The organism is Methanomassiliicoccales archaeon, from assembly GCA_013415695.1.
Lineage (GTDB): Archaea > Thermoplasmatota > Thermoplasmata > Methanomassiliicoccales > JAAEEP01 > JAAEEP01.
Window position 1 is genome coordinate 1 of sequence record JAAEEP010000013.1, and the last position, 56,984, is coordinate 56,984.

Consider the following 56,984-nt stretch of genomic DNA (forward strand, 5'->3'; position numbering starts at 1 on the left):
TCTTTGCCGCAGACGATCAAGAATCTTATCCTCGGGTTGCTAATGACATTCATCGCGATCTTCTCGATTCCCATGTTCTCTGTCTTGAACCGGCCTATGATGGAATAGAGGTCAGGTGGAACGTCAACCTCGCCTCTCCCCACTATGGCAACGGCACATGGGGATGATTCCTCTCCCAGAGAATAATCACCTTTTATTGGAGGCCAACCCGATGATTTGTAATCCAATCTCGTTCACCAATTGCTTAGTTAGGGGGTCTGTATAGATAGATATTTCGATTTTTTTAGAAATTACACCACTGATGCAATGTTCGGGATTTCATTTAAATTGCAATATATTATCATGTGCCTGGATGTTCATGTATTTCGTTTGTTGCAGGAAGGCCTTCGACATGTATAAATATCGAGCATCTGATTTTTTAACGGTGTTGGTATGGTCGATTACGACGCGATATCAGATAGGATAGTTGAGATCCTCGGTCTCAAAAATCCTCCGGTGGCCGTGACCCTGATCAAGGATGGCATGGAGGTGCCTTCTAAGTACAAGGTACCTGAGAAGAATATGAGCCATTGCCAGACCATCATGGCTGCGAGGAAGGGAGAGTTCCTCTACATACCTGCGGACAAGCATGGATGCACGGTAGGTGCATCCAGTCTTGGATTGGTGGAGACCCCAGAAAAAGTCAAGTCCGGTGAGTTCCACCACAACATCAAGATGTTCGGCTCTTCCGATGCGGCGAAGAAGATGATCGACGATCGATACGAGTTCGAGAACGGTTCGAACATAGCAACTGTTGTATCACCACTGAAAGGAGCGATACTTGAGCCCGATGTGATCATATTGGTCGGATTGCCGGAACAGATATATTGGCTCATTCCAGCGTACACCTTCAACGAGGGGGGAAGGGTCGACATTTCTACCGCCGCGTTCCAAGCCACATGTGTCGATTCCACGATCATACCCATCCTAACGGGAAAAATGAATCTCTCGCTTGGATGCTTTGGTTGCAGAAGGCGGACCGATATCGCTCCAGAAGAGATGCTAGCAGGGATACCAGCAGGAAAATTGGAGGAGGTCGTCGCAGCCCTGGAGATAGTGGGAGATGGCCCTATCCAAAAGGCAAGGAAACTGGATAAGTAGTAGTCCGATCAACTCAAGGTTCCCCCCCTGGACTACCTATACTTCATTTTCTTGAAAATACCGCATTCAGCTCTGCAATTCCACAATCTGTCATATCGTCCTAAGGTTATGGAGTCGGCATCTCACGGGGCTTCCATTTCTTTTTTCCGACAACGATTAATACGTTTCATCCCAATGTATGCAACATAGGTCTCGAATATGCCCCTGAATGACCATCAAATGAAACACTGTTTCAAAAAGGGGTGTTCACTTGGATGAAACAGATATTCAAATACTGAAGTTATTGAGACGTGATTCAAGGCAGAGCCTTGGTAAAATGGCCGAATCCATTGGCATTTCCAAGGCGACCATTAGCCGAAGAATTACTAGGATGGAAGAGAACGAGATAATCTCCGGCTATACGGTCATGACCAATGTCTCAAAAATGGGGGTCATGAGAGCTCTGTTATTCTTGAACGTTACTGGAGCATCATTGACCAGGATAATCGATGATATGCGGAAGTTCAAGGAGGTGGAGTTCATCCACAAGCTCTTTGGGGACCACAGCCTGCTTTGCGAGGTCTATGTTGCGACGGTCGATGATCTCTATCAGCTCATCCAGGATCATATCCTGAAGATACCTGGAATCCAGAACGTCGAGGTGGACATACTCATCGATCGCATCGATATGAACCCTGATGCGGAGTTCTCTACGATCACCACCTCTAGTTCCATCTATTGATAGAATCTCATCATACTCAGAAGGATATGAGGAAAGTTATTATCGAATTATTACTTTGGGGCGAACATGAAGCTCGGTCCGGCTCCAAAGACATACACCATAGATGGACACAGGACAGTTGCTCCCAAGGTCACCTTGGAAAGAGTGGAGCCTCTATGCGATGAGATGGGCGTGACTCAGATACTTGACATAACGGATCTGGATAGGATCGGAATACCGGTATTTGCCGTCTCTAGACCATCAGCCGGATTGGGTGCAGTGACGGTATACAAGGGGAAGGGGGCTTCTAGAGATCAGGCTAAGGTATCTGCCCTGATGGAGACGCTTGAGAGGTACAGCGCCGAGATGAATAACCATCCGATGGAGATAGATTATCTGGAGAGATTCCTTGCCTCAGGCGATGCTGTCGATCCGAGGGATTTGGTGCTCCCTCAAATGACGGCATTCCATATCATGCACCAGCCTATCGCCTGGACCAAAGGTTACGATCTGATGAGCGAGGAGGAGGTATGGGTACCAGCGAGTGCTGTGTTCCATCCCTATTTTCCGACGCGAGACATGCCTATATTCCGGTCTCATACAAACGGACTCGCATCTGGGAATGTGATGGAGGAAGCCATACTCCATGCCCTCTGTGAGGTCATTGAAAGAGATTCCTGGTCGATCTGTGATTTCCACAGGAGAGTAGGCGGGGATGTCGATATCCCTGATGGAACTGGTATTGTGAGTAAGCTCTTGGAAATGTGCGAGAAGAACGGTGTCCATATTCACCTCAAAGATCTGACAAGCGAAGTTGGGGTTCCCACCATCGGAGCAGCCTGCGATGACCTCGAGACCAAGGATCCCAATTTGCTTACTGTGGGTGTTGGAACACATCTGAATCCTGAGGTGGCCGCAATCAGGGCGGTCACCGAGGTAGCCCAGAGCAGGGCTACTTTCCTTCACATACAGCTTGATAGACCAGAAGTAGGGAATGCCAATCGTCAGATGGGTTACGACAAGATCAAGGCCCTTAACCGGATGTGGTTCCTCGATTCCGAAGAGAAGAGGGACATTGCGGACTTCCCCTACCTTGACACCGATGATATATACGAGGATTTACAGGTTGTGCTAGATGAATTGGAGCGAAGGGGGTTCCAAAGAGTGGTTGTAGTGGACCTCACTCGCCCGAATCTTGAAGTTCCCGTGGTTAGGGTAATTGTACCCGGGATGGAGGTTTACACCATGGACGAGGATCGGGTGGGACCCAGGCTCATAGGTAGAAGAACATGAGCTACCGTGCGGTCATGGTAACTACACACTTGTGGCACCCCTGCCACAAGATGAGAACCTTCAACAATGTTAGAGCATAACTAGTAAATTTTATATATCTAAATCGTTGGATGGATGCATTAACTCCCTAAATCTAAAGGCAGTTTACACACCCTTATTTCACGATTGCTGAATACCCTTTTTTTCTCATCAATTGTTTATTAGTGGATGGACTATCCATCCACAATCAACCTTATAAACCCTCATCCTTTATGCAGTCCCCGCAAGGCGAACGATTACTCACTGATAAGGTTATCCTAAGTGTGAGTATCTTGCAAAAAAGGAGGTAATAGATGGCGAAATACAAGGACAAAGTGGACTTGTATGACGACAGGGGTAAGCTGCTAGAGTCTGACGTGCCACTGGAAGCCATTAGTCCTGTGAACAATGCTGCGATCATTAGGATCGTTTCCATGGCCAAGCGAACTGTGGCCGTGGACCTCGCTGGAATTGAGAAAGCTCTCAAGACCGGCAAGGTAGGTGGAGGCGCTATTAAGGGTAAGGAACTAGACCTTCCTATTGTAGCCAACTCTAAAAAGATCGCTGGCATGGTTAAGGACATGGTTATGGTCTCCGATGGAGACGGCACTGAAGTCAAGCTGCTAGCCGACGGGAAGAAGATGATAGTCGTCGTCCCCGAGGCAAGGATGGCTGCCGGTGTTGAGTATACCACTGGTTTCACATCAACTGCTGCGGCCGTTACCCACGCCGTCATCGAGAACTTCGACGTAGACATGTTCCTCGCGAACATGGTCAAGGGAGCTGTGTGGGGGCGTTATCCTCAGACTCTTGATTTCCTTGGAGCTAACATCAAGACGATCCTCGACGTTCCGCAGAAGAACGAGGGATCTGGCTACGCGCTCAGGAACATCATGGCCAACCACATTGTTGCTCTCACCGGAAAGAACGCCATGCAGACCGCTGCTCTCTCATCACTATTCGAGCAGACTGCAATGTTCGAGTTGGGTGACGCTATCGGGCCATTCGAGAGAATGCACCTGCTGGGCCTGGCCTACCAAGGACTTAACGCCAACAACATGGTCTACGAGATGGTCAAAGAGAACGGTAAGGACGGCTGCGTCGGAACCGTTATCGAGTCTCTCATGGAGAGGGCCATTGAGAACAAGGTCGTAAAGGTGAAGGAGACTCTGCCTTCCGGATACAAGGTCTATATGACAGAGGACATCCCTATGTGGAATGCCTATGCTGCAGCCGGAATGCTCGCCGCTATCATGGTGAACATTGGTGCTGCTAGGGCTTCACAGGGCATACCGTCCACCTGTCTGTACTTCTGTGACCTTCTGGAGCACGAGACTGGTCTACCCGGTGTCGACTTCGGTCGTGCCATGGGTACCTGTGTGGGTATGTCATTCTTCTCCCACTCGATCTATGGTGGTGGCGGACCTGGTCTGTTCCATGGGAACCACATCGTGACTAGGCACTCCAAGGGATTCCTTATCCCCGCGGTTGCTGCTGGTTGCGCACTGGATGCTGGTACGCAGATGTTCTCTCCCGAGATGACATCTGGCTTGATTAAGGACGTATTTGGTGAGATACGCGAGTTTAACTCACCGCTTCAGGTAGTCGCCGAGGAGGCTGCGAAGCTAAAGTGAGGGTGGCTAATGTCGGATATCTCTACAGAAGCTGTACCACTTCCTGAAATCATGATCTTCCCCAAGCGTCTGCTCAATGCTGACACTACGGAGAAGTTGCTGAACAGGATACACGGATTGAAACATGTACGACAGATCAACCTACACGGAGAGAGCCTTCCCGTTGTCGTCAATTATGGTCCCGGAAAGGGACACAAGGTGGACCATCCCCAGAGGAGGGTCATTGAGGTCAAAGGGGAGAAGATGGAACTCCGGGTTCAGGTTGGAAGGATATTTGTCGAGGTCGACGATATTGACAACGTACAGGAAGTGAGTGATGAAATCGAGCGGATATGTGATGAAATCCTGCCGTTTGATTTCTATCTTGAAGTTGGAAGATATTCGAAATTTAAGCCGACTCTTACCGACTATTTGAGAGGATTGAGGTGATTTAGATGGCGTATAAGAGACAATTCTACCCGGGTGCTTCCCTGCCTGCCAAGAACAGGCGACGCTTCATGGACCCCACTCAGGAGATGAAGAAGCTCCGAGAGGTCGCAATGGAGGATGTCGTAAAGATTCTCGGCCACAGGGTCCCAGGTTCAGAGTATAAGAGCATTCACCCGCCCCTTGAGGAGGGAACCGAGCCAGACTGCCCCATCAGGCAGATGGTCAAGCCCCTTGAGGGAGCCAAGGCTGGCGACAGGGTCAGGTATGTTCAGTTCACCGATTCTGTCTACTTCGCCCCCATCGCCCCATATGTGAGGGCATGGATGTACCTGTCCAGATGGAGGGGTATCGATACTGGTACTCTTTCCGGAAGGCAGATCATCGAGATGAGGGAGAGGGACCTTGAGAAGCTCGCTAAGGACTTGATCGAGAACGAGACCTTCGACCCTGCCAAGACTGGTATAAGGGGTGCGACCGTGCATGGTCACGCCTGCCGTCTTGACGAGAACGGTCTCATGTTCGACGCCTGGCAGAGGTACGAGTGGAATGCCGATAAGGGGGAGGTCGAGTACACCAAGGACCAGGTAGGTATTCCCCTGGACGTTCGCGTTTCCGTGGGAAAGCCCGCTACCGATGCAGACCTTAGGTCCCGGACTACGATCTTCCGTGCCGATGGCGTGGACATGAACGACGATGAAGAGGTTACCAACGTTAACCTCAGAATCCACAAGCTCAGAACCCTGAGTGGATTCCAGCCATGGAAGGTTAAGGAGTGATCAAGATGGCAGTAGAGAAGGAGAAGCTTTTCATAAAAGCCTGCAAGAAGAAGTTCCCCGAGGAACCCACAGAGGTCAACACCCACTTCTACACCTTCGGCGGATGGAGACAGATGATGAATCAGGATATCGGTGTGCCCCTTGGTCAGAGATCCTGGATGCCTTATCAGCTCTCCCACACGGACCTGTTCGTGGAGCCCGATGACCTGCATGTCATAAACAACGCTGCTATGCAGCAGTGCTGGGATGACATCAGGAGGACCGTCATTGTCGGTCTGGACATCGCCCACCAGGTGCTGGAGAGGAGGCTTGGTGTTGAGGTTACTCCCGAGACGATCAACCACTACTTGGAGACTGTGAACCACACAATGCCTGGTGGCGCGGTCGTTCAGGAGCACATGGCTGAGATTTCACCCGCCCTGGCCTGGGACTGCTATGTCAAGGTGTTCAGCGGAGACGACGAGCTGATGGATCAGATCGACAAGTCATACCGCATAGACATCAACAAGGAGTTCCCTGAGGACCAGGCAGAACAGCTGAAGGCTGCCGTGGGCAAGGGCCTGTACCAGTGCGTTAGGGTCCCGACCATCGTCGGAAGGGCCATGGATGGAGGCACCGTCTCCAGGTGGTCCGGTATGCAGATCTCGATGGCTTTCATCTCCGCCTACAAGCTGGCGGCTGGTGAGGCAGCTATCGCTGACTTTGCGTACGCGTCCAAGCACGCCGCTGTGCTGCAGATGTCAACCATGATGCCTGCCAGGAGAGCCCGTGCTGCTAACGAGCCTGGTGGTCTGCCGTTTGGTTTCCTCGCTGACATGACCCAGTCATTCGCGAAGTACCCCGACGACCCAGTCAGGGCTGCTTTGGAAGCCGTAGCAGTTGGTGCGGTCATTTACGACCAGATGTACCTCGGAGGATACATGTCCGGAGGTGTCGGTTTCACTCAGTATGCGACCGCCGCCTACACTGACAACATCCTGGAGGACTACTGCTACTGGGCCGGAGACCTGATCAAGGACAAGTACGGTGGCTTCGTCGGAATGAAGCCCCAGATCGACAAGCTCATGAAGCTTGCGACAGATGTCAACACCTACTCTCTTGAGATGTACGAGAGGTACCCCGCCGCTATGGAAGCCCACTTCGGTGGATCCCAGAGGGCGAATGTTGCGGCTGCTGCTTCCGGTATCGCTGGTGCGATGGCAACCGGTAACGCAGACGCTGGTCTCAACTGCTGGTACCTGTCAATGATCCAGCACAAGGAGAGGACCGGTAGACTGGGCTTCTACGGCTACGACCTGCAGGACCAGTGCGGTGCGACCAACTCGCTCTCCTACAGGAGCGACGAGGGTCTGCCCATGGAGATCCGTGGAGCGAACTACCCCAACTATGCAATGAACGTGGGTCACCAGAGCGGTTACACCGGTATCCCCAACGCCGCACACGTGGCGAGGGGAGATGCCTATGTCTGCAGCCCACTCATCAAGGTCGCTTTCAGCGATCCCAGCCTGCCCTTTGACTGGGCAAACATCACGAGGGAGTTCGGCCGCGGCGGTCTGAGGGAGTTCAGGCCTGCTGGTGAGAGAACCGCTGTAATACCACCGGAGTGATCCTTTGGAAGTTGGTGACTACGCTAGGTACGTGAACACCGGGACCGTCGGTATCATCCAGGACATCAAGGATGATAGAGACGTGACTTGGGCATTGCTCGATGTCACCGATCTATACTATGATGTCGAAAAGCTGGAGAAGGCGTCCCCGGATGAGTACAAGCGTGTCACCGATAAGGAGAAGACTCTGGATGAGAGACTGCAGGAGCTCCGCGACATGCGAGAAAGCATGGTGGAATTCCTGACGGACTACGGCGATATCTCACCCGACGGAACTTAAAACCATTTCCCCATTCTTTCATTTTTTAATTGGATGTTTTAGCCGTTGCTCTATTAGGCTTTAAATTGAAAAAGAGATAACAAGTCTTCCGTCCAAGGCAATTCAGATTCTCAGACTTTCATGTCAAATCCTACGAGTATGCTTGCTAGCTGGGAATCGTCGTTCATCCCTTGTGATTTCCTGAGGGCGAAATCACCTAGGGGGGACGGACTGCATGAAACAACGTTGCATATCCCTTCCAATGCCTCTACCTCGGGGAAGCTTACCGGAGGCATGAGGAAGTATTCTCTCTCCTTCGGCTTGAGGTCTTTGTATATGATGAAGTCCTCGGAGAGGAAAATCACACTATCATCATCATGGTAGTTGGTGTCATCAGAGGGTATGATCTCCTTACCCATTATGATGCCATCATCTCCGACCAGTAACACCGTCGGCTCTGGAGGTGGTCTAAATCGTTTATCCTTAATGATGCATATCACATGCTGGCGGTTCAAACATTCTTCGATCCCAGTATTCTTGACGTCAAGGTCCAGCGTGGCTTTGATCTTTGACTCGATCTCGTTCAGTTTCTCCATGATCTCCCCGTCCACGGGGAATGTCTCGATGACTCCCTCCATCGATCGAAGGAGTCCAACAACATCCTCTAGTACATTCATACCAACAAGGGAAACACCTGAGGTATTTTATATATAGCGTTTCCATGCAAGAGCCATGAGCCTGGCACTACTGGCAAAGCAGAGACCACCCGTCGCTAGGGCCCTGTACAAGTTAAAGAACGAGGTTTTTAAATCCGGAGCACTCACTGTGAAGGAGAAAGAACTGATTGCGGTAGCTCTTTCATGCTTCATCAGATGCGAAACCTGCCTTCAGTTCCATGCCGACCGTGCAAAGGAAGCCGGTGCCACCAAGGATGATCTCAGGGAGGCGATGGACGTCGCGTTGTATCTCGGCGGTCCCAGTGTTCTAATCTGGTCACCGATCATAGACGAGATCGTATCCGATGATGAATCAGAGGAATAGACTCAAAGACTGAACTCTATTAGAACGTTCCTCGCAAGAGCCAGACCAGAAGCCACCTCAACGCATTTTATCACAGCTATAGGGAGAGGGCAAGTTGCATGTGACAGGATCTCCCCCGCAATTTCAAAGACCTTGTTCTCGCAGTAAGGCATCTTGAGGGCTGAGAAGGGTTCTACATCCCCCAGAGCATCATTGAATTTCTTCACGTTAGGACACTCACTATCTATTTCGAATCTGACCTTTCCATCAATTAAGTAGGCCGATATGTAGCATCCAAAGCGACAAACACCTGAGTCAACATGAGCCTTTACCAAAGGCACCCTAAGTTCATCTGAAGCGTTCAAATAATCACTCTTCCCGATCTCTCTTTATTCGGTGCAGTATCTCGAAAACAGGTCCTTTTGTTATATCCACCACGCTAATGACAGCAACGGCTTCCCTGTTCTTCATTATGGGAACCGCGACCACAGGGACGCCGGCATATGCTCCGCTTGGAGCAGTCTTCCTGACTATACAGTTCCTTCTTAGAGCTTCTTCCATTACTGGGCCGGTGTAATCCGTATCGATTATACCGCCTCCCTCGCACCTTACGCCATACTGATTTCTGCTTCTCATGGATAGGGGGAGTCTTCCTACAAGCTCGTGAACTGCAAGTGCCAGACATTTCAACTCCTCTGCACCAGTGTCACGGGAGATGATCTGGGATCCTTCTTGCCAGCATTGAGCAGAATCTGATCCTAATGCGAGAGAGGCCGAAACAGCTCCTCTTTCAGCGACGTCGTAGGAGAGGCCAGAACCTACAATGATCACATCGTTCTCCTCAATTTCGAATGCTTCAACAAGAGGTCTCAATTGCTCTTTAGGGGGATGTTGAGAATCTCCCGGAAAGGAGAGCTCGCCGTCTCTAAACACCAATGTGGTAGCTCCTGCCGCCCCTGCTCTCACGGCTTCATCCCGCTGATCGCAGCCCAGGGCGATCAAGTGAGCCATTCCCTTGATGAGAACCGCGCAGTCAAACGCGCTCAGGGTCAACTCCCCCATGTCAACCCTTTTTGCCTGGATATCGAAGGAAATGAACTTCCTTATACCGCTCTCGGTTAAGATTGCCCCCCGTCTAGTGTTCTCTACGCTCCCTTCCTTCACCAACTTTTCAAGAACGGTCCTCGTACTTCCCTCACCAACCCCCAACTCCTTGGAGAGAGCCTTTCTTCCTATTGGTCCCTTATTGTTGATGATCTCGTAGGCCTTCCAAATATGATAACCAGAGAACTTGGGAGTAGGGCCGCCCCCCGCGTAGGAGTTCAACCTCAGAGCCATCAAAGGATGGATAATACATCCATCCTAATAAATCATATGCAGAATTCCTTCAATATAATAGTTTCTTAGAGTAAATCATCGTTGTTAAGACCGATATCTGGAATTAGTCTCTAATCACCGTTAACTTTTTTTAGAAACCTTTATTATCATTATAAGCTTACGCTCTTTTGTATGCCAGACAACTCCGATCCCTTCATAATAATCGAGGATGTGACTAAGAGGTTCGATGGCACTCCAGTTCTCAGGAACATTAGTGCTGAGATACGCCCAGGAGAGGTACTTGGGCTTATCGGACGCAGCGGTTCTGGAAAATCAGTTCTCATTCACATGCTCCGGGGAAGTCCGGATTACAGGCCTGATTCTGGCAGAGTGCTATATAGAATAAGTCATTGCGATTCATGCGGCTGGATAGACATCCCCAATGGTAAGAATTGCACCATGTGCGGTTCTTCCACAAGTAAAATGGATATCGATTTTTGGGAACTCGATGATCGTAATCCTCTGAAACTTGCCATGAAACAGAGGATAGCTATCATGCTGCAGAGGACATTTGCACTCTACGGCGAGATGACCGTTATCGAGAACATCTTCGAGGCCATGGGAGAAGGGGTTGAAGAGAAGAATAAAGTGAACAGGGCAATTCAACTACTGAAACTTGTGGACCTGACTCACCGTACCATGCACATCGCCAGAGACCTCTCAGGGGGGGAGAAGCAGAGATGTGTTCTCGCAAGACAATTGGCCAGAGACCCAATACTCTTCCTGGCAGATGAGCCAACGGGCACGCTAGATCCCCAAACCGCCGAAATCGTGCACAAGACACTCATCGATGCGGTGAAGGATACTGGTATGACCATGGTTGTTACATCTCACTGGCCAGAAGCGATCAAGCTCCTTTCCGATAAGGCAATTTGGCTCGAGGAGGGCGAGATAAAGGACCAGGGTGATCCGATCAAGGTCACCAATAAGTTCATGGAAGGGTATGAACTCACAACCGATCATGAGGTCGAGATGGGTAACCCCATCATCCGGGTGGAACATGCCAAGAAGTACTTCTACTCCATCCAGAGGGGAGTAATAAAAGCCGTTGATGACGTCACTTTTAATGTCGCCGAGAAAGAAATTTTCGGTCTTGTGGGTCTTAGCGGTGCTGGAAAGACTACTCTCTCGAAGATGATTGCTGGCATTCTCGATCAAAAGTTGGTAGCAGGAAGGATCGAGAAGGACCTCAGTATCACTGTTGGTGCCACGGAGACCAGTTCTGACACATACATCCAACCCGGGGCGCATGTAAGAATCGGAGATATTTGGGTCAACATGTCCGAGTACGGACCAACTGGAAGAGGAAGGGCGACGCCTTACATCGGGCACCTCCACCAGGAATATTCCCTATATCCATTTGACACGATACTGCAGAATCTAACGGTATGTATAGGAATGAAGATGCCCGCAGAGCTGGCAAAGATTAAGGCCATCCAGGTTCTGAAGGGTGTGGGCTTCACAGATAGAGAGGTAGAGCGCATACTATATGCATACCCAGATACGCTGTCGGTAGGCGAGAAGCAGAGGGTGGCACTAGCCCAAGTGTTGATCAGGGAACCCCGGATCACCATCCTTGATGAGCCGACAGGAACAATGGACCCCATAACCAAGATGGCGGTCGTTGACTCGATTCTTTCCGCCAGGAAGGAGCTCGGTGAGACCTTCTTGATTGTGAGCCATGACATGGACTTCGTTCTCAATGTATGCGACAGGGCAGCTCTCATGAAGGACGGAAAGATCGTCGCATTGGGTGACCCTGAGGAGATCATCCCCCACCTCACCGAGAAAGAAACCAAGATCATGTTCGGTGGCGGTGTTGAGGCTTGAAGTCGCGGATCGGCCGACATCTGAGTTTTGTCGAATGCAGGGAGACCAGGGGACTGGGTGTAGGCGGGGGTCTTGCCCAGAGGGCAACCATCTCGGAGAGCGGTAGGGACGTTGTGGCAGTGGCAATGGGCCCCGGAAAAAGACATATTACCAAGCCCGTCTGTGAGATAACATATGCATTGAGAGAGGAGGGCATAGATACTTCGGTCATCGTGATAAATGCCGGGTCAGGAGTACCGGCGGATGCACCTGATGTCAGTACAGGATCCCTTTTTGGATTGGATCCTATCGAGGTTGCTCGAATACAGCAATTCAACCTTGCACTCATACATCTGGGTAATGTCAAGAATCACATCATCTATAAGGCCAGGCTCATCCTCAGAAATGTGGATATTCCAGCCGTGATCGTCTGTCAAGCGCCAGTGGACTTCGAGGACTTTGCCAATATCGGCGTCAAGACGCGGTATGTCATGCCCAAACCTGAACATACTGGAACAAAAGGAAAGATCATGGATATCGTTACCGGTGTGGTTCGAGGGGTCACCTGCCCCCAGAACAAGCTGGACGAGATCGTTTCCAAAATCAATAGGAATCTCGAAGCGACAAAGAAATAGTCGATTTCGATCATTCAAGGTCGAATCCAACAAGATGCGTCCAGTGCTTGGTATTCTCGTAATCCATCAGGCATCGGATGTGGTGATCGCTGAGAGTGGATATGCTTCCTGATGCCACTCTTGCGACGCCATCGATATCTTCGATATACTTGAATTCCAGGTTTGGCATCACAAATATGGGATCCCCCTCTACCTCCAAATGCGTGTAGATAACGAAATCTTCGGATAGGAAATGGACATCCTCCTTTCCCATCAATTGGCTCCTCTTCTCTTCATTCACGAACTCGCCAATGATGTTGCCCTTCTCATCCACCATGATCAAGGGCTGGGAATCTCCCAGGACAATGGTGTCCGACTCGAATACTATGACTATGGAGATATCCCTGCTCAATGATTCCCAGACTCCTAGATTCCTGAATGGCATCAGCCCGCCCGCAGCGCCATTGGTCTCAGCTTCCCTCTCCAGTTGAACGATTTTCTCCTTAAGTTGAGGGTCAAGAAAGATCATATCGATTACCCCCGGTAGTTGTCTAATTCTAGCTTCGACTTGGGTAAGGATGTCTTCCCTGTCCATCGCCTCTGGAAGATACTGCCGATTAATAAAGATATCATCGGATAGATAATGTATCATTCGTCCAATAAAATAACAGAAAGAGATGAACACGACAATTGCCTCATTGAAATACTCAAAATTACGAATTCGTCTTTGCTCGAATACAACGAGGACAGGTTCTATTGCGAAAGTTTGAGGTCCTAGTGAGAAACCTCTTTCTTACTTATTCCAACCTCGAAAATCATGATTTCCCATCCAGCAAATATGTGGAGGGAAAACATATTTAGTTCCGCTCGCAATGCTGGATGTGCATATGATCATCACTGTCAATGGAAAGGTCATCGAGGCGGATGATAATGCTGTTCTAGGTGAAGTGATTAAAGATCAAATCCATCATCCTGGCTCGAAGATCGCTATCGTTAGATCTGCGGACCTTGTTAAGAAAGAGACGACCGATTTCGAGCTAGTTACTTCCAAGGGATCCATGATACTCAGGTTAAATGATTCCCGTTTTGCCCACATTGTAGAGGATCTGATCCCACAAATCGTTGGTCTGGCCATAAGGTGGCGAACCTCCAAACTGCTGGCAATAGGGTCCTTTGGTACCGATATAGAAGTGACCAGAGGGTCATTCAGGTTCAAGCGATACGATTGTTTCTTCTCCCTGGGGGGATTCGACAGCACCACATCGTACTTCATGGTCGCCAAGGTCGATCACCAAGGTCAATACGGTGTCGATGGAGGGGTGTTTGGAAGGATCACCAGGGGAAGACACCTTCTGAAGGAACTTGATGAGGGCGATAAGATCCTGGAAATCAAACCTATTGTATTGGAGATGAAAGAGAAGGACGCCTTCGTGACCGATGATCTCGGAATCAAGCTTGAGGATGGCATGTCCATAGAGACACATGTTTCGGTGTCCCTCTCTCCCCAGTCCCCGGTGAGTTCTGAGCACTTCCTGGTGCTTTCAAGGAATGGACATATTCCTATCACCGAGACAACCTCTACATACAATGCATGCTCAAAGAACCTGGATGTCTCATTGATGGCCGAGAAGGTAATGGTCAGGGACGCGAACATCGTTACCGTGAGGCACGATGGTGCGGGCGAGGGAAGAGTCTACTTTTACAAGGTGAGGAGGCAGCTCAACCCCTCTCATTCTCTGGTAGGGGAAGTCGTGAATGGGAGGGAACTGATCCGATTGGTAGGGATGGGGTCCGATGTTACCGTTACCACCGACCCTCCCCGAATAATGACCATAGGGATGACCCAGAGTCAAGGTCAAACTTTCCTTGAGAACATGGGGTATACACAGGTAAGGACTGGTCTGGAGAACGACGATTCTATCATCGTTGAACAGGAGCCAGAACTTACAATGGACGTTATCGGAGGGAAGGAGGTCGAGACCTTCGGCGTACCCGCGGACGCAATCAACGAGTGGGAGTTCTCGGAGGATATCTCGCCCAGGGCCGTCCACTATATCAGAAAGATCACTGGTCTGAACCATAAGCCAGTGGGAACATTGAAGGTGCATTTCACCTACCCAGGAATGCCCCTTATTACTTTCGAGGGCAACCAGAAGGAAGGGTTGAATCTGATTCCCGAGAAGAGTTTTGGCCAGGTCTGCAGAAAGGGCGAGATAGGAGTCACAAACCAGTCTCGGCCACAGAAAGGTTTGATAGGGATGAGGCTTGACGATAGTGATGAGTTCGGTCCCACGGGAGAGGAGAGATATGGCACCAACATCGTGGGAAGCATAGTCAGCCCCCTCGAGAGAATGATGAAGAATATCAAGGACGGTGACGTAATATACGTCAGGGAGGTTCCTGCTGAAGGAGAGGAGGAAGGATGAGCGAGGAGACCGAGACAAGGTTGATCGTGGTCGCTCCCGATTCAGAGATCACCCCAGACCATGTTACGCGGTTCATACACGCGCTGGAACTCCCCATCACCGTTAAGGAGACCTGCTACGGCGCCATCATAGAGGGCAAGAGGGAACTGGTCAGGAAGGCGCTGCAGGAGGTGAGAAAACTGGATCCAAATCGTATCTGCTCAAAGATCAGGGGGTTTCCCATGGGAGACATGAGGAGGTGTCGTGCTCACCATGGATCCCGTCCAGGCTTTCCTCAGCTGGAAAAGGAATGGGAGCTCCTACCGCTCATCGCAGAAGGACTCAGGTCGGCGGAGCGGGGTGAGAAGATCGAGGAACCGGAGCGCAAGGTAAAGCTGCCTGTGAAGGAACTCAAGAAGATCGTTGAAGAGGTTTCACAATGAAGATATTCATAGACCCTCCAAATAGCCTGATACTCTATGATCTGGTGGAGAGATTTGGGCACGAACCGCTCAGTACAATGGGTGCACTGAGGGAGAAGGTCAACACCCTGGAGATGGATTCACCACCATTGAACATCACTCACGAGGATGTCCAGAAAGGCTTAAAATATGCAGGCATCGAAGTACCCTCTGGGATTCGTGGGAGGCTGGCGGTCTTTGGACCGTTGGTGGACGAGGCCGAGGCCGCCATAATAATGGAGGATCCGCCCTATGCCTTTGGTTGCGTGGGCTGCCACCGGACCACTTTGATGCTGAAGTACCTGATAAGGAAGAGGAACATTCCCTTGCTGGAAGTCAAATATCCGACCAGTGAGGACGAGGCAAGGACCATGGTAGGGAAGATAAAAGAATTCTTGGAGGGCCTATCATGATCAAAATCGCGCAGCTATCTTGTGGTGCGGAGTATAGTGGTGTGCAGTCGGAGATAGAGAAAGCGGCCAACAGCGTCGGGGCGAAGATGGTGTACCCAGACATCGACTATGAAGAGATTGACCGCGCGGTGGAGGAGTTTGGATTCGATCCCGCCTCACCCACTCTCCGCATGATGATCGCCAGAGCCATGCATCTGGTAGAGGGAAGATACGATGCGGATGCGGTGTTCATAGCTACCTGCTTCCGATGTGCCGAGGGTGCCCTCATAAGGAACGAAGTAAGGCGATTCGTGCAGGAAAACTCCCGGTTACCCGTTGTCACCTATTCTTTCACTGAGAGAACCAAAGCCGGTCAGCTGCTGACCAGGATGGAGGCCCTGGTCACCATTGTGGAGAGGAAGGAACTCCTGGCCAGGGAGCGTCAGGTGGGCTTGACCGCTGGTATCGATTCCGGATCTACCACCACCAAGGTATGCATCCTCCGGGACAATGAGATCATCGGGAAATATTGGCTTCCGACAGGTGAGGTCTTGAACTCAGCCGATACCAGTTATGAGAAGGCGCTTGAGATGGCCGGAGTAAAAGCCAGGGATATTGAGGCGATAGGTGTCACTGGCTACGGCCGTTTCATCATTGGAAAGAAGATGAAGGCCAAGCTTATCCAAGAAGAGCTAACGGTCAACTCAAAGGGAGCAGTATGGCTTGCTGACCGTCAGGAGGGAGAGGCCACCATCATCGATATCGGGGGAATGGACAATAAGGCCATCACGGTCAGGGACGGCATACCAGACAATTTCACAATGGGCGGAATATGCGCCGGTGCCTCTGGTCGTTTCCTGGAGATCGTGGCCAAACGCCTTAGAGTAGAGATTGATGAGTTAGGCGCTCTCGCAGACAGGGGCGATTGGAGGAAGGTGAACATGAACTCCTACTGCTCGATCTTTGGAATACAGGACCTGGTCACCTCCCTGGCCGAGGGAGTTTCCATCGAGGATGTGGCAGCGGCTGCCTGCCACTCCGTAGCGGAGCAGGTGTATGAGCAACAATTGCAGGAGATCGATGTCAGGCAGCCAGTGATCCAGGTGGGAGGTACCTCGTTGATATCGGGCATGGTGACTGCGATAAAGGACATGCTAGGTCAGCAACCCATAGTTCCCAAAGACTCCCAATTCATAGGCGCAGCAGGAGCGGCACTTCTTTCTTCGGGGTTCCTTGAGGGTCAATGATGAAGGTAACTGTCGAGGGCCATGAGGATTGGGGGAATCAGAGCTACGATGAGCTCTTCCGGAGAATACTCTTGGACCTGGGCATAACCAGAATGGTCGATGAGGTCCACATGATCATCGAACCCGAGAACTCATTCTTCCTTATCTCCCTGAGGGTTCGCACCGCCACCGGTGCTAAGAGCGTATCTGAGGTAGCAAAGGTGGAGCAAAAACCAGAAGGGGCCATGCTGACAATTACTAACGAGCTGTACGCCCCCAGGTTACTGGCAATGCTCTGGCGAGACTATGGGAGGCAGAGGGTCGACCAACTCTCAAGGTTCGAGCTTATGGTCAGAGGGGTAAAAGCAGAAGAGCTGGGTGAGAAGATGCTAGACCCCGGAGAGGAGCTCAAACAGAAAGTGCTGGATGCCGTATGGAGGCTTCTTCCAGAAGGCCTGAAGGTAAGGCACAACATCTATTCTGAGGGCGTATTGACCATTGCGGCCACTGAGCATACTATGAAACAGGATTGGAAGGATTTGGCCGAGAAGATACATGCCGAGTTGGAACTCGGAAGGGAGGCGGTCTGATGTACGAGGTCATGATGTTCGACGGCGGCGTCTACCGAATCAAAGAGTTCTACGAACTCGTGGAGGACGTGGGGGGTTTCATAATCCAAAAGAGCCAAGCCCAGCAGACCATCACAGTCACCCTCGCAATCCCTGAAGAAGAGAAAGTGGTCATCGAAAAGAAATCCGAGGAGCTGGGTGGAAGGCTGATAAACGTTCCCCTTGCAGGCACGGAGATCGCCGTGGTGGCCCCGACCTTGGGAAGGCACCATATGCCACACCCGGTCTGCGATATCGCCGAGCATCTTCGTCGCTACGGGGCCATAACCGTGGTGATGGGACTGGCAAGGGGAAAGGGCCGGAAGACGGCACAGATAACCGCCGACGAGAAGAGGATCATCGAGGAGTACGACGCAGCTGTTTTCGTACTTGGCAACTTCAAGGACTGCATTGTTGAAGAGAAGGTGCGCTTGTTCGAGGAGATCGAGATCCCAGTTGCTGTGGTTTGTGGTCCTGAACTGGAAGAACTTCCTTCTTGCGAGGCCCTGGTTTGCGGCATAGGTCGCAAGGCAGAGAGGATGCGACGCGCTGAAGAAATCGAGAAACTTGAGGAAACCGCTCAGGCTGTGGAGAGGATCGTTCGGAATCGTCGTAAGGAGTTGGATGAGGATCCCCTTTTCGTCCATCCAGCTGAGATAAAACAGGCCATCGAGGATCTGGAACCCGTTCAGGACAACCTCAGACCGGCCCCCATCGTGCTGCACTTGAATGGCCTCCGGGTGAAGATACCCTACGCGGAATGGAGAGATACCCTTTATGAAGTCGAGATCTACGGCAGGAAACTGGGTGAGATCGCCAATATCCGGGATGCCAGCTTGACGGGCTCGACACTCATAGAGATTCTCACGAAATGCGAGGTAGAGGATAGAGACCGCAAGATGTCCAGCTGACTCCACAGAAATTCTTAAGTCCTTTCCAACAGCTGAGGTTATGGGGGTTAAATGAAAGTCCTGGGAATCTCTGGAAGTCCGCGAAAGGAAGGAAACACAGAAATCCTTGTCAAGAAAGCCTTGGATGCAGCAAAGGCCAATGGTGCCGAAGTGGAGTTCATTGGTCTGGCTGGTAAAGATATCAAGGGGTGTATCGCCTGCCCCGACTGTGGCAAGAACGGTAAGTGCGTGATTGAAGACGACATTCAAACCATATACCCAAGGATGGAGAAGGCGGACGTCATCATACTGGGAACCCCAATCTACTTTGGCCAGATGACGGCTCAGACCAAGACTCTGATGGACCGGACATACTTCCTCCATAAAAGTGGAGGGAAACTTAGAGGCAAGGTGGGTGGGGTAATAACCGTCGGAGGAAGGGCTGGGCACGACTTCACCGCAGTAGCCCTCATGGAATGGTTCACGATACTGGGCATGTTGCTTCCGGGGAACTCCTTTGCGGAGTCCATGTCCCGAGAGAAGGGAGCAGCGGCAAATGATGAGAATGCGGTCAAGGCGGTTGAATCTCTGGCCATTAGGATGATGAATCTAAGAGAAAAGCTCGAATGATCGATGCCAGTCGTGTGAATTGCATCGACGAAATCGAGGAGGCTGCTCGTCAGTGACGATCGGATCGTATATATTAATACTGCAGCTGGAGCGAGAATATTCCATGATCGTGGGCTCACTGGGAATGGTCCCATTCCCCAAGGGCAGGTATGCCTATGTGGGCTCGGCCATGGGAGGTTTGGAAGCAAGGCTGCGGAGACACTTCTCCACCAGTAAAAAGAGGAGATGGCACATAGATTACCTACTTGAAAAGGGAAATGCTGTCCAGGCTTTCTATATCCCTTCTGAACATAAGTTGGAGTGCTTCCTGAACAAGTTGGTATCGATCCTTCCTGGGTCACTGCCTATTAAGGGATTCGGGGCCTCCGACTGCACCTGTCGAACCCATCTTCATCAAATCTCAGAAGAAGGATACCGAGATCTTATCACCATGTTCGGGAAGGATCTCACCTGGTTCGCCTGGGACCTTCTTGACGAGGGTTAGGAAAACCTATTTCGGGAGGGGATTCGGTATACTTTCCTAATGTTGCTTGGAGTCGCAGGATTCTCGAACCAGGGGAAGACCGAGCTGGTCATCAGGATCGCATCAGAGCTTTCCGCCAATGGATACGAGGTTGTCACCATCAAACATGCCCATGAGGGAGATCTACTTCCTGCCGGAAAGGACACCACCAGGCATCTTGCAGCAGGTGCCAAGATTTCCATCGCGGTATCACCAGATGGATCCGCCCTTTACTTACAAGAGGGATCCCTTGAATCCTCGCTAGAACTTGCCAAGAAAGTATCCTCACCCGATATTATTCTTGTAGAGGGTTTCAAGGGTAGCTCAATTCCAAAGATAGTCCTGGGAAACGCAGACGCACAGGGCAAGATCATTGCAAGAGGGAAAAGTCCCGATGATGTCTTCGATTCTGCTATGGCCTATATTGAACGAGGCATTAGCATCGAAAGGACATTGAACAAACTTCCAGGTTTGGATTGCGGGGGCTGCGGATTCGAGAACTGTCGTGGTTTGGCCGAGGCATTGGTCGATGGAAAGGCCGATGTCAATGATTGCACGAAACAGCATACGGGAAGAACACTCATCAAGGTTGACGGGAAGATATTGCCCCTGGGGCCGTTCGTGGACGAGATAGTGACCAACACCATTCTTGGTATGGTTTCCTCCCTCAAGGGTGGGGAGAGTGCGGGAAGCGTGATCATTGAGATTGATACCTCGATGGAATAGGGGTTCAGCGACACCCATTGATGATCTCTAATCCCTGAAGAGAACATTCCAAAGGATATTCTTGATTCCAGACTTCCTTTGACCACAATTCAGTGAATCCTATGAGTTCTGGAGATCTTTTCAATACCGTAAATGCTTAAATTCACTCATATTACCTCGAAATCAAAATAACCGGTAGAAAATCCCATTTCTAAGTAAAAGATGGGGTTTACAATGATGATGGGACTCCCTTAATAGGCTTCTTCCTTTCCATTACCCAAGGTATTTATACAAAGCTTCACGTAATAACATTGCCCGTGGCGGAAAGCGTCTGGCAAAGTAGGAAAGGACCTGCTGAGATTAACATTGAAGCAACCTTATCCGAACATCATCAGAGGCCTGGAAACCTCGATCCGAACCGGATATCCATCGTGCTCCGATGGACAGGGTAAGGACTCATCTGAGCACCCGATCACCCGAAAGGGTTGAAACGGGCCGCGGATGGAGATGAGCGGTAGACAATGAACCGAAAGTCATTTTGTGGAATGACCAAGGTCATGTCGCTGATTGACCATTCGCCCGCTAACTCGGGCTATTTTCTTAGTATTACTTTATTATTCGAACTCATTTCTCATCGCTCTATAATATTCGAAAAAGCATTCCGAATATCATAATAGTCTTAGGTATATTGCCATCTCGATAAAATAAATCTCAAACAACGTTTTAATCGCTTCCAGTCAACCTCGTTTTCGGGAGATTTAAAATAGGATAAACAGTATGGGCTGATGTTCTTATAGTCACCCTATAGGAGGGTCTCGGATGGTAGCAGTTGAGGACTCGATTCAGAAGGTTCCGGCCTCCGTGGTGAAGAAGTTAGAGGCCGCCATTGGTAAGGAAAATGTCAAGATCAGCAAGTTCGAGAGATTACTCTACAGTCACGACCTCGCCCCGCTGCCCAAGGAGGTACAGCTGGGCTTCAAGAATGTTCCGGATATCGTGGTGAAGCCATGTTCGACGGAACATGTACAGAAAATCGTGAAGATCGCCGCTGATGCGGGCATGCCGGTCACTCCCAGGGGAAGTGCGACCTGGGGACTTGGTGGGGCAATGCCTGCTTTTGGCGGGATACTCATCGATCTCTCTGGCTCCCTGAACAAGATCATCAAGATCGACAAGGATAACCTCTGTGTCACTGCCCAGGCTGGAGCAACCTGGAAGGAGGTGTATGAGGCCTGTCTCGAGCAGGGACTTCTGCTGGGTGCCTACCCAAGCAGCTTCCCCAGCGCTACATTGGCAGGATGGATATCGACTGCTGGCATTGGTATTGGTGGATACAAGTACGGGTCGGCGGGTCATGAGATCCGCAACATGAAGGTTGTCATGCCAGATGCCACAATCATCGAGACCGGTTTCGACAAGGTCTGCGACAACGGATCTGGTTACAACCTCAACTGGCTGATGGTTGGTGCAGAGGGGACATTGGGCGTTATCACAGAGGTCACTTTCAAGCTAGAGCCAGGTCCAGAGGTCATGAGGGCGCTGGCTTATGAGCTACCTTCGGTGGAGGCCATGGGGGCACCCCTCATGGAGTTGTGCCGTTCAAGGATCGTCCCGCTCCACATTCAGTTCTATGATGGTGCGCACTTCGAGATGCTTCGAAAGGCTGGAAAGCACGCACCGGAGGTCACATCCCTACTCACTCTTGAGCTAGAGGGAGACGAGGCCATGGTGAATCATGAAGAGGCAGCCATTGATGCTTTGCTGGTGGAGAAATACGGGGCAAAGAAATTGAGCCCCGAGTATGCCGAGCATGAGTGGGAGGAGCGCTGCTATGAGTTCCGGGCCAGGGAGATGGGGCTAGGTCACATCCCGGGTGAGGTTGTGGTGCCCTTGATTGACTTCTCAGAGTTCACCCGGAAGACCCTCGACCTGATGGATGAGTTCAAAATGCAGGGCGGTATGACTGGAATGGTTGCGGATCGCAACACCGTCATGTTCATGCCCTATTACTTCTTTGATCCATCTGATCCATTATCGATGACTTCATTCGCCTTCAACAAGAAGTTCGCTGACCTATCCATGAAGTATGGAGGTCGCTCACTTGGCTTTGGTATGTTCTTTGCTTCCACACTCAAGCCCATTAGGGGAGAGGGTGCCAAGTACATGAAACGGATCAAGGATGCCGTCGATCCGAAGGACATAATGAACCCAGGAACCCTTCTTGCCACCGTCACCAGGCAGAACATCACCATCCCAACCCAGCTATTCAACATGGGAATGCTTATGATGGCCACCGCCAAGAAGATGATCCCCCGGGATGATGTGGTCGGAGAGAAGGCTAGGCAATACGAGACGGAGAGGGCTAAGAAAGAAGCCCATGAGAGGCGCTGAAGCCTCTCCACATCTCCTTTATTTCGTACCTATTTGAGATACTTCTCTGGATCCTCGTCAAACTTGACCTTGCACCCGTGGGCACAGAAGTAGTAGGTCTTATCCTTGTACTTCGACTTCCACTGGGCCGAGTCTTCGTCAACATCCATCTTACATACAGGGTCTACAGCCATTTTCTTGCTCCTCCTTTTACCTTTTATCTCTGGAGTGTACCTTCGAAGAAGTGCAGCGTTGGAGACTACAGATACTGATGACATTGCCATTGCGGCGGCGGCTATTATTGGGCTAAGCAGAATTTGAAAGAATGGGTACAGAACACCGGCAGCAATGGGAATGCCAGCACTGTTGTAAGCGAAAGCCCAGAATAGGTTCTGCCTGATCTTCGTCATGGTCCTCTTTGAGAGCTGAATCGCCGCTACAACATCCCTCAGGTCGTCCTTTATGAGGACAATGTCTCCTGTCTCGACGGCCACGTCCGTTCCGCTCCCTATCGCTATACCAATATCGGCCTGGGCAAGAGCTGGTGCATCGTTTATCCCATCCCCGACCATGGCCACGACGTGACCCTTCTCCTGGAGCTTCAGGATCTCTCCAGCCTTGTCCTGGGGATAAACCTCTGCCAACACATCATCGATGCCCACCGAGTCAGCGATTGTCCTGGCAGTCCTCCAGTTATCACCCGTGAGCATGATGACCTTGATCCCCATGCTCTTCAGCTCGTTGACGGCCTCCATTGAACCCTCTTTCACCACATCTGCCACACCAAGGACGCCTTTTGGTCTCCCAGCTTCTGAGATGATCATGACGGTTCTGCCGTTCTCTTCAAGCCTTAGAACCTCATTCTCCATCGGTCCCAGTGGGATTCCATATTCTTCCATCAACCGTCGGTTTCCCAGCAATACCTCTGAATCTCCCACCTTGGCTTTCACACCCCTCCCTGGTAGATTGGTGAAGTCGAAAGCATCGGGCACCTCGATGCCCATCTCGGCCGATTTTCGAAGAACAGCCTCTCCAAGCACATGGCCGGAACCCTTCTCCACAGCGCTGGCGAGTTCAATCAATTCTCTGTCTCTGATATCGTTTGGGATGATGTCTGTGACGACGGGCTCTCCCTTGGTGATCGTTCCAGTCTTGTCGAAGATCAAAGTGTCGATACGACCTGCCAATTCCAGAGCCTCTCCACTCTTGATCAAGATTCCATTCTCGGCACCCTTTCCGGTTCCCACCATTATAGCCGTGGGGGTCGCCAAACCCAAGGCACATGGACAGGCTATCACCAGTACTGTTATGAATATGGTGAGGGAGAAGACGAACCTGGGAGTCTCTATGAAGAAGAAGTCGTAGCCGGCCAAGTACCATACCAAGAAGGAGACAATCGCAATGAGGATGACCACCGGAACGAAGTAAGCCGCAACCCTATCAGCAACTCTCTGAATGGGAGCTTTCGTGCTCTGTGCATCCTCCACAAGCTTGATTATCTGGGCGAGGGCCGTGTCCTTTCCCACTCGGGTTGTTCGGACCTTCAGAACACCGTTCTGGTTGATCGTGGCTCCCACGACATCGTCTTCGACTCCCTTCTCCACCGGTATGCTCTCCCCAGTGATCATGCTTTCATCCACGGATGAGTGTCCTTCGATCACCTGACCGTCGGCGGGAACCTTCTCTCCAGGCCTGACCATGAAAACGTCACCGACTTCTAGGTCTTCGACTGGAACTTCCATCTCCTCACCGTCCCTGAGCACGGTGGCGGTCTTCGCCTGAAGACCTATGAGTTTCCTGATGGCCTCCGATGTGCTCCCCTTCGCCCTGGCTTCCAGGTACTTTCCCAGGAGTATCAACGATATGATGAGGGCAGAGGTGTCATAGTATACATTTGGAAAGGCCACTGCTCCGGGGAAGAACGTCACGGCCACACTATAGATGTAAGCGGCTGATGTACCGGTCGCGATCAAGGTATCCATGTTGGCGGTCTTGTTTTTGAGGGCCTTCCAAGTTCCAATGTAGAACTGATATCCAGCGACGAATTGGACAGGTGTGGCCAGCAGGAATAGGACCACATTTCCAAATTCTCCTATGAAGTGGGCATCTCCCAGAGCTGTGAACTCGAAAAGCATTGAGAAGACGAAAGTCGGAATGCTGAATACCAAGCTGAAGATCAGCATGTTCTTCTGGCGGATCATGATCCGCTTTCTTTCCATCCTCTCACTGTCAACAGTCTCAGTCTCAATGACCTCGTATCCAGCAGCTTTAATGGCTCTCTTCATCTCCGCAATGGTCACGGTTCCCGGATCATAATTGACCCGCACCTTCTCCGTTGCAAGGTTGACGACGGCTTCGTTCACCCCTTCAAGCGAGAGCAGGGCCTTTTCCACGGTCTGGGTGCAAGAAGCGCATGTCATTCCACCCACGGAGATGGTGACTTGATCCTCGGTGACGCCGTATCCTGCCTCGACTATGGATTCTTTCAGTTGTCTTGCGGAAACCAGGTCCGGGTCGTACACCACCGACGCCTTCTCTGTGGCGAGGTTGACAGAGGCATTATCCACGCCTTTGAGGTCCACTAGCGATCGCTGGACTGTGTCCACACAGGAAGCGCAGGTCATTCCGGTTATACCGAAAGAAGCCTTTTTCTTCTCTTTTTCTTTCTTTCCCTCGCTGTTCAAGGCCTCTGTCATCCTGAAAGATTCAGATTAAGACCTAATTGAAACTTTTCATGAACGTTGTCTCTTTGGTAATTATGCGTCAATCAGAAGATATTGGAGGCTAGGAATGTTAAACCTTGTAATCTGTTCGGGGAAAAAAGTTAGCATACAGTGGAAAAATCTATATTTATCGGGGTTCAATGTTCCCTCCATGAATTTGGACGGCACGGACGTCAACATTTTGAAGGTTCTTCAGACCAACGGTAGGCTGTCCTTCCGTCAGATATCTGAAAGGGTCAAGGTGAGCGTTCCAACAGTGAGTAACAAGATCTCTAATATGGAAAATCTTGGTGTAATCAAGGGTTACCAGGCGGATCTTGATACCGAAAGGTTGGGGGAAATCAGTGTCATACTGACCATTAAGGCCAAGCCGTCCGAACTTAGGCAGGTGGCTGAATATTTCAATGAGGACGAAAGAGTAAGGAAGATCTTCGTTCTCAGCAGTGGCCGACTTCTGATGGTATGTACATTCACCGAGTCACACAGAATCAACGAATTTGTCAGTCAGCTCGGTAACTTCTCCGAGATCATGGAGTATGATATAGCCAACATTGTGAGCGTGGTTAAGGAGAACCATAGAGCCTTGGTAGAGATGGGTGCATCGGTCATCCTCCAATGCGCCCAATGCAAGAAGGATATCTGGGAGGAAGCGATAAAGATCAAGATCGATGGGAAGGACCATTATCTCTGTGGTAATGAATGCGCCAAGTCATTCCAGGAGAAGCAGGAAAGAGGACGAGCCAAGGCTTGAACTCAATCCAAGAGGGCAATGGCCTCGATCTCGATAGATGCACCCAGTGGTAGCGAGGCAACTCCCACAGTAACTCTGGCCGGAGCGTTCGACACATGAAAAAATCTTGAGTAAGCCTCGTTGACATCCTTGAATCTTGAGATGTCGGTGATGTAAAGGGTGCACCGGATCACTCGCTGGATCGAAGTTCCCGCTTCCTTCAAAACGGCCTCCAGGTTTTTCAAACAGCGTTCTGTCTGTGCTTCAACGCCTGATTCAAGCCCTCCGGTGGAGGGCTCAATTCCTATCTGTCCTGAGGTGAAGACCATATTATCGACAACGATGGCTTGGGAATAGGGTCCCACTGGTTCTGGGGCATCTCGGGTATGAACGGTTCGAATATCCGATCTCATTCCATCAACCCATGAAGTTATGTTCCAGCCGGTGAAAAACATTCCGTCAAGCTTCATGGTCCACAAGTTCTTTCGATATAATCTGGAAGGAAGGCTATAGAATCAATTATGCTCTCAAGGCCTTCTTTGATCCAACCACTCTCATCGCAGGACCCAGTAAGCACGCCAACGAACTTCGTTCCCGTGGATCTTGCGCATTCTAGGTCCATGCAATGATCACCTACTAGAAGCGTCTCACTTGGATCGACACCCAGTTCCTGCACCAATCTTCTAAGGGCTAATCCATTGGGTTTGGCCTCCCACCAAGGGAAATCATCCCGACATATCATGCACTGAATGAAGGATTCCAATGATGTCTTCTTGAGAACCTTGGACGCATATCTCCTGGAACCCCTTGTAAGCACTCCGATGGCTAGCCCTTTCTCTTTGATCCAGATGAGTGTCTTTCTTGCTTCCTTCACTTCTTCAACATCAGGTAATGCTTCCATTTCGATACTGGACAGTCCTCTCTCGATCTCTTCTTCGATCTCGAGGAGAACTCTTTCCTGCCCCTTCTGTAGAAGATACATTCTGGCCGATTCCATATTGCTGGAGACTGTCATGTCATTTGATAGTAAGGTTTCCGGTACTCCAGCTTCCTTGAATTGCCTTATGATCTCCAACTTCATCCTTGGAAAATCGATTGCACTATGGACTAGAGTGCCATCCAAATCAAATATGACTGCCTTGGGACATTTAGACAAGAGTTCGCCTCCGAGAAACAAATCATCGTCGTAACCAAAGTTGGTCACTTTAAATGCATTACTTTGCGAAATCCTTTGTCCTAAGAGCCCTCATCCTGATGATTCCATCCAGGTGAGAAATGCTTTCGATGATCTTCTCACCCATCAGTTCATCCTGGCCCCATTCAAGTTTTGCTAGAAGATCACAGCCATTGAGAAGAGTATATGTCTCGACCACTCCGTTCACAAGCTTCAAGCTCTTGCAGAGCTCCAAGGTCTTGTTTGGTGCTGAGTGGATGAGCAGATAGGCAAGCGGCATCTTCAATACCCTCCCCCTAACGAAGTCAATGGACCTTTCGAATCGGGAATTAAGATATTTCCATGATTAATATAAAAGGATACGTACCCTCGATGGATCAACCATCGATGGATCTGAACCCCCGGGCGGTCTCCCTTAAACCATCCTCAATTGAGGTGGCGAGATCGAAGTCCAGCAACTTCTTGGAATCACTGGCATCCGTGGTATGGTCGATACCGTATGGCTAGACCACGAGTCAGTAGATCAGGGTTTCATTATCTTCTCGTTTCAGTGCCTGGACTACATGCTCTCCAAGAAACCCAGACACCCCCATGATAAATGCCCTCAATCATTACTCCAGAGGTCCGCTATAATTCGTCAACGATAGATTAGAAAAAGGATTATTCTATAAAATCAAAGTGGATGCACAATATTTAGATGATGGCGGGAGCCAGATAATTTCTCTATTTGATAATATTTAAAATTAACTGTAGCATGCTCAAACACCTTTTTTATATCTACATTGCGAAAACTGGAATAAAGAGACTTAAAGTGATTGCGATGAAGAAGACAACAGCCGCTGTGATTGCCACCTTCGCGCTTTTCCTTGCGGCCTCGGGACTTATTGTCTCGGGGTCCCTTGCTTTCGGTTTTCCGGGAGCAACGGATGCCACAATGGACGACACTCAGGTTATACCCGGAAACTCTCCCCATGTCATACCTGGTAATTCTCCACACGTAATACCCGGCAATTCGCCTCATTCCATTGTGGATGTGACTTCCCTAGTAATCCCTGGGAACAGCCCCCATGGATGGACTTGGACGGACTGCCTTTCATATGTGATTCCTGGCAACTCTCCTCATTAAGGAGATCCTGAAACCACTTACTTTTCTATTCATTTCTTTCTTAAAATATTCAGGGTGCTATGATCTCTAATGTTTGCACGAGATCCCTTGTCAGATTTTCATGCTTCATTTTGGTGGCTATGTCCAAAGCTTCCTCGAAGAGCATGATGGCCTCCTTCTCATCGTTGTTCTCCAGGTAAACCTGACCTATCTCATATAACCAGTAACTCAGTTTGATAGGGACACCCAGCTTCCTAAGGATGGTGAGGCTTGTCTGAAACTCGTCCTTTGCCCATTCCCAATCGTTCTTCTTTGAATAGAGGTAGCCCCGGTACAGATGCATCGTGGATACCATTATTCTGTCATCTAGCTTTGAGAAGATATCTGAAGCCCTGTCGATCAATTCCTCGCTCTCGCCAAGAACTCCCATCTCCAGGTAGGAAGCGGCTGCATTGGAAAAGGCATAACCAAGTGTAATAAGGTCCCCTACGGACTGGGCGAGGTTTATTGCTTTTTCCTGGTACTTCAGGGAGTTGTCCATGTCTCCCAATGCTCTAAGATCGTTACCTAGGCTGGTACTCACCTTGGCAATCTCATTGGCATCACCGATTTTCTCTAAAACTAACAAAGCTTCCTTCTTGAACTTGATGGCCGTTTCATAATCGAGAAGATTCTCGTAGACCCTGCCAATTCCATATAAGGCCTTTCCTTCTCCCATCTCCTCACCGATAGAATGGGCTAATTCTCTTGATCTGTTGAAAAATTCAATGGCCAGGTCATTCTCCCCGATGCGTTCATGAAGCCCACCCATATCATAGAAGATATCCACAAGGGTGTGAACGTCATCACCCTCTTCAGCCAGCCTTCGCCCCTCTTGGAGGTACGTACTAGCCTGGGCGAATTCCCCTCTTCGGAGCATTATGGACCCCACCCTCCTATTGACATCTGCAATTATCCTTCTGTCTCGTTCTGCTGAGGCCAGTTTCAGGATCTCCTGGAAGTGATGAACGGCCTCATCCCAGTCCCCCTGTATGTCCCGAATCTGCCCCCTCAGGGTCAGAAGTTCCATTCGATCATCAGGTGATACATCATGGCAGGTCTCGAGCACCTGCCCGACAAGAGGGGCGAATGGTGCTGCGTAGCCCTTGGCTATTATCATCCTGCCGTGGGCGGCAGCTATGCGTATGGCCTTCTCTTCATCCCCAGCACTCAGGCTGTGATAGAGAGCCTCAACGTAGGCAGGTACTGATGAGTCCTCAAGGTAGAAGCTGGACGCGGCTCGGTGAAGTGCGATTCGTTGCTTCGGCCTCAGTCGAGAGTAGAAGAACTCACGGACGAGGTCGTGCATTCCGATCAGCCTTCCTATCGCCTCCTGGAGCAGCGATTTGGACAGTAGCCCATCTAAGGTATCGTAATCCACCATGTAGTCCTCATAGCTCATGTCCTGAGTCCGTCTGCCACCATCCTTCTCCAGCTCTTCTTCCATGATGAAGAAGGCATCCACAAGGACGGGATAACGGAACACACTAGCTATCTCCAGGATCCTCCTTTCAGTGAGATCAAGCTTGGAGTAGACCTCATGCTCAATGAACATTCGAACGTCTTTCCCAAGGTAACTTTGCGGATCATCGATGAGCTGGAGGAAGAGCGGGTGTCCGTTGGTGGCATTGTATATGGCCTCAATGGCCTTCTCGTGTATCGATCTCCCTGAGAGCATCTTGCCCGCGCTATCCCTGTCTAGGCCATGCAGGTTCATCTCCTCTATGATTCCTGTGACCACCTCGCTTCTATTGTAGAAGGTAGGGATTTCACGACTGGCTACTATAATTCTCACTCTCTCTAGAGGGGTCAATACTGCAATGAGGGCGCTAAGGAATTCAAGGACGGGAGGCTCGGATTTCTGGATATCGTCCACGATTAAGAGGATCTCCGATTCAGCAAGATCGCTCTCGAGTATTGCACAGACCTCCCCCACCTTTGGAATCTCAGTCTGAGCGAGATATCTCTCCAATCCCTTTCTACCCAGGTGTGAGAGGAACTCTGCTAAGGGTCCCAGGAGTATCTTGAGGGTTATCCACTCGTGGACCTTATACCAGAATAGGTTGGTGGAATCCCTGATCTCCTGTGCGAATTTGGCTAGGAGGGTGGTCTTTCCGATCCCTGCGATTCCATGGACCACAAGCAGTCTCTCAGTCTCCGAATTCATGAATTCTTGGAGCCTCTTGATTTCTTGAGTCCTTCCAAAGAATGTTCTGACGGCTGGTTTGCGATCTGAATAATCGACGTACCTTCTCTCTTCCTTAATCTTTCCTTCATGGAACGCAGAACAGTTGAAGACTCCCCTTTCTACTCCTGAAGCCAGTTCTACAAGTGAGTAGCTCCTGGGAAGGTAAAGGTTAAGGCGGCCAACATCCTCCTCCCTTTCCACCCCATCGAAATCGATAATCCTGACGCGGATCGATTCGATATCCTCTTTGAGGGCCAAGCCCTCCTGAAATCCCAGGTGACTCAGGAAGTAGACATTGCGTACCCTTTGCAGACCTTTGATGTGCTTCACCTGAACCTCGATGAGGTCGTCCTTGACGAGTTCATTGAGGAATCTCGAAACATTGTTCCTACCTACCCCGACAGCTTCGGCTACCCCATCCTGAGTCACAGCCTCTGGGGATGCCGAATCCTGAAGATATCTATGGTGGCTCAGGAGATGAAGAATGATCTTCTCCTTGGATGTGAGAAGATTCTTCCTGGTCCGCCGGGTCACGCGACTTTATCATCGTTCATAGAAAAAAAGATTGCTGAATCAAAAGTAGCATGCTCAACACGGTTTTATATACCGTTAAAGCGGAATTGAGTCCTAAGACGGAGGAATTTGGAATGGTTTCAGAAGGTATCACCTCTAAGATATCCCTGCTTACCGAAAGCTACCCCAGATATGGATTTGATGCTCTTTCGATGCTCATCAATACCGGATGGGATGCACTCTGCATCACTCGTCTGCATCCGGATTATATCACCAAGAAGTTCGGACTCAACAACATAAAATGTCAATGGTTGAGTACTCGCAAAGGAAAGGATATAATCTCACCAAAGTCCATGGGACAGCTGGTCAAGGCAGTAAAGGCTTCCTTGAAGAAGAGTGATTGCACCATCATTTTCCTAGATGGACTGGAGTACCTGCTGATGTGGAATGACATGAGCAAGGTGATCTCCACTTTAAGGGAGATAGACTCGGTACTAAGAAACAAGACCGCTGAGATGCTAATATGCATAGATCCTTTGACCCTGGAACAGAGGGATCTTGACAGATTGTTCTCGGAGTTCCCCCAGCACTCTGCTACCGAGGTGGTGGAAATTCTCACTACCGAACTACCTCAGCAAATCGACGAAGCCTTGCCAGGGACCGCTGATCGAACGATCGGGGATCTACTGAGATTAGGAGAATTGCATGCAATTCCATGACCAGGTCGTTCAGTTCCTCTACGAACCTGAGAAGCTTAGAGAAGTCATTGAAGAGTGAGAGGTATTCAATACCGTCAAGCATCACCACGCCGTTTCCTCCGTCACTGAGGAACGATGCTATTTTGCTTCTCAAGCGGGAAAGTTGGTGCGCCGGGATATTGCTCTCTCCGTGTCGCTCGCTGAGCCAGACCGACTTGAAGTCCCCAGTAACCCACATTCCCTGAACGATCTCAGGATGGTATCGGGATATACACAACATTTTACGACCCGTTGAGACGAAGTCACGGGCTATCGAAAAAGCTCTATCTGATCTTGGATTGAGAATGAGATAGATTCGGCCTAGGTCGAATGCATAGACGTCATTGTTTACACTGACATTGATGGATTCAACTCTTTGACATTCGGTCCTAGCGGCCATTGTCATTTTTGTATCACCACCATCCATGTCTTTTTTGGTATCCAAGACGCTGGGCTGGCTACGATATGAATCTATTAAAGCTTTTCCAAACAATCATTTACGCATGTCTTTAAGTGGATATGCCCAAAAATATCCAGACTGAGAATCTCTCTGCATAATGATAATGTCAATCCGATGAATCTTCAAGAGAGCGTTTTCTCGCTCATTATCACCTTTGTCTCTCCCTTTCTTGAGAAGGCGAGAGCCATATAGGGGGTGTTGTGAGAATAACCAATGTTGCCGTCTTTATCGATGGCAATCACACCACCTAGGCCGTCAACTCTTCTCTCCAAGTACTCGACCGCGGCGCCTGTGGCCTCCAAAGCATTGTAACCCCTCTCAACCAGGTCACAGACTCTCCTGGCAAGGGTCACCTTCATGATGGACTCTCCCCAACCAGTGGCCGATGCTCCTGCGGTAAAATCATCGGCGTAGGTCCCGCATCCGACCAAGGGCGAGTCGCCTATCCTTCCCGGAAGCTTATTTGGCGTTCCACCAGTGGATGTCGCGGCGGCTATCCTTCCTTTGTCGTCAATGGCTACTGCCCCCACGGTTCCCATTGTCGGACCTTCTTTCTCGAATATCATTCGACTAGTGAACGTCTTGTCAAGCTGTATCTTCTTCCATCGCTCCAATTCCCTGTCCATAAGTAGTTCCCTAGTGGAGACCGTTTCCATCCCTATTCGCCTGGCGAATAGTAGTGCACCTTTGCCAACAAGCATTGAATGTCTTCCATCTTCCAAGACTTCCCTTGCCAGTGACACGGGATGACGGATACACTGTACACTCCCAACCGCCCCCATTCTGAGATCAGTACCGTCCATGATCATGGCGTCCATCTCCACCTCACCGTTGGCGTTCAGGAAGGAACCGTGACCAGCATCGAAAGCGGGATAGTCCTCAAGCAGGCATGCCGTTCTCTCCACAGTGTCCAGGGCGGACATACCTTGCGAAAGGAGTTCTGTGCCTAGCTTGACCGCCCTCCGGCATCCATCTAGATGAGATCGATGTTTCTCCCTAGGGATATTCCATGCGCCACCGTGAACGATGATCGAGGGATCCATGTGTTGACCTAATAGTCATATATCGATAAATAAGGAAAGGAGTTTGGAAAAGGAGTTTGATCTCTAGCTGTTGCCGTTCAACTTGCCGTTCAGGTACTTATCGTACCCTGTAAGGTCAAGTAGGCCGTGTCCAGAAAGGTTGAAGACGATTACTTTCTCCTCGTTGTTCTTCTTGGCTTCAATGGCCTTGTCGATGGCTGCCTTGATAGCGTGATTGGTCTCTGGAGCAGGGATGATCCCCTCAGTCCTAGCGAACAGTACACCTGCATCGAAGGTTTCCATCTGGTCATAGGTTACTGGATTCACTACTCCCGTTTTTGTCAACAGACTTACCGTAGGAGCCATTCCGTGATATCTCAGGCCCCCGGCATGGATCGAGGGTGGAACGAAATTATGACCCAGAGTGTACATCATGAGCAGAGGCGTATAGCCTGCCGTATCACCATAATCGTATTCGAACCTGCCAGCGGATAATGAGGGTACAGACACGGGCTCCACCGCGATGATCTCAGTGTCCACCTCTCCCTTTAGCTTCTTTCCTATCATAGGGAACGTGAAGCCTGCGAAGTTGCTTCCTCCACCAGTGCAGCCTATCATGTAATCCGGTGTGATATCCAATAGCTCCAGCTGTTTGATGACCTCCTCACCGATGACCGTCTGATGCAGCATCACGTGATTGAGAACGCTTCCCAGGGAATAGTTGGTCTTGTCATCCTTGACGGCCATCTCTACCGCTTCGCTGATGGCCATCCCCAACGAACCAGGGGTGTTTGGATCCTTTTCTAGTATCTTTCTTCCAGCCTCGGTTCTGGTGCTTGGGGAAGGATAGACCGTCGCTCCGTAGGTCTCCATCACGTTTCGCCGGTAGGGTTTCTGATCAAAGGAGATCCGGACCATGTAGACCTCGCATTTCAGGTCGAACAAGTTGCAGGCCAAGGATAGGGCGGAACCCCATTGTCCAGCTCCGGTCTCGGTAGTCAAACGCTCTATCCCCTCCTTCATGTTGTAGTAAGCCTGAGGCACTGCTGTGTTGGTCTTGTGACTTCCAGTAGGGCTTAGATCCTCGCGCTTGAAGTATATCTTAGCAGGGGTATTGAGTGCCTTCTCCAGATTGTATGCTCTCTGAAGAGGGCTAGGTCGATTGAGAAGAATGTACTTCTCTCTCACCTCCTCTGGAATGTCGATGTATCTCTCCGTGGACATCTCCTGCTCAAGGAGTGCTTTTGGGAATATCACGGCCAGTTCCTCGGGTTTCATGGGTTCGTTTGTCTGGCCGTTCAATGGGGGCGCCAATGGCTCAGGAAGATCTGGAAGGATGTTATACCATCGCCTGGGTATGTCCTCGATTCCCAGTACGACTCTCTTATCGTCAACAAGTGGTGTCATGCTGGGGGAAAAGCCTCTGAAATATATAACACTTATGAACTTTAATGTATAATAATATGCAATGATTATTCAGAGAATATGGCCGCACGATCTGCAGGTGAAACCTCCCTCCTCGCCTTTGATGGGACTACCGCATATTGGACATAATGCATGCTCCTCCACGGTAAGCACCTGTCCTGGCTTGGAACCTTCACGATAAACGGTGATGCCTTTACATCTCAAGTTGTGAGCGAGGTGGAATATCTCCGATATCTCGTCCTCGGTGACAGACGATGGAAGATTTATGGTCTTGGACACCGCATTGTCGACCACCTCTTGAAAGGCTGCTTGTATCCTCACTTGTGCCTCCGGAGATATGTCCTGAGCAGTAACGAATAGTTCCCTAATGTCTTCAGGTATCTCCCTCATTCCTTGGATGGAGTGCCTCTTGGACACCTTTCTAATTAGTTCTTCAGAGAATATTCCCCTCTCTTTGCAGAACTCCATGAATAATGGGTTCACCTCCCTGAGATGCTCTCCCTCTAGAACATGCTTGGTGTAGGAAATGGCATACAGTGGTTCGATTCCGCTGGAGCATCCACCGATCATGCTTATCGTCCCCGTTGGTGCTATGCTTAGCAGGGTAAGGTTTCTCTGGGGGGCAGAAACCTTAGACATGTGTATATTGGGAAAGCTCCCCTTTTCCTCGGCGATGGATGCACTCTCCTTCTGGGCAGAGCTTGCGATATTGCCAATCACCCTCTTAGCCATCTCCTGCGATTCTCTTGATCCGTAGACCAAACCCATCCTTATCAGGCAATCTGCGAATCCCATAACCCCCAACCCGATCTTCCTGTTCCCCTTCACCACCTCCTCAGTTTGGATCAAGGGAAACCTGCTTGCGTCTATCGCCCCGTCCAGGAATCTCACCCCGGTTCTGGTGATCTCGTCAAGTCTCTCCCAGTCCATTTCCCCTTGTTCCGTCATTCGGTTGAGGTTTATGGAACCCAAAACGCATGCTTCGAAAGGGAGCAGAGGTACTTCCCCGCATGGGTTCGTCGCCTTGATATGGCCCAAGAGAGGTGCGGGATTCCGCCTGTTCACCTCGTCGATAAAGATCAGACCTGGATCTCCAGTTCTCCAGGCGGATTCGGAAATCTCTTCAAGCACATCCGCTGCATTCTTGGTCCCAGTGATCTCGTCGGTCCTAGGGTTCACCAGTTCGTACTCATCTTCTTTAATGGCTTTTTCCATGAACTCGTCAGTGACCGCCACAGAGATATTGAAATTTGAGAGGGACTTGATATCATCCTTTGCCCGAATGAACTCGGATATATCCGGGTGGTCAACCCTAAGTATCCCCATGGAGGCACCCCTCCTTCTTCCACCCTGTTTGATGGCCTCAGTCGCCGCATCAAAGACCTTCATGAAGGAGACTGGACCAGATGCGATTCCTCCTGTGGATCGAACCGTGTCTCCAGATGGTCTCAGGTCTGAGAAAGAGAAACCAGTTCCCCCTCCGCTTTGGTGGATGATCGCAGACCACTTGACTGCGTCATAAATGCTCTCGATGGAATCCCCCACCGGGAGCACGAAGCAGGCACTGAGCTGCTGGAGTTCCGTTCCAGCGTTCATCAACGTAGGGGAATTGGGGATGAACTCGAGGCTTCTCATGGCCTTGAAGAATCGATCTTCGACACTCTCCACAACCGAAGTTCTTTCTATGGTCCCGTCGCAGGTGGCTATGTTTCGAGCGACTCTCCTGAACAGTTCATCTGGTGTCTCTGCCAGTATTCCCTCTCTATCCCTGAGAAGGTACCTGTTCTCCAATATCTTCCTGGAGTTATTGGATAGTGGAGGGAATTTCATGAATCCTATCTAGGCATCGAACAACTCATAATTCTATCCCTTTGAAAAGATATCAAGGCATTTATTAAGAGACTTGAATTCAATGGACCTCTGATGCCGCCGGCATTGGAGGCCGATAGATGGTGATCAAGAAATGGAGCAGTGAAGGGCTGGGAATCGAGATAGAAGTAGACTATGAAAAGTGCGTTGGCATCGGTGAGTGCGTGGATTCCTGCCCCACAGATGTTTACAAGCTTGAGAATGGTAAAGCAGTAGTGCTGGATATCGATGAGTGCGTGGAGTGTTGCGCCTGCGTGGACGCGTGCCCAGAAGGAGCGATAAAGCATAACAGCTGCTAGTCTGGAAACCGTGAAGATTCTCACTTAGAACATCGGCGCTGGCCATTACTGGGAGCATAGGGTATAAGTATACTGCTCCCGATTATTCTCCTCAGCGGAGGCGGAAGAATGAGGTATGGGGTGAGCACGCATCTGGCACCAGAGAAGGTAATCGAGAAGGCGGTCGAATACTTTGAGAAACTGGGTCTGGAGGTCACCCAGCGAGACGGAGCTTCTGTGTGCATGGAAGGCGGTGGAGGGCATGTCACCCTTTCTGTCTGTGGGGAGGATCAGACTGATGTGGACATCCTCACCGAGGAATGGGACCAGAAGGTCAAGGAGTTCATCCAGAGGATTGGCGATTGATAATCCAAGGATTGTACTGCTTCTCAATCCGCTTGAATATCCTATGGGTAATTCCGTGATAGAGACGATCTTCTCATTTCGGGGGCAGCGGGCTTGATTGATCGGACATTCATGGGGTACCCTAGAGAGAATGGATCAGTAGGGATAAGGAATCACATAGGGGTGATTTCTGCAGTCGCATGCGGAAATGAGGTTGCCAGATGGGCATCTCGGGATTTGAATGGAGTTAAGGTATTCACCCATGGTCAGGGCTGTGCCCAGACGCTTCCAGATCTTGAGAGGGTTTCACAGACACTGATTTCCCTTGGAGGACACCCCAACCTCGCTGGAGTGGTGGTAGTGGGACTTGGATGCGAGAGCGTCGATGCTGATAGCATCGCTGACGCCATCTCATCTTCTTCAGGGAAGTGGGTCGAGACCTTCATTACCCAGGATTTGGGGGGCGCAGAGAAGGCGCGTGAGGCGATCAGATCCAAACTTGAGGAAATGAAATCGACTCTACTCCCTGGCAAGCGGGAAGAGGCGGATATCTCCTCCTTACTTCTCGGAATTAAGTGCGGCGGTTCTGACACCACCTCGGGTATCGCGTCCAACCCAGCTCTCGGAAGGGCGGTAGACCTCTTTCTGGACATGGGAGGAAGCGTTGCCTTCGGAGAGACAACTGAACTCATTGGCGCGGAGAATTGGATCGTTTCTAGAGGGAGAAGTGATGCGGTCAAGGAGCAACTCTTGAACACCATCTTGGAAATGGAGCAGAGAGCCAAGCGCATGGGGGTGGACATGAGGGGGGGCCAGCCCACAGGAGGGAACATCGAAGGAGGTTTGTCCACTATCGAAGAGAAATCTCTCGGCGCGGCCATAAAGACCGGTACTCATCCCATAGACGGCGTGGTAGATTATGGCAGCAAGATCGAAGCAAGCGGCCTTTACATGATAGATTCTCCTGGCAGGGAACCCGAGTTCCTCACCGGGATAGCAGCATCTGGCGCCCATATGATGGCTTTTACGACGGGCAAGGGAGCACCTCATGACTTTCCTTTCATGCCCGTTGTAAAGATCACCGGAAACCCCCGAACCGCCAGTGGTCTACGTTCACACATCGACGTTGACGTAAGCACGATTCTAAAAGGCTCGATGACCGTTCAATCAGCTGGAGAAATGATACTGGATGAGATGATGAAAGTGGCCTCTGGTAAGGTGACAAAAGCTGAAGGCATGGGTTATGATGAATCTATGAACATATACACGACTGGACCGGTGATTTGATCAGGTGGCCCTGAACTCGCTGGCGAAGCCTTCTCCCTTTATGATGACCAAAGGCACATATTTTATCAGCTGTCTTCCCAAGTCGACCATCTCGGCCTCGGAAGGGCCCGGTTCCTCGATTCCCTTGAAACTCATTTCATTTTGGGGGTTGCTTAGAAATTGCAGTAGCCAAGCCTCCGTGGCCACACCTTCAATCTTCTGACCGATCCTGTCCATTTTTTCCTCATCAAGGAATCCCGGTATCACTCGAATCCAGATTCGGGTGTTCCTTCCCCTCAATATATCGAAGGTACGAGCCAGATTTTCCACATATCTCTTGCTCTTATCTGGTGATAGACCAGTCATCTCCGAATTGCACTCAAGATCGTCAAGTGGACATTTAACTTCCACCACGAATTGGTAGACGAGGTCAACAGCTTCCTCGATCACATCGGGGTAGAATCCAGTGGTCTTAAGGATCGTCTTTTTTTTCATCTTCTTTATCCTCTGGAGCAGCTCAATCAGTTCCTCCTTTTGAAGGGCGGGTTCTGCCCCTCCAAGGTAAACCATGCCGATCTCTGGGTCTGCCAGGAACTCAAGAACCTCCATCAGCTCGTACTCCCGCTTCTCCTGTCGAATGTGGGTGCAATACTCGCATCTCAGGGGGCAGCCAAAGAAATCGATTCTTGCCTGACTTCCACCCTTTTCCATCCCAATAAGACGCATCAATATCAACTGAAAAATGGTGTATGAAGAATAATTAGTTTACGCATCATGGAAGCCTGGTCCACCTTCCTGATATTTCCATGTGATCCATCCTGTTGCGGATCTCACTGGATGTCAGGATTCCTCGATCCGTGATCATTCCAGTGAACATGTCCAATGGGGTCTGTTCGAAGACCTGTTCTCTCATTGAGAGGTTTCTTCCCACGGTCATCTGGGTCTCCACCGGATCTAGCATTGCAACGGGAGATACCTTCATCCAATCGCATAATCCATATGCTGAAACACCAAAGTGATTTGCCGCAGCCACCATAGAAAAGGTTCCCACCTTGTTCACCAATCCTGCGGGCGTGATTGCGTCCGCGCCAACGATTGAGCAGTCCATCTCTTCCATGAGCGAGAAAATCATCGAGTCCTGTATTATCTCCACACTTACTCCCCGGTCTGAAAGCGCCTTTGCCATCTGCCTTCCCTCTCCCATAGGGAGTGATACGGGGACGGTGACCTCAATCTCACCTCTCCCATATAAGGAACTTAGACATGCAAGCACCGTGCTTGAGTACGATATGGTCATTATTCTCCCCCCGCTCAGGATGTCGTTTAACAACCCTGTTATCCTCGCAGTGGAGCTGTCCATGTCATTATGAATGGTCAGGAGTTTATCATGAATATCGGTATCCCAATCTTCCAGTTCCAGCGAAAGAAGGATAGTATTTGCCAGGTTGAACATTGGCGCCATGGATCTCTTAGCCAGATGCAGTTGCAGGGAGAACTCCTCCATGTCCTGCTTGGTAACTGGCTTGGGAGCCTGCAATATCTTATTAAGTGCATCCAATACCCTTCGGAAGATATCTGCGGCACCGGAACCCTGGTCATTCCGTACCTCATCAACGATCATTTGAAGGATAGGATCCATGGCCCTGAGTAAGACTGCTAAGGATATTACTTCTTCGCTCCAGGTCTCCGATAGGTCTTATGTACAGCTAGATACTACCTCGTCGGAAAGGGTCTCGAGCTTCTTGAGTTTCAATGAGAAGTGACTCTTTGGATCGAGACTTATGATGATATTGCCCCCGCTGTCCTCAAGTGCCTCGTCTGTTCGCCTCAGGACATCAAGAACCGGTCTCCAACCATTCCACTTCTCCAGCACATCCAATCCGTTCAGGACTACGATACCGTCTTTGTTCTCGATGAAGAATTGCTTTATCTCCCTTTCAAAAATCTCCAAGTTCATTGGCGGGATACAACTGTCCTCAGTTCTTGTAGACAACCATCTGGTCTTCAATCGACTCATATCGAAGTCAAGCTGAGATCTAAGTAATTCCGGAGCGTTCTTGCTGATGTAAAGCGCTTTTCTCCCATCAGTGAGTTCCTTTCGGACTACTTGGTGAGTCCGTAATGGAACCCTTTCCTCAAAGAGATAAAACCTGCCTTTTGATACTTTCATTAAACCCCCCAGTTTACTCAATTGGAAAAAAGCGCAGTAAAGTATTAACCAATTGCCCGTTGATTAATTATCAATTAAGTCAATACTCCGTGGAAGAAGCGGGTATTTTTAACACAGTATGAAACAAATCCATACTGGCTCTAATATCGGGAATCGATGATGGTCTCTATCGTTTTCGTCACTTGATTGCTAGGCAGCCAGAGACTTTCGGTTCTTCTTGTGGCTCTGATACCAGTTAAAAATGAAATACAAGCAATATGTGATTCCAGTTAACCCCTGAAGTACCGTTTAACACCGGGACGGGTCAGGTAGAAAATCAGCAGGACTGCGATCAGTATGCTTATGATAGTGCTGCTCAGGTTGGAGATGTCCCAGTACAGCAACAGGTTGATCACGCTGGAGATGATTGACAGTACTCCCAATATGATTCCAAGAGTCCAAGCCCAGGGTCTTCCCTTGAAGAAACCGTATGAAAGCAGAAAGCTAACAATTGCTAGAATGAGGAACAACACTCCCAACGAGGTGAATATGATTCCAGCATTATCCGCTATAAACTCAGGAACCCGACCGATCCCCTGCCATTCCTCCAGGGGAAGCACAGCCACCAAAAAGGAACCAGCAGCCATAAGCAGATATATTAGTCCCATGAGAAAGGCCAGAATGGCCAGTATGGTGACACCAATAGGTCTTGCTCTCATTTCGATCTCCCCTCCAGCGCGTGCAATGCCAATAAACGCTAAAAAAACCTATTAAGAAAATACCATGATTGAAAATATGCTGATTGCCAGGTGAGGGTAGTAGGCCCCCTTCTGTTTCAGGCAGCATTCAACTTAGCACCCTACCCGCCGGTCCCGAGTGGTCACCCCGGCTGTTTGGGCTTGCTCCGGTGGGGAGTCGCCGTTTCACCAGATCCCCGGACAACGTCACCGACAAACGGATCATACTAGACCGGGGCTGTGTCGTTTCTGCGCCCTTGCCTGGGCTCTCGCCCAACCACTTCTGTGGTCCACCTTCTCTCGGAGGGGGGACCTTCCTCAGCTGGGTTTAAAAAACCCTACCGTCAGCTGCCCTCCCTCTCCTGGCAAATGAGCCTCAGGTGGCATGAGCTATTTAAATATATGTTTATTCAAGTTGAAGGATCAATCCGATGTGAGCTCCCCTTCCTCCAACAATCTGATTCCCTTGGAGAGGAGTTGTCTGATCGCCCCTTCTACCCGGTCAACTCGGAGAATCAGGACAGCGACTTTCCGGCCTGAGAATGCGTATGAATAATCGATGTTGATGTTCTCGTCTCCGAGTATCGATGCGACTTCGAAAAGGCCTCCAGGCTCATCTCTCATCTGAACAGCGATGACTTCCGTGAACGACACAGTGAATCCCATATCCGCCAGTTTGCTATGCGCCCTATCGGGGTCATCTACCAGCGCCCTGATCACTCCGAACCCGTCAGCCTCTGCGATGCTGAATGCCAGTATATTGATTCCCTCTTCCTCAAGCGCCTTTGAAATCCTTGCCAGCCTCCCTGGCTTGTTCTCTAAGAAGACAGATAGCTGCTTGATCATATGTTTCCTGACCATCAGAGTCCCCTCCTGTCGACAACCCTCTTCGCTTTCCCTTCGAATCTGGGAAGTGAACCTGGGTCCGCTAGCTCCACACCCACGCTGATGTTCAGGGCACTTCGTAGGCGGTGGGCGACCATCCGCTTGATCTCCATGAGATCGTTGATCTTATCGCTGAAAGCCTCCTTGCTAAGCTCTACTCTCACCAATAGCTCGTCTAGAGCTCCTTTTCTGTCAACCACGATCTGGAATTGGCTTCCCAGCTGTGGAATGGATAGCAAGGTGTGTTCGATTTGAGACGGGAATACATTGATGCCCCTTATGATCAGCATATCGTCTACCCTGCCCTCTATTCGACCGATCCGGGGGTGAGTCCTGCCGCATCCGCATTCCTCTTCCCTGAGGTGGGTCACGTCTCCCACCCGGTACCTAACGATGGGTAAGGCTTCCTTTCTGAGCATGGTAATAGTCAGTTCTCCCCTCTCTCCAGGGGCGACCTGCTCCCCGGTTTCTGGATCTATTATCTCGACAAATGTCATGTCAGCCCAGACGTGAATTCCATTCTGCTCCTCGCATTCGGTGAACAAAGGACCAGAAAGCTCGCTCGTACCATAGATATCGTATGCTTTGATCCCCAGCCATTCCTCGAGGCGGAGACGCATTTCGTCAGACCAGGGCTCTGCACCAAGTATTGCTACACCGAGTTGAGTGTCTTCCTTGATGTTGATGCCCATCTTCTCAGCGGCCTCACCTATGTGGATGAGATATGAAGGAGTACAGGCGATTGCGGTGACTTCCATGTCCTGCATGAGCTCGATCTGACGCTCTGTGTTCCCCACTGATGTGGGCAGAACGGCTGCACCTATCCTTTCGGCACCGTAGTGCAGGCCCAAGCCTCCGGTGAAAAGGCCATAACCATATGAAACCTGGATCACGTCTCCCCTTCCCAAGCCACAAGAGGTAAGTCCCCTTGCCAAGGATAATGTCCAGTAATCAAGATCTTGCTGGGTATACCCAACCACTGTCGGTTTCCCGGTGGTGCCTGATGATGCATGATATCTCACGACTTCGTCCCTTGGCGACACAAATAACTTGTCAGGGTAGTTGTCCCTCAGATCACTCTTGACCATAAATGGAAGCTTGTTGATATCTTCCAGGGCTCGGATATCGTCAGGATGAACATCCGCTTCCCTCATCCTCTTTCGATAAAATTCTGAGAAGCTGTACAGCCTGTACACGAGCGTCTTTAACGATTTGTATTGCATCTCCTTGAGTTCCTTCAAAGGCATCATTTCTATCCTTGGGTCCCAGCTCCTCATGTCGCACACCTCTAGGGGAAGACATATTTCCTATCCGTTATCTTTCTCAATCAATCCATTATGTGCGTAAATCGTACAGATTATCATGAAATATGTAGTTCACGCTCGCTAGATCATTAACGAATATGCGGTATCACCTGAAAGCTTATTCGTTTAAATAACATTGCGCTGTCTTGTCATGGTGAACCTTGTCCCAGCGAGGTTGAATCCAAATAATATGAGTGATAAATAGAGTGATTGGAACATGAGAAGCTCCGAGATGAGAAGAGACTGGATGACTGGCGATTGGGTCATCATTTCCCCCCTGAGATCACAGAGACCCCTTCCCAGGATGGCTAAGTTGAGCGAGTCCCAGAATCCAAAAGAAGATTGTCCCTTCTGCCCAGGCCATGAAGACTTGACGCCTCCTGAGGTATGGTCAAACCGTGATAGTGGAGAACCCAACACCCCTGGGTGGAAGGTCAGATCGTTCCCGAACATGTATCCAGCGCTCTCAGGAGGAGGTTGTGATGGAAGCAAAGGTGACTGCATCCAAACCATAATGAGGGGATGTGGCGTCCACGAGGTCATCGTCGACTGTCCCGAGCACAATCTTCAACCAGCGACCATGTCTGAGGAGCAGTTGGAACTCGTACTTCTTTCCTACCGGGAGAGATACTTAGAGAATTCAAAGCGAGATAGAATCAGCTATGTGCAGATATTCAGGAACCATGGTCGAGAGGCCGGGCGTTCAATCGTTCATCCCCATTCACAGCTTGTGGGAACCCCAATCATTCCCACCGCTGTGATGGAAGAAATCCGCCTAGCAAGAAGATTCTTCGAGGAGACTGGAGACTGTCTTTTTGACCGAGCTCTTGAGAGAGAGGTCGATGAGGGAATAAGGGTGGTCATCGATTCAGAGAACATGGCGGTTGTCTGTCCTTTCGCTTCAAGGTCCCCATATGAGATGTACCTTCTTCAGAAACTTCATTCATCCGCGTACGAATCTTCCTCCAGAGAAACAATCCATGAATTGGCCATCGTACTGAAAGAGGTGCTCGTGTTGTTGTTCGAGCTGCTGGAAGATCCTCCTTATAACATCTTCATACACAGCGCACCTTGCGATGGTGGTGATTACAGCTGCTTCCGGTGGCATATACATATAATTCCGAGGCTCATGGGGCAAGGAGGATTTGAGATGGGAACTGGGATGTGCATCAATCCAGTACCTCCAGAAAGAGCTGCTCAGATGCTCAGGAAGAAACGTTCTACCTGATTATTCGGAGAAATATATCAGGGCGGCTCTCTTTGTCAGGCTCTTTGTGAGATACATTATCTCCCTGACTCGAATCGATATCAGCACTACTGAGAGAAAAGATTCCTCCGTGACATCGCTCGATGTAGAGAACTCGCCCATACTGTCAGCCAGCTCCGCTTCCATTGCCCGTACCTGTTCTCTTAGCTCATCCTTGTATTCGAAGGCACCCTTCCCATCCCCGGAGATAATCGCCTCCTTTGCCTTTGAAAGCATAACAGCCCCCTCCCTGAGATCAATTACCAGTTGCATCCTTAACTTATCGGCGCCGCCGATAACGGGGGTGCGGTTCTCAATCTTCCTCTCCAGGTATTCCGCTGGGTATCTGAGTTCATCAGGGGCAATTCCATATGATTGGCATACGACCTGAACTACGCCATAAATGCCGTCCCCAATGATCTCCAGCATATTCGCCGAGCTCCATTTGAAATTGATATCGATGAAATCCCTTGCAGGAGACCTGCATCTAGACAGGTTCCGGAAGATCTGAAGGGAAAGCCTATTGACGTCCTCTTTCTCGATGGCGTACAACATTCGCATCAGATGTATGCAACGGGAAGGGTTCGTGTCACAATCATTCACTAGGTCAGCAGCCAAGTTCTCTGCTTCAATGATCTTGTCGAAAAGAAGAGGTATCAATGGTCCGGGATCGTAGGTTGAAACGGGGCGGTTCTCGTACGATATAGTATTCTTCTCAGTATGAACCATCAGGTTCTCATCAAGGAATCTTAGAATATTCCTCATCCCACTGATATCGACGTCGGTAAGTCCATTTTGGATCATGGAGAAGTCATCTACGCCTCTTATGTAAGCTGAAAGCATGTGATAGATCATTTCTTCTTGAGATGCACCCTCAATTCTCTTGGTCAGGGTCTTTCTGCTCTGCTTGGGGCTGACGATTAGCTGGTCGCCAACCTCAAACATTTCGATCTCCTTCTCTTTCTTCTGAGCCTCGCTCCACTTGTTTATCCATCTTTTTGGAAGGTAAAGGGAGTAGCCTCCTGAACCAGCTCGGGAGATTTTCTTTACAGATCTGATCCCGTCATCCTCTGCTATGCAATACCCCCTAGGACTTCTCACAGAAGTAGAACATCGCAATCTCTTTGGCGAGTTCCTCAATGACCTCTCCAATTGCTATTATATAATGACGGACCTCCATCATCTGGAGAAGGGCTATCCTTATTTTCTTTTCCGATGATATGAATGCGTCTTGTGCTGCGACATTCAATCTGTCTATCAGAGATTTGTTGAATTTTGTCAATTCATTCATTATCTGGTAGGATTCGATCCCCCTCATCTCTAGAGTGTAATCCATGATGTTTCTGAGCCTAATCTCGCACTCCTCCAGCAGGGAAATGAAGAGACCTCTCATGTCCTCGAATGCGTTGTTTGTTGAAAAATTCTCTACAATCACATCTTTCTCGATGACTTCCAATGGAAAAAGTAATCTCTCTTCATCCATTCCGTAGAAGCGGCAGACAGTGCGGGCGATGCCAAATATGCTATCGCCTAATTTCTCCAGCATATCTGTGGTGAGGACCACGAAGAAGAGGTCAGCAAAGGAGTCGAACCTCAGTTCCATCCTCGAAGCCCGGCGGAATATCTGCATTGACATTCGATCTACGTCCTCTTCTTCCAATGTGCGCATCATCTTGAGGAGGTGAATTGCCCTTGTCGGGTTCACATCGAAGTGCTCTAGAAGCTCCCTGGCAAGCCTCAAAGATTCCTGGATTTTCTCGAAAAGAAGCCGTTGCATCTGAGATATCGTCGGCGATTCTAGACTCACTTTGAAACTCCTTCCATAGGCGATTCGGTCCTCAGAGATATCCAGTATCATCTTTTCGTCCAGGAGTCTCATGAAACTCCTTGCTGCGGACATCTGTTCATCCGCAAACTTCTCACTCTTCAGGTCAGCTGATTCATATCCCCTAACATAAGTGCAAAGCAAGAACTGACGTATTTCGTCATCCGTCCCTCCGTTGAGGCATAATGACTTGCTGCTGTTCTTTCTCACAGGCGATATTATCAGGTGATCATCCAGTTCTAGTAGGTCCACTTTCCTATCTTTATGCTGGTCCTCACTCCAGTTATCCACCCACTTCTTGGGTAGATATAGGGAAAATGCTCCCTTACCTGAACGAGTGACTCGCTTCCTGCTTTTTATAGGCATATTGACCTGGCTTCCCTGAAAGTGCTAGAATAAGGTAAGATATCTCATTCTTCGGTAATCTACTTATAAATTGCGTTCTTTACTTGCCAGATTTCATGGGGTTTCTATCAGAAAATGGAGTGTCCAAAGGGATCTCAACAATTGAGAACATCATCAACCTGATCTAAAAGGGAGCATAAGAATGAAAAAGTTAATAACCGAACCCGGTATTCAGAACCGCATCCAATGGGACATGCAGGGGTAGCCAAGCCTGGTCAACGGCGCAAGGTTGAGGGCCTTGTCTCGCAGGAGTCCGAGGGTTCAAATCCCTTCCCCTGCACTTTATTTCTCAAATGAGTGTCAATCTGATTAGATAACATTCCCGATCGAATATTAATGAGGTTATCTTAGAAATGTCTATATGAGATTTTAAATACAAACAACTGAGATAATAACTTGCCTAGAAAGGCAAGTGGTTGGAATGGCGGAAAAGGCATTCAAAGTTCTGGTTTTAGAAACTGTCGCAGCTCTGATGACAGCTGCCTTCGGCTTGATCGCAGCCCTAGCTTGGAACGAAGCCATAAAGGCACTTATCGCAGAGTATTTATCTGCTGGAAGTGAGCTAATAGGACTGTTTATTTATGCCATCATAGTGACTGTCATTGCCGTGATTGCGATTTTGATAATCGCTAGATCGATTGGTAAACTGAAGACAGAGCTGGAAAAAGAAAAGAAGTCCGAATAGGAAATCTTCTCAATCTTCTCTTTTTTATTCATATTATTTTTATAGAGTGAATAAAAATAAATCTCGGTAGATACATCTATTTGCGATATCTAGCAATGGTAATACCCTAGTTCAGGGCCTTGTCTCGCAGGAGTCCAAGGGTTCAAACCACCCCCTGTATTTTCTGGTTTCTATATACGAAGAATTCCAGCCTATCAGGTTATGGTCAACAAGTTAGCCTCATCATTCAAATTGATGGAGCGAGATTCATTGGGTCAGCGAATCCCCTCATCATTCGTTCCATAGAACCCTATTGATCATCCATTCAGGAATGAAGGGCATCGGAACTTATGTTTGGCAAATCAAAACCAATATATCATCATACCTGCTCATGATTATGGGGAAATAATGCTGGATAACTGTCCAAGAACAATCACATTTATACTGATCTTTACTATTTTGTTATCGTTAGTTCTAGTCTTACCAACAGAAGCAAGGGCTGAGACCGTTTCTGGGACAAGTCCCTCATTATCTCCTGGCGAGACATTCGAAGTTGTGATTGATGACGTGGATGAGGGGACAATCCTTTGGTGGGGTTGGTTTTCGGACGAGGATGTTGTATTTTGGGTCGAGGCTCCAAATGGAGATAATATCTCTTCAGTCTCAGATTACGATGGTATTCTCACCCAGCAGTCAGGGACTTACAAGCTGATCTGGAGAAATGATAACACGCAGGCCAGCCTTCAGGTGACATACTCCTATGAATACTTCGTACCAGAATCATGTATTTCAGATCCTGCCCCAGGAACTACTATTAGCAATCTGACACCGACAATATATGGTAACTGTGGTCCCAAGGTCATTAAAGTGAGAGTCAGTACAGACGATGTCACCTTCCATGATGCCGTAATGAATAATTTAACTTGGAGCTGGAATGCTACACTCTCGCCGGGCCAGAATGCAGTATATGTCGAATCCACATACTGGAATGGCTATTTTGAATACAGGCATACCCAATCTTACGAATTGAATGTTGATACACTTTGGCTGTATGAGGAAAATGGCAATTCCAAGATTGGGCTTGGGATCATCGGAATCGCCCTTGCAATGGTCCTCATAGTCTTTCTGGTCATATTATATATCAGGAAGGGTAAAAAGAGTAAGAAGTAGGCTGAGTGTGATCTCCTTGGGTTTTTTTAAACCGCACCCAAGTGGATATCATCTCAATGTCGGGGCCTGGTCAGAATAAGATCTCTTATTGCCTTGGAGTTAGCAAGTCCTGTAACGTCACCAATATCCTCAAGATCCCCATTGGCTATCTTTCTTAGAACTGGGCGTATTATCTTCCCATTCTTGGATTTAGGTAGCTCGTTGCAGAAATGTACGCACTCCGGTGTCACTATTGGCCCCATTTTTGCCCGGAGATGTCTTGCAAGCTCACCTTCAAGTTCCTCCGAGCCCTCATAGCCGTTCCTAAGGGTCACGAAGCAATAGATGCCCTCTCCCTTTATCTGATGTGGAATGGGCACTACTGCAGCATCGGCAATCATATTGTGGCCCGTGAGTACATGCTCCACTTCCACTGACCCGATTCGGTTGCCTGAGATCTTGATAACATCATCGACTCTTCCCATGATCCAGATATCACCATCTTCATCGATCATAGCACTATCGCCTGTGAAGAAGAGTCCTTGAAACTCGGAGAAGTATGTCCCCTTATACCACTCATGATCCCCATGGGTGGTTGAGAATAGGCCAGGCCATCTTCCCTTAAGAGTTAGCAGACCGCTTTCACCTCTTCTCGCCTCAGTGCCATCCTCAAGCAGCACCATCGGTTCGATTCCAAAGAACGGCTTTCCCACGGAACATGGCTTGCTACCAGGAGCTTTAGGAAAGGTTGCGATGCATGCACCGCCGGTCTCTGTCTGCCACCAGGAATTGACCACGGGACATTTGCCACCTCCAATGATATCTCGATACCATCGAAGTGCCTGGGGATTGATAGCCTCACCAACGCAACCAAGCACCCTTAAGGACGAAAGGTCGCGACCCTTCACGGGGGCGTCACCATCCTTCATGAATGCCCTGATGATAGTGGGCGTGGTGTAGAGACTGTTCACCCCGAATTTCTCCACAATCTCCCAATACCTGTCCACTCGCGGGTATTTGGGTGCCCCCTCGTACATAAGTGTGGTTGAACCATTACAAAGGGGGCCGTATATGGCGTAGGAATGTCCGGTAATCCACCCGATGTCCCCAGTGCACCAGTGGATATCTTCTTCTCGGGGCTCGAACATCCATCTGTGGGAGAGTGCGGTGAATAGCAAATATCCCGCAGTTGAGTGAGTTACGCCCTTAGGGGTGCTGGTAAAACCACTGGTATAGAGTATGAACAGGGGATCTGAGGCGCTCATATCCGCTGGTTCACATTTTGATGAGACCTCCGACATTCGCTCATGCCACCAGAGATCTCTTCCATCTATCATCTCAACTGGCATACCTGTTCGCCTGACGACGAGGACATTATCCACTTGCAATCCATTACTCAAAGCGATGTCCACATTGAACTTCAGGGGAATGAGGTCTCCTCCCCGGTACGCCCCATCTGAAGTGATGATTAGTTTACTCTCGCTATCTTCTATCCGGGTCTTCAGTGCTTCAGCGCTGAATCCCGCCAGAATCACGTTATGAATGGCCCCGATCCTTGCACAGGCAAGCATAGCTATCGGTAGCTCTGGAATCATGGGGAGATAGACGGACACCCTGTCTCCTTTTCCAATATTCAGTTTTTTCAGGACATTCGCGAAGCGACCGACCTCATACAGCAACTGCTTGTAGGTGAAGATTCTTGACTCCTCCCTGGACTCACCTTGCCAGATGAGTGCCGCCTTAACCCGCCGCTCTCCCATGGCATGCCTGTCCAAGCAATTGTAAGAGGCGTTCAACTTACCATTCTTAAACCAGGTCTGGTTGAACTCCTCCTCGTCGATCTCTAGGACGCAGTTCCAGGGTGCGAACCAGTCCAGTGATTTCGTGGCCATGGAACCCCAGAATTCCTCGGGGTTCTCAATGGACCACTTGTAGAGGTCTTGATAACTGCCTTCTATCATTGGGTCTCTGTCATCGCTTCCTTTCAAATCCCAGTTCACCGCCATTTTCTAGGATATGGGTCACTTCGATGAAAATGAAGTCACCCATGGATTTTAGGGGAGAATGTAAGGTTACTATAATAAATTATCGAACTATTAGTTCGACAATTGTAGAAGTATTTATGGGAATTCTTTAAAAGCAATGATGTTTTACTCTAAGAAACTATTGTATAGCCAGAATATGAAGAAACGAATCTCAATTGTTGGGCATGGAAATTCGAAATAATGTTCATATCAATCGTATCATATTTCTAAGAAAAGGCTTTTCTTTGACGTTGAAAAACAGGAAATTGGGAAATAATAATTTCATTACTTAATGGTATGAAATGAAATTCGAAGGAAAGATCATCGTCGTCAATGGACTCATCCGGTAATCATTGATAAAGGTCCGCGAGATTCAATTGTGGACTAGCATATAGCCCAAGGAAACCACTGTACTTGTATGGATGAAGATACAGGGGCTGAGCCTCATGATCAATATCAGATGTGCCAAATGCAGGGGAAAGGTCTTCAGATATGTGAAGATCGGCAAAGGAAAGGTCCTGCACTGCTGGAAGGATAGAATCGAGAGAGATTACAGCGTGAGAGTGGGCAATGAGGTGAGATGCGAATGCGGAAACCTTATAGGAGTAGACGAGGGAAAGTGTATCAGGATGTTCCAGGGGTCCTTTATCTACTCAGGATCGGTAACAGCGAAATGAGGAAGCATTGATCATGAACGAAGGATTCATGATCTCTCCTCGAGGGTTTCTATTTAGCGTTATATAACTTGAAATGAACATTAGAATTCTAATTTTGCTCTCGCCTCAACCAATACAAACAATGAAGGTGCACCAAGCGTTCCGCACTTCGTCAACATGGTACTCAAAGAAATGATTGGGCGAGAATGTAGGAAGCCCACTGGTGCATTTGGAAGGTTGGTAGCTAGGAAGATGAATAGAAGCCATAAGGCGGTCACCAGATGGGGGCTGGATTTCTTAGATGCCGGTGACGGCCGTATGCTCCTAGACTTAGGCTGCGGAGGCGGTCACAACTTGAAAAACCTGGCCCAACTATCTCCTTCAGCGAAGGTGTTCGGAGCTGATTACTCCCATGATATGGTCTCACTTTCTAGGAGGCTCAACCGAACCCTGATCAAGAAAGGCAGGTTGGAGGTGTTGGAAGCATCAGTATCCTGGCTCCCCTTCAGGGATGACATCTTTGATGCCGTCACCGCGGTGGAAACTCATTTTTTCTGGCCAGATATCGTCAACGATCTCAAAGAGATAAGAAGGGTGATGAAACCAGGCACCATGTTACTGATTATTACTGAAGGCTATCGTCATCCTGCTTTCGAGGAGAGGAACAGTGAATGGGAGAACCTGTCCGGTTTCACAATGGACACTCCGGATGAGCTCCGTAGGTACTTGAAGGACGCCGGGTTTGAGCCAGTAGAGAGCACGGAGTTAGAGAAACGGAATTGGTTAGTTGCATGGGGTAGAAAGCCTATGAAATGAGGTACAGCACCACTGGGCCATTGAGAAACATTTTATTCTAGGGGAAACAATGAATACTCCATGACCTTCAAGATCGTGTATTCCGACCATCTTTTCGACAACCTCGACTACGAAAGAGGACTTTTTGAGGAGATCGATGCGATCGTCGTGGATGGTGAGGCCACAGAAGCGCCCTTGGAGGAAATAGTGGTCGATGCTGACGCCCTGGTCGTAATGTATCGCCCAGTTAATGCAGCACTTATGGATCGCATGCCCAATTGCAAGATCATCAACAGGAGCGGCATCGGATTCGATATCGTCGATCTAGATGCGGCTACAGAGCGGGGTATCTACGTCACCAATATTCCAGATTACTGCATCCAGGAGGTCTCAGATCACGCCATGGCCATGATACTGGCGCTGCAAAGGAAGATTGCCTTTTATAATACTATGATGAAGGCAGGAGAATGGGATCTCAATAAGGGGTGGATGATGCACAGAATCGAGAATCAGACATTGGGTCTTGTAGCCTTCGGGAACATTGCCCGTGCCGTCTGCAAGAAAGCCTTAGTTTTCGGAATGAATGTCATCGCCTACGATCCTTATCTAACGGACGAACAGATTATCGAGGGAGGGGCCGAGCCAATAAAGGATTTAGATTCGTTGCTCATGAACTCTGATGTCATCTCCGTTCACACCCCTCTGACTCCAGAGACTCGTGGACTTATCGGAGAGAGGGAGATTTCTCTGATGAAAGAGAATGCTATCATCATTAATGTCGCAAGGGGAGGAATTGTCGACGAGGACGCGCTTCTTATTGCTCTTGAGGAGAAGAGGATACTTGGAGCGGGTCTGGACGTATTCGCAAAGGAACCTGTCGATCTATTTGGACCGCTTATCCAGCAGGAGAGATTGATATGCACGCCACACGCTGCGTGGAATTCCGTCGAGAGCGAAATGGAGAGACGACAGAAGTCTGCAGAGGATGTGATTAGAGCGCTCCAGGGAACAGTTCCAAAATATCTAGTCAATAGGAAAGTGCTCGATAGAAAGTGATGTTATTCCTATCACCCCCAAGTTGAATGTAGAATAAGTATTGAATGTCGATATTGGAGTGATCGATGTGGAAGGAAGAAAGAAAGGCATGAAGGTGCAAGATTTCACACTATTGGATCAGAATAAGGAGGAGTTCACGCTATCCAAGTTCGTTGGTAGAAAGGTGCTACTTTCCTTTCATCCATTGGCTTGGACAGCGATCTGCTCGGAGCAAATGTTGTCCATTGAAGAACACTGGAGTGATTTTATGGCCCTGGATACTATCGCCGTTGGGGTGAGTGTGGACACAGTACCCTCAAAAAAAGCCTGGGCTAGCAATCTGGGTATTGAGAGGACAAGGTTGCTATCGGACTTCTGGCCACATGGCGAGGTGTCCAATATGCTAGGGGTCTTCAGGGAGAAAGAGGGTTTCTCGGAAAGGGCGAACCTTATCGTTGATGAAGAAGGAAAACTGATCTTCTCAAAAATATATCCCATCAAGGAGCTTCCCGATATCAGGGAGATTTTGGAAGTGCTTCAAGGATTTCTCTAAGTTCATTATTCTTCAGAGAACCTGCTCAGTGTCTCAGAAGTTTTCATGACCAGCTTACGGCCGCCGTTCCTAACATGGGTGATGCCATAAACTAGAGTGTGGTGGACCCTCTTGTCCATGACCAAAAGGGCATCGAGCTCCCTGCTGGTAAACCTGCAAACACTCTTGATGATGCTCATCGCCCCTTGATTGGGTTCCCACTACTTGAGAATATGCTAGGAAGGACATTGATGGGGAGTGGACTGAATAGATGACGATGCCTTTATCACTCTGTTGCATCAATGATTTCAATCGGTGACACAGATGCCATTCAAGAATGAGAATACCCACTACCTAGCCGCAATCAAAGGAGAGGAGGAGGAGTTCCATGAGCGTTACGAGGCCGCCTACAAATCTCTTCTAGAGCGGACCGGTGATTCGGCTCTGGACTATCCTAACATCGTGGGTGGTGAGGAGGTGATCTCCGAGAAGCAATACGAAGATATCTGCCCCTACAATACCTCTCTAGTAATAGGTCGATTTCAACGGGCATCCGAAGAGGAAGTCGCTCAGGGGGTAGAAGTTGCTAAATCAGCTTTTGATTCGTGGAGTCACAAAGGGTTTCCTCTGAGAATTGAGATTATGGAGAGAGCCGCTGAGCTCATTCGTGAGGAGAAATTTGAGCTGGCTGCCGCCGTGACCCTGGACAATGGAAAGAACCGATACGAGGCGATTGCAGATGTAGACGAGGCAATCGATTTCCTAGTCTTCTATTCGGATGAGATGAGGCGGAACCACGGTTTTTGTCAAGAAACCACCGCCCCTTTCCCAGAGGAGTACACTAAAAGCGTCATGCGGCCTTTTGGAGTGTGGGCAGCGATATGTCCTTTCAACTTTCCAGTTGCCATCACGACCGGAATGATTGTCGGAGCATTGATCACCGGGAACACTGTAGTGCTTAAACCCTCTTCGCCTGTTCCCCTTCCTGTTTACATGGTTGCCAGGCTGCTTCACAGGGCTGGTGTCCAGGAAGACGCGTTGAACTTCATTTCCGCCTCGGGGTCGGTCGTAGGAAATGCCCTAATAACGAATCCAGATGTCTCAGGAATCGTTTTCACCGGTTCTAAAGCCGTGGGATATGATATACTTAGAAATTCCGTGGTCAACCACCCCCGGCCAGTAATCGCGGAGATGGGAGGAAAGAACCCCATAATCGTGACATCAAAGGCCAATCTAGATTGGGCTCTGGAGGGTGCTGTAAGATCCGCATTCGGATTCGGAGGACAGAAATGCAGCGCCTCTTCGAGATTGTATGTGCAAGACGACATCTACGATGAGTTCGTGGAGAAGTTGGCGGAAAGGGTTCGGTCCTTGAAGATAGGCGACCCCTCTCAAAAGGAGAATTACCTAGGGCCAGTCATACACCAGGAGGCCTACGAGGATTTCAAGAGGTACGCGGAGATGGCCGAGCGAGATGGCGATGTGCTGGCAGGAGGGCAAGTACTGACCGATGATGGTCTCGATGGGGGATATTTCGTCCAGCCGACGGTTGTCGCCGGACTACCGGAGGATCATTATCTGATCAAGAATGAGCTGTTCCTCCCCCTCGTATGCGTGCAGAGGTTTGAGACCCTAGCGGAGGCTCTTGAAAAGGCCAATGATGTCGAGTATGGGTTGACGGCGGGTATATTCTCTGACAGCGATGAGGAAATCGAGTATTTCTTCAGGCACATCCAGGCGGGAGTTGTCTACTCGAACCGGATTCGTGGAGGATCCACTGGTGCAATGGTGGGAGGACAGCCCTTTGGAGGCTGGAAAAGCAGCGGCTCCACAGGCAAAGGAGCCGGTGGCACCCACTACCTCACACAGTTCCTGAGGGAGCAGAGCAGGACTATCTGCGATAACTGATCATGCATCAGATGATTGGAAGCATAGCGATCACGATCTCCCGTTTCTTTCATTCAACTTCACGACCTCCAAAACCTCGGAAGAGATGCCGATCCAGAGAACCTTCAATCATCTCTCGGACTGCCAGTAATCCCGGATTCTGCAGGAGTCAGTCAGTTCCGCATCAAGAAGCCTTGGGGGGAATGGGCGGAAATAAGTCTGCTTCTCTAGCCACTCGTCATCGAACCGAGCGATCCATGATTTAATTACGCCGATGCTCACGCTAAGGGGTATCCTTCCCTCCCGATAATCCATCAAGGAGTCAAGGAAGTAGCCCTTCTCCTTGGCGGTGAGCTTATCGGAGTAGTGTCCCATTGCGTGCATGAGGACGTTGATATTGGATGAACACCTTGGCCCCTTGGCCGTTGCTCTTTCAATGTGTTTCTCGTATTCTAGGAATGCCTCCCTCTCATTCATTGCCTTCCGGTTGGCCACTATCCTGCCCATCTCGCGCATCTCGCCCTGATGGTAGGACATAAGTAGCAACTTGTTACGGGCGTGGAAGTCCACTAGCGAGTCCCACCCCCTGGCTTTAGTATCCCTGAACGATGCGAGTAGGAAGAGCTTGGTGAGAAAATGCTCCGCGATCTTGAAATTAGCCAATCTGCTCTCGTCCTCGACCGCCTTGCCAGAGAATCGTCGAAGAACCGCCCCGCCGAGGAATCCCTCCCCCTTTCCTATGGGTGAGGACCTTTCCTTGATGGGGTAGATCTTTGTATCCCGGATTCCGCAGGATGGGGAACCGCTCTTCAGGAGGAACCCGTCAATCTCATCCAGGGAGTCCAAGAATTCCGCCGTGAACGCCCTTGCTTCGGAGGTAATATCTCTACCAGTAGCAGGCTGAATGAGCTGCCTTTCACCCTTATGCTGGACAACTCTAATCGGATCTCTT

General features: G+C 49.6%; 60 protein-coding genes, 1 tRNA gene and 1 other RNA gene (1 of these 62 running past the window's edge). 36 read left to right on the top strand and 26 right to left on the bottom strand.

Annotated elements, in window-relative coordinates:
• Window positions 1–227: tetrahydromethanopterin S-methyltransferase subunit A (locus tag GKC03_07300; protein ID NYT12335.1), on the bottom strand; the 227-nt coding region annotated here is incomplete at its 3' end.
• A 205-nt stretch (window positions 228–432) separates the two neighbouring features.
• Here GKC03_07300 and GKC03_07305 point away from each other — a divergent pair.
• The 8 genes from GKC03_07305 (at window position 433) to GKC03_07340 (ending at window position 7,877) form a co-directional block, all read left to right on the top strand.
• Window positions 433–1,140 (top strand): DUF169 domain-containing protein, encoded by a 708-nt coding sequence (locus GKC03_07305; protein NYT12336.1) that lies wholly within the window; start codon window positions 433–435, stop codon window positions 1,138–1,140.
• Window positions 1,141–1,390: 250 nt separating this feature from the next.
• Window positions 1,391–1,861: an Lrp/AsnC family transcriptional regulator gene (locus GKC03_07310; protein NYT12337.1), complete on the top strand. Its 471-nt coding sequence runs from the start codon at window positions 1,391–1,393 to the stop codon at window positions 1,859–1,861.
• 66 nt (window positions 1,862–1,927) lie between these two features.
• Window positions 1,928–3,133, top strand: coding sequence for a YcaO-related McrA-glycine thioamidation protein (locus GKC03_07315; protein NYT12338.1), 1,206 nt, complete (start codon window positions 1,928–1,930; stop codon window positions 3,131–3,133).
• Window positions 3,134–3,465: 332 nt separating this feature from the next.
• A complete protein-coding gene (mcrB, locus tag GKC03_07320; GenBank protein NYT12339.1) occupies window positions 3,466–4,785 on the top strand; it encodes a coenzyme-B sulfoethylthiotransferase subunit beta in 1,320 nt (439 codons plus the stop codon).
• A 9-nt stretch (window positions 4,786–4,794) separates the two neighbouring features.
• Window positions 4,795–5,214: a methyl-coenzyme M reductase operon protein D gene (gene mcrD / locus GKC03_07325; protein NYT12340.1), complete on the top strand. Its 420-nt coding sequence runs from the start codon at window positions 4,795–4,797 to the stop codon at window positions 5,212–5,214.
• A 5-nt stretch (window positions 5,215–5,219) separates the two neighbouring features.
• Window positions 5,220–5,990, top strand: a complete 771-nt coding sequence (mcrG, locus tag GKC03_07330) for a coenzyme-B sulfoethylthiotransferase subunit gamma (protein NYT12341.1) — start codon at window positions 5,220–5,222, stop codon at window positions 5,988–5,990.
• Window positions 5,991–5,995: 5 nt separating this feature from the next.
• Entirely contained in the window at window positions 5,996–7,597 is a 1,602-nt protein-coding gene (mcrA, locus tag GKC03_07335; protein ID NYT12342.1) for a coenzyme-B sulfoethylthiotransferase subunit alpha, read from the top strand.
• Window positions 7,598–7,601: 4 nt separating this feature from the next.
• Window positions 7,602–7,877 carry a DUF2098 domain-containing protein gene (locus GKC03_07340; GenBank protein ID NYT12343.1) on the top strand — a complete coding sequence of 92 codons (276 nt, stop codon included), beginning with the start codon at window positions 7,602–7,604 and terminating at the stop codon, window positions 7,875–7,877.
• Window positions 7,878–7,987: 110 nt separating this feature from the next.
• On the opposite strand, the gene GKC03_07345 is transcribed toward GKC03_07340, so the two are convergent.
• Complete coding sequence (locus GKC03_07345) at window positions 7,988–8,533, bottom strand: hypothetical protein (GenBank protein NYT12344.1); 546 nt, start codon at window positions 8,531–8,533, stop codon at window positions 7,988–7,990.
• Window positions 8,534–8,588: 55 nt separating this feature from the next.
• Between GKC03_07345 and GKC03_07350 the strand changes: the two genes are divergently transcribed.
• On the top strand, window positions 8,589–8,897 hold the full coding sequence (locus tag GKC03_07350; protein ID NYT12345.1) for a carboxymuconolactone decarboxylase family protein: 309 nt from the start codon (window positions 8,589–8,591) through the stop codon (window positions 8,895–8,897).
• 2 nt (window positions 8,898–8,899) lie between these two features.
• Here GKC03_07350 and GKC03_07355 read toward each other — a convergent pair whose 3' ends face one another.
• Together GKC03_07355 and GKC03_07360 are read right to left on the bottom strand one after the other, a co-directional pair.
• Window positions 8,900–9,241, bottom strand: a complete 342-nt coding sequence (locus GKC03_07355; GenBank protein ID NYT12346.1) for a hypothetical protein — start codon at window positions 9,239–9,241, stop codon at window positions 8,900–8,902.
• A gap of 4 nt (window positions 9,242–9,245) precedes the next feature.
• Complete coding sequence (locus GKC03_07360; GenBank protein NYT12347.1) at window positions 9,246–9,887, bottom strand: DUF2111 domain-containing protein; 642 nt, start codon at window positions 9,885–9,887, stop codon at window positions 9,246–9,248.
• A gap of 498 nt (window positions 9,888–10,385) precedes the next feature.
• Between GKC03_07360 and GKC03_07365 the strand changes: the two genes are divergently transcribed.
• Both GKC03_07365 and mcrC read left to right on the top strand, forming a co-directional pair.
• Window positions 10,386–12,083 (top strand): ATP-binding cassette domain-containing protein, encoded by a 1,698-nt coding sequence (locus GKC03_07365; GenBank protein NYT12348.1) that lies wholly within the window; start codon window positions 10,386–10,388, stop codon window positions 12,081–12,083.
• Window positions 12,080–12,697: a methyl-coenzyme M reductase I operon protein C gene (gene mcrC / locus GKC03_07370; protein ID NYT12349.1), complete on the top strand. Its 618-nt coding sequence runs from the start codon at window positions 12,080–12,082 to the stop codon at window positions 12,695–12,697. The genes GKC03_07365 and mcrC overlap by 4 nt, the downstream gene beginning before the upstream one ends.
• Window positions 12,698–12,707: 10 nt before the next feature.
• Here mcrC and GKC03_07375 read toward each other — a convergent pair whose 3' ends face one another.
• Window positions 12,708–13,271 carry a hypothetical protein gene (locus tag GKC03_07375; GenBank protein NYT12350.1) on the bottom strand — a complete coding sequence of 188 codons (564 nt, stop codon included), beginning with the start codon at window positions 13,269–13,271 and terminating at the stop codon, window positions 12,708–12,710.
• A gap of 277 nt (window positions 13,272–13,548) precedes the next feature.
• Here GKC03_07375 and GKC03_07380 point away from each other — a divergent pair, with 277 nt between their 5' ends.
• The 10 genes from GKC03_07380 (at window position 13,549) to GKC03_07425 (ending at window position 22,886) form a co-directional block, all read left to right on the top strand.
• On the top strand, window positions 13,549–15,102 hold the full coding sequence (locus GKC03_07380) for a methanogenesis marker 3 protein (protein ID NYT12351.1): 1,554 nt from the start codon (window positions 13,549–13,551) through the stop codon (window positions 15,100–15,102).
• Window positions 15,099–15,524, top strand: a complete 426-nt coding sequence (locus tag GKC03_07385) for a methanogenesis marker 6 protein (GenBank protein ID NYT12352.1) — start codon at window positions 15,099–15,101, stop codon at window positions 15,522–15,524. Before GKC03_07380 ends, GKC03_07385 begins: the two co-directional genes overlap by 4 nt.
• Window positions 15,521–15,955 (top strand): methanogenesis marker 5 protein, encoded by a 435-nt coding sequence (locus GKC03_07390; protein NYT12353.1) that lies wholly within the window; start codon window positions 15,521–15,523, stop codon window positions 15,953–15,955. Before GKC03_07385 ends, GKC03_07390 begins: the two co-directional genes overlap by 4 nt.
• On the top strand, window positions 15,952–17,181 hold the full coding sequence (locus tag GKC03_07395; protein NYT12354.1) for a methanogenesis marker 15 protein: 1,230 nt from the start codon (window positions 15,952–15,954) through the stop codon (window positions 17,179–17,181). Before GKC03_07390 ends, GKC03_07395 begins: the two co-directional genes overlap by 4 nt.
• A complete protein-coding gene (locus GKC03_07400) occupies window positions 17,181–17,750 on the top strand; it encodes a methanogenesis marker 17 protein (protein NYT12355.1) in 570 nt (189 codons plus the stop codon). The genes GKC03_07395 and GKC03_07400 overlap by 1 nt, the downstream gene beginning before the upstream one ends.
• Window positions 17,750–18,679, top strand: a complete 930-nt coding sequence (locus GKC03_07405) for a methanogenesis marker 7 protein (GenBank protein ID NYT12356.1) — start codon at window positions 17,750–17,752, stop codon at window positions 18,677–18,679. The genes GKC03_07400 and GKC03_07405 overlap by 1 nt, the downstream gene beginning before the upstream one ends.
• Window positions 18,680–18,730: 51 nt before the next feature.
• Complete coding sequence (locus tag GKC03_07410; GenBank protein ID NYT12357.1) at window positions 18,731–19,288, top strand: flavodoxin family protein; 558 nt, start codon at window positions 18,731–18,733, stop codon at window positions 19,286–19,288.
• 103 nt (window positions 19,289–19,391) lie between these two features.
• Complete coding sequence (locus tag GKC03_07415; GenBank protein NYT12358.1) at window positions 19,392–19,772, top strand: GIY-YIG nuclease family protein; 381 nt, start codon at window positions 19,392–19,394, stop codon at window positions 19,770–19,772.
• Window positions 19,773–19,811: 39 nt separating this feature from the next.
• Entirely contained in the window at window positions 19,812–20,516 is a 705-nt protein-coding gene (mobB, locus tag GKC03_07420; GenBank protein NYT12359.1) for a molybdopterin-guanine dinucleotide biosynthesis protein B, read from the top strand.
• Window positions 20,517–21,314: 798 nt separating this feature from the next.
• Window positions 21,315–22,886, top strand: coding sequence for an FAD-binding oxidoreductase (locus GKC03_07425; GenBank protein ID NYT12360.1), 1,572 nt, complete (start codon window positions 21,315–21,317; stop codon window positions 22,884–22,886).
• Window positions 22,887–22,915: 29 nt separating this feature from the next.
• On the opposite strand, the gene GKC03_07430 is transcribed toward GKC03_07425, so the two are convergent.
• The gene (locus GKC03_07430; protein ID NYT12361.1) at window positions 22,916–25,561 is read right to left on the bottom strand and encodes a heavy metal translocating P-type ATPase; all 2,646 of its coding nucleotides are present in this window, start codon (window positions 25,559–25,561) and stop codon (window positions 22,916–22,918) included.
• Between the two features lie 178 nt (window positions 25,562–25,739).
• Here GKC03_07430 and GKC03_07435 point away from each other — a divergent pair, with 178 nt between their 5' ends.
• Window positions 25,740–26,339: a winged helix-turn-helix transcriptional regulator gene (locus GKC03_07435; GenBank protein ID NYT12362.1), complete on the top strand. Its 600-nt coding sequence runs from the start codon at window positions 25,740–25,742 to the stop codon at window positions 26,337–26,339.
• Between the two features lie 2 nt (window positions 26,340–26,341).
• On the opposite strand, the gene GKC03_07440 is transcribed toward GKC03_07435, so the two are convergent.
• The 3 genes from GKC03_07440 to GKC03_07450 all read right to left on the bottom strand — a co-directional run bounded on the left by GKC03_07440 (window position 26,342) and on the right by GKC03_07450 (window position 27,778).
• Window positions 26,342–26,719, bottom strand: coding sequence for a RidA family protein (locus GKC03_07440; GenBank protein ID NYT12363.1), 378 nt, complete (start codon window positions 26,717–26,719; stop codon window positions 26,342–26,344).
• Between the two features lie 65 nt (window positions 26,720–26,784).
• Window positions 26,785–27,474 carry an HAD family hydrolase gene (locus tag GKC03_07445; GenBank protein NYT12364.1) on the bottom strand — a complete coding sequence of 230 codons (690 nt, stop codon included), beginning with the start codon at window positions 27,472–27,474 and terminating at the stop codon, window positions 26,785–26,787.
• A 58-nt stretch (window positions 27,475–27,532) separates the two neighbouring features.
• Complete coding sequence (locus GKC03_07450) at window positions 27,533–27,778, bottom strand: hypothetical protein (protein NYT12365.1); 246 nt, start codon at window positions 27,776–27,778, stop codon at window positions 27,533–27,535.
• A gap of 534 nt (window positions 27,779–28,312) precedes the next feature.
• Between GKC03_07450 and GKC03_07455 the strand changes: the two genes are divergently transcribed.
• Window positions 28,313–28,618: a hypothetical protein gene (locus tag GKC03_07455; GenBank protein NYT12366.1), complete on the top strand. Its 306-nt coding sequence runs from the start codon at window positions 28,313–28,315 to the stop codon at window positions 28,616–28,618.
• A gap of 49 nt (window positions 28,619–28,667) precedes the next feature.
• Here the strand turns inward: GKC03_07455 and GKC03_07460 are convergent, their stop codons facing one another.
• Window positions 28,668–31,358 carry an AAA family ATPase gene (locus GKC03_07460; GenBank protein NYT12367.1) on the bottom strand — a complete coding sequence of 897 codons (2,691 nt, stop codon included), beginning with the start codon at window positions 31,356–31,358 and terminating at the stop codon, window positions 28,668–28,670.
• A 113-nt stretch (window positions 31,359–31,471) separates the two neighbouring features.
• Here GKC03_07460 and GKC03_07465 point away from each other — a divergent pair, with 113 nt between their 5' ends.
• Window positions 31,472–32,056 carry a DUF835 domain-containing protein gene (locus GKC03_07465; GenBank protein ID NYT12368.1) on the top strand — a complete coding sequence of 195 codons (585 nt, stop codon included), beginning with the start codon at window positions 31,472–31,474 and terminating at the stop codon, window positions 32,054–32,056.
• On the opposite strand, the gene GKC03_07470 is transcribed toward GKC03_07465, so the two are convergent.
• The 4 genes from GKC03_07470 to GKC03_07485 all read right to left on the bottom strand — a co-directional run bounded on the left by GKC03_07470 (window position 31,956) and on the right by GKC03_07485 (window position 36,811).
• Window positions 31,956–32,519: a DUF835 domain-containing protein gene (locus tag GKC03_07470; GenBank protein ID NYT12369.1), complete on the bottom strand. Its 564-nt coding sequence runs from the start codon at window positions 32,517–32,519 to the stop codon at window positions 31,956–31,958. The genes GKC03_07465 and GKC03_07470 overlap by 101 nt on opposite strands.
• Before the next feature lie 137 nt (window positions 32,520–32,656).
• Entirely contained in the window at window positions 32,657–33,577 is a 921-nt protein-coding gene (locus GKC03_07475; protein ID NYT12370.1) for a peptidase T, read from the bottom strand.
• Window positions 33,578–33,640: 63 nt separating this feature from the next.
• Window positions 33,641–34,963: a TrpB-like pyridoxal phosphate-dependent enzyme gene (locus tag GKC03_07480; protein ID NYT12371.1), complete on the bottom strand. Its 1,323-nt coding sequence runs from the start codon at window positions 34,961–34,963 to the stop codon at window positions 33,641–33,643.
• A gap of 69 nt (window positions 34,964–35,032) precedes the next feature.
• Window positions 35,033–36,811, bottom strand: coding sequence for an adenosylcobalamin-dependent ribonucleoside-diphosphate reductase (locus tag GKC03_07485; protein ID NYT12372.1), 1,779 nt, complete (start codon window positions 36,809–36,811; stop codon window positions 35,033–35,035).
• Between the two features lie 149 nt (window positions 36,812–36,960).
• On the opposite strand from GKC03_07485, the gene GKC03_07490 reads away from it, so the two are divergent.
• From GKC03_07490 to GKC03_07500, 3 genes are all read left to right on the top strand, one after another.
• Window positions 36,961–37,149: a 4Fe-4S dicluster domain-containing protein gene (locus GKC03_07490; GenBank protein NYT12373.1), complete on the top strand. Its 189-nt coding sequence runs from the start codon at window positions 36,961–36,963 to the stop codon at window positions 37,147–37,149.
• Window positions 37,150–37,257: 108 nt separating this feature from the next.
• Window positions 37,258–37,494, top strand: a complete 237-nt coding sequence (locus GKC03_07495; GenBank protein ID NYT12374.1) for a hypothetical protein — start codon at window positions 37,258–37,260, stop codon at window positions 37,492–37,494.
• A gap of 111 nt (window positions 37,495–37,605) precedes the next feature.
• A complete protein-coding gene (locus tag GKC03_07500; protein NYT12375.1) occupies window positions 37,606–38,760 on the top strand; it encodes a UxaA family hydrolase in 1,155 nt (384 codons plus the stop codon).
• On the opposite strand, the gene GKC03_07505 is transcribed toward GKC03_07500, so the two are convergent.
• The 7 genes from GKC03_07505 to GKC03_07535 all read right to left on the bottom strand — a co-directional run bounded on the left by GKC03_07505 (window position 38,761) and on the right by GKC03_07535 (window position 43,787).
• On the bottom strand, window positions 38,761–39,465 hold the full coding sequence (locus tag GKC03_07505) for a radical SAM protein (protein NYT12376.1): 705 nt from the start codon (window positions 39,463–39,465) through the stop codon (window positions 38,761–38,763).
• 46 nt (window positions 39,466–39,511) lie between these two features.
• A complete protein-coding gene (locus GKC03_07510; GenBank protein NYT12377.1) occupies window positions 39,512–40,378 on the bottom strand; it encodes a hypothetical protein in 867 nt (288 codons plus the stop codon).
• Between the two features lie 57 nt (window positions 40,379–40,435).
• On the bottom strand, window positions 40,436–40,909 hold the full coding sequence (locus GKC03_07515; GenBank protein ID NYT12378.1) for a DUF835 domain-containing protein: 474 nt from the start codon (window positions 40,907–40,909) through the stop codon (window positions 40,436–40,438).
• A gap of 269 nt (window positions 40,910–41,178) precedes the next feature.
• A complete protein-coding gene (locus GKC03_07520) occupies window positions 41,179–41,607 on the bottom strand; it encodes a hypothetical protein (protein ID NYT12379.1) in 429 nt (142 codons plus the stop codon).
• An 88-nt stretch (window positions 41,608–41,695) separates the two neighbouring features.
• An RNA gene (rnpB, locus tag GKC03_07525) (RNase P RNA component) lies at window positions 41,696–41,989 on the bottom strand.
• Between the two features lie 59 nt (window positions 41,990–42,048).
• On the bottom strand, window positions 42,049–42,486 hold the full coding sequence (locus GKC03_07530; protein ID NYT12380.1) for an ACT domain-containing protein: 438 nt from the start codon (window positions 42,484–42,486) through the stop codon (window positions 42,049–42,051).
• Complete coding sequence (locus GKC03_07535) at window positions 42,486–43,787, bottom strand: phenylacetate--CoA ligase (protein ID NYT12381.1); 1,302 nt, start codon at window positions 43,785–43,787, stop codon at window positions 42,486–42,488. The genes GKC03_07530 and GKC03_07535 overlap by 1 nt, the downstream gene beginning before the upstream one ends.
• Before the next feature lie 259 nt (window positions 43,788–44,046).
• Between GKC03_07535 and galT the strand changes: the two genes are divergently transcribed.
• Window positions 44,047–45,042: a galactose-1-phosphate uridylyltransferase gene (gene galT, locus GKC03_07540; protein NYT12382.1), complete on the top strand. Its 996-nt coding sequence runs from the start codon at window positions 44,047–44,049 to the stop codon at window positions 45,040–45,042.
• Here the strand turns inward: galT and GKC03_07545 are convergent, their stop codons facing one another.
• Window positions 45,043–46,161 carry a hypothetical protein gene (locus GKC03_07545; GenBank protein NYT12383.1) on the bottom strand — a complete coding sequence of 373 codons (1,119 nt, stop codon included), beginning with the start codon at window positions 46,159–46,161 and terminating at the stop codon, window positions 45,043–45,045.
• Window positions 46,148–47,176, bottom strand: a complete 1,029-nt coding sequence (locus GKC03_07550; GenBank protein NYT12384.1) for a hypothetical protein — start codon at window positions 47,174–47,176, stop codon at window positions 46,148–46,150. The genes GKC03_07545 and GKC03_07550 overlap by 14 nt, the downstream gene beginning before the upstream one ends.
• A gap of 309 nt (window positions 47,177–47,485) precedes the next feature.
• Here GKC03_07550 and GKC03_07555 point away from each other — a divergent pair.
• The 3 genes from GKC03_07555 to GKC03_07565 all read left to right on the top strand — a co-directional run bounded on the left by GKC03_07555 (window position 47,486) and on the right by GKC03_07565 (window position 49,124).
• A tRNA-Leu gene (locus GKC03_07555) sits at window positions 47,486–47,570 on the top strand.
• A 141-nt stretch (window positions 47,571–47,711) separates the two neighbouring features.
• A complete protein-coding gene (locus tag GKC03_07560) occupies window positions 47,712–47,975 on the top strand; it encodes a hypothetical protein (protein NYT12385.1) in 264 nt (87 codons plus the stop codon).
• 387 nt (window positions 47,976–48,362) lie between these two features.
• Window positions 48,363–49,124, top strand: coding sequence for a hypothetical protein (locus GKC03_07565; protein NYT12386.1), 762 nt, complete (start codon window positions 48,363–48,365; stop codon window positions 49,122–49,124).
• 53 nt (window positions 49,125–49,177) lie between these two features.
• Here GKC03_07565 and acs read toward each other — a convergent pair whose 3' ends face one another.
• The gene (gene acs / locus GKC03_07570; GenBank protein NYT12387.1) at window positions 49,178–51,109 is read right to left on the bottom strand and encodes an acetate--CoA ligase; all 1,932 of its coding nucleotides are present in this window, start codon (window positions 51,107–51,109) and stop codon (window positions 49,178–49,180) included.
• 446 nt (window positions 51,110–51,555) lie between these two features.
• On the opposite strand from acs, the gene GKC03_07575 reads away from it, so the two are divergent.
• From GKC03_07575 to GKC03_07590, 4 genes are all read left to right on the top strand, one after another.
• Window positions 51,556–51,804 (top strand): hypothetical protein, encoded by a 249-nt coding sequence (locus GKC03_07575; protein NYT12388.1) that lies wholly within the window; start codon window positions 51,556–51,558, stop codon window positions 51,802–51,804.
• A gap of 156 nt (window positions 51,805–51,960) precedes the next feature.
• Window positions 51,961–52,599 (top strand): methyltransferase domain-containing protein, encoded by a 639-nt coding sequence (locus GKC03_07580; protein ID NYT12389.1) that lies wholly within the window; start codon window positions 51,961–51,963, stop codon window positions 52,597–52,599.
• A 60-nt stretch (window positions 52,600–52,659) separates the two neighbouring features.
• Window positions 52,660–53,634 carry a C-terminal binding protein gene (locus GKC03_07585; GenBank protein NYT12390.1) on the top strand — a complete coding sequence of 325 codons (975 nt, stop codon included), beginning with the start codon at window positions 52,660–52,662 and terminating at the stop codon, window positions 53,632–53,634.
• Between the two features lie 88 nt (window positions 53,635–53,722).
• Window positions 53,723–54,166: a redoxin domain-containing protein gene (locus GKC03_07590; protein ID NYT12391.1), complete on the top strand. Its 444-nt coding sequence runs from the start codon at window positions 53,723–53,725 to the stop codon at window positions 54,164–54,166.
• Between the two features lie 5 nt (window positions 54,167–54,171).
• Here the strand turns inward: GKC03_07590 and GKC03_07595 are convergent, their stop codons facing one another.
• On the bottom strand, window positions 54,172–54,345 hold the full coding sequence (locus GKC03_07595) for a hypothetical protein (GenBank protein ID NYT12392.1): 174 nt from the start codon (window positions 54,343–54,345) through the stop codon (window positions 54,172–54,174).
• Between the two features lie 124 nt (window positions 54,346–54,469).
• Here GKC03_07595 and GKC03_07600 point away from each other — a divergent pair, with 124 nt between their 5' ends.
• Window positions 54,470–56,053, top strand: a complete 1,584-nt coding sequence (locus tag GKC03_07600; GenBank protein NYT12393.1) for an aldehyde dehydrogenase family protein — start codon at window positions 54,470–54,472, stop codon at window positions 56,051–56,053.
• 108 nt (window positions 56,054–56,161) lie between these two features.
• On the opposite strand, the gene GKC03_07605 is transcribed toward GKC03_07600, so the two are convergent.
• A protein-coding gene (locus GKC03_07605; protein NYT12394.1) for a DUF1722 domain-containing protein crosses the window boundary here: on the bottom strand, window positions 56,162–56,984 show its 3' portion. The gene runs 164 nt beyond the window's last position; the window shows 823 of its 987 coding nt (coding positions 165–987); the start codon falls outside the window, past its right edge — the gene reads right to left on this strand; its stop codon occupies window positions 56,162–56,164.

What these genes read in the sequence shown, in the direction of transcription:
- GKC03_07515 (NYT12378.1), bottom strand. Translation starts at nt 40,909, where the DNA reads ATGAAAGTATCAAAAGGCAGGTTTTATCTCTTTGAGGAAAGGGTTCCA.
- mobB (NYT12359.1), top strand. Translation starts at nt 19,812, where the DNA reads ATGTTGCTTGGAGTCGCAGGATTCTCGAACCAGGGGAAGACCGAGCTG.
- GKC03_07480 (NYT12371.1), bottom strand. Translation starts at nt 34,963, where the DNA reads ATGACACCACTTGTTGACGATAAGAGAGTCGTACTGGGAATCGAGGAC.
- mcrB (NYT12339.1), top strand. Translation starts at nt 3,466, where the DNA reads ATGGCGAAATACAAGGACAAAGTGGACTTGTATGACGACAGGGGTAAG.
- GKC03_07400 (NYT12355.1), top strand. Translation starts at nt 17,181, where the DNA reads ATGAAGGTAACTGTCGAGGGCCATGAGGATTGGGGGAATCAGAGCTAC.
- mcrA (NYT12342.1), top strand. Translation starts at nt 5,996, where the DNA reads ATGGCAGTAGAGAAGGAGAAGCTTTTCATAAAAGCCTGCAAGAAGAAG.
- GKC03_07455 (NYT12366.1), top strand. Translation starts at nt 28,313, where the DNA reads ATGAAGAAGACAACAGCCGCTGTGATTGCCACCTTCGCGCTTTTCCTT.
- GKC03_07305 (NYT12336.1), top strand. Translation starts at nt 433, where the DNA reads ATGGTCGATTACGACGCGATATCAGATAGGATAGTTGAGATCCTCGGT.
- GKC03_07585 (NYT12390.1), top strand. Translation starts at nt 52,660, where the DNA reads ATGACCTTCAAGATCGTGTATTCCGACCATCTTTTCGACAACCTCGAC.
- GKC03_07600 (NYT12393.1), top strand. Translation starts at nt 54,470, where the DNA reads ATGCCATTCAAGAATGAGAATACCCACTACCTAGCCGCAATCAAAGGA.
- GKC03_07475 (NYT12370.1), bottom strand. Translation starts at nt 33,577, where the DNA reads ATGGATCCCTCGATCATCGTTCACGGTGGCGCATGGAATATCCCTAGG.
- acs (NYT12387.1), bottom strand. Translation starts at nt 51,109, where the DNA reads ATGGCGGTGAACTGGGATTTGAAAGGAAGCGATGACAGAGACCCAATG.
- GKC03_07520 (NYT12379.1), bottom strand. Translation starts at nt 41,607, where the DNA reads ATGAGAGCAAGACCTATTGGTGTCACCATACTGGCCATTCTGGCCTTT.
- GKC03_07530 (NYT12380.1), bottom strand. Translation starts at nt 42,486, where the DNA reads ATGGTCAGGAAACATATGATCAAGCAGCTATCTGTCTTCTTAGAGAAC.
- GKC03_07500 (NYT12375.1), top strand. Translation starts at nt 37,606, where the DNA reads ATGGGGTACCCTAGAGAGAATGGATCAGTAGGGATAAGGAATCACATA.
- mcrG (NYT12341.1), top strand. Translation starts at nt 5,220, where the DNA reads ATGGCGTATAAGAGACAATTCTACCCGGGTGCTTCCCTGCCTGCCAAG.
- GKC03_07315 (NYT12338.1), top strand. Translation starts at nt 1,928, where the DNA reads ATGAAGCTCGGTCCGGCTCCAAAGACATACACCATAGATGGACACAGG.
- GKC03_07360 (NYT12347.1), bottom strand. Translation starts at nt 9,887, where the DNA reads ATGGCTCACTTGATCGCCCTGGGCTGCGATCAGCGGGATGAAGCCGTG.
- GKC03_07375 (NYT12350.1), bottom strand. Translation starts at nt 13,271, where the DNA reads ATGGACAGGGAAGACATCCTTACCCAAGTCGAAGCTAGAATTAGACAA.
- GKC03_07410 (NYT12357.1), top strand. Translation starts at nt 18,731, where the DNA reads ATGAAAGTCCTGGGAATCTCTGGAAGTCCGCGAAAGGAAGGAAACACA.
- GKC03_07415 (NYT12358.1), top strand. Translation starts at nt 19,392, where the DNA reads ATGATCGTGGGCTCACTGGGAATGGTCCCATTCCCCAAGGGCAGGTAT.
- GKC03_07350 (NYT12345.1), top strand. Translation starts at nt 8,589, where the DNA reads ATGAGCCTGGCACTACTGGCAAAGCAGAGACCACCCGTCGCTAGGGCC.
- GKC03_07385 (NYT12352.1), top strand. Translation starts at nt 15,099, where the DNA reads ATGAGCGAGGAGACCGAGACAAGGTTGATCGTGGTCGCTCCCGATTCA.
- GKC03_07345 (NYT12344.1), bottom strand. Translation starts at nt 8,533, where the DNA reads ATGAATGTACTAGAGGATGTTGTTGGACTCCTTCGATCGATGGAGGGA.
- GKC03_07535 (NYT12381.1), bottom strand. Translation starts at nt 43,787, where the DNA reads ATGAGGAGCTGGGACCCAAGGATAGAAATGATGCCTTTGAAGGAACTC.
- GKC03_07580 (NYT12389.1), top strand. Translation starts at nt 51,961, where the DNA reads ATGGTACTCAAAGAAATGATTGGGCGAGAATGTAGGAAGCCCACTGGT.
- GKC03_07405 (NYT12356.1), top strand. Translation starts at nt 17,750, where the DNA reads ATGTACGAGGTCATGATGTTCGACGGCGGCGTCTACCGAATCAAAGAG.
- GKC03_07465 (NYT12368.1), top strand. Translation starts at nt 31,472, where the DNA reads ATGGTTTCAGAAGGTATCACCTCTAAGATATCCCTGCTTACCGAAAGC.
- GKC03_07425 (NYT12360.1), top strand. Translation starts at nt 21,315, where the DNA reads ATGGTAGCAGTTGAGGACTCGATTCAGAAGGTTCCGGCCTCCGTGGTG.
- mcrD (NYT12340.1), top strand. Translation starts at nt 4,795, where the DNA reads ATGTCGGATATCTCTACAGAAGCTGTACCACTTCCTGAAATCATGATC.
- GKC03_07395 (NYT12354.1), top strand. Translation starts at nt 15,952, where the DNA reads ATGATCAAAATCGCGCAGCTATCTTGTGGTGCGGAGTATAGTGGTGTG.
- GKC03_07485 (NYT12372.1), bottom strand. Translation starts at nt 36,811, where the DNA reads ATGAAATTCCCTCCACTATCCAATAACTCCAGGAAGATATTGGAGAAC.
- GKC03_07565 (NYT12386.1), top strand. Translation starts at nt 48,363, where the DNA reads ATGCTGGATAACTGTCCAAGAACAATCACATTTATACTGATCTTTACT.
- GKC03_07510 (NYT12377.1), bottom strand. Translation starts at nt 40,378, where the DNA reads ATGGATCCTATCCTTCAAATGATCGTTGATGAGGTACGGAATGACCAG.
- GKC03_07435 (NYT12362.1), top strand. Translation starts at nt 25,740, where the DNA reads ATGAATTTGGACGGCACGGACGTCAACATTTTGAAGGTTCTTCAGACC.
- GKC03_07505 (NYT12376.1), bottom strand. Translation starts at nt 39,465, where the DNA reads ATGCGTCTTATTGGGATGGAAAAGGGTGGAAGTCAGGCAAGAATCGAT.
- GKC03_07560 (NYT12385.1), top strand. Translation starts at nt 47,712, where the DNA reads ATGGCGGAAAAGGCATTCAAAGTTCTGGTTTTAGAAACTGTCGCAGCT.
- GKC03_07595 (NYT12392.1), bottom strand. Translation starts at nt 54,345, where the DNA reads ATGAGCATCATCAAGAGTGTTTGCAGGTTTACCAGCAGGGAGCTCGAT.
- GKC03_07495 (NYT12374.1), top strand. Translation starts at nt 37,258, where the DNA reads ATGAGGTATGGGGTGAGCACGCATCTGGCACCAGAGAAGGTAATCGAG.
- GKC03_07380 (NYT12351.1), top strand. Translation starts at nt 13,549, where the DNA reads ATGCTGGATGTGCATATGATCATCACTGTCAATGGAAAGGTCATCGAG.
- GKC03_07430 (NYT12361.1), bottom strand. Translation starts at nt 25,561, where the DNA reads ATGACAGAGGCCTTGAACAGCGAGGGAAAGAAAGAAAAAGAGAAGAAA.
- GKC03_07590 (NYT12391.1), top strand. Translation starts at nt 53,723, where the DNA reads ATGAAGGTGCAAGATTTCACACTATTGGATCAGAATAAGGAGGAGTTC.
- GKC03_07365 (NYT12348.1), top strand. Translation starts at nt 10,386, where the DNA reads ATGCCAGACAACTCCGATCCCTTCATAATAATCGAGGATGTGACTAAG.
- galT (NYT12382.1), top strand. Translation starts at nt 44,047, where the DNA reads ATGAGAAGAGACTGGATGACTGGCGATTGGGTCATCATTTCCCCCCTG.
- GKC03_07390 (NYT12353.1), top strand. Translation starts at nt 15,521, where the DNA reads ATGAAGATATTCATAGACCCTCCAAATAGCCTGATACTCTATGATCTG.